The organism is Burkholderia sp. AU45274, assembly GCF_030482505.1.
Taxonomy (GTDB): Bacteria; Pseudomonadota; Gammaproteobacteria; order Burkholderiales; family Burkholderiaceae; genus Burkholderia.
Window position 1 is genome coordinate 285,295 of record NZ_JAUJQE010000008.1, and the last position, 49,799, is coordinate 335,093.

Here is a 49,799-nt window from a genome sequence, read left to right on the forward strand (position 1 = left end):
CGACGGCTTCGGGCTCGGTCTCGCGATCTGCCGGACGTTCGTCGAACTGCACGGCGGGCGCATCTCGGCCGAAAGCGACGGGCCCGGTCACGGCGCGACGTTTACGGTGCGGCTGCCGATCGACCGCATGGCGCGCGCGACCCGCGGCGACGTGCGCGGGCCGGTCAAGTCCGCGCAGACGGACACGACGCCGCTCCGTATCGTCATCGTCGACGACAATCGCGATTCGGCCGACACGCTCGCCGTGCTGCTGCAGGTGAAGGGGCACGCGCCGCGCGTCGCCTACAACGCGCACGACGCCGTGGCGCTCGCCCGCGACTACGCCCCGCAGCTGATGATCCTCGACCTCACGATGCCCGACGTCGACGGCTTCACGCTCCTGCACGAACTGCGCGCGATCGACGCGCTGCGCGACACGACCTGCGTTGCGCTGTCGGGACATGCCAGCGCGGCGGACCTGGAGCGCACCGCACGCGCAGGCTTCGACGAGCATCTCGTGAAGCCCGTCGAAATAGCCGTGCTCGACGCGCTGCTGCAGCGCGTCGCACGCCGGGTTCGCCGCACGCCGTGACCGCCGTGCTCACGTGCTCAAGCCACCGCGCGACACATCGCCGCGCATGCTTCACACGCGAGCGCGCAGCGGCGGCAATGATCGTGTGCATGCCGCTGGCATTCCGCCGCACACAAGTCGCATGCCTGCGCGCACAACGCGCAGACGCTGGGCGTGAGCACGCTGCGGCGCGCCATCGCGCCCGACGCGAAGCGGCACAGCTGCGCGCATTCGATGTCGAGCGCGATGCAGTCGGCCAGCGCCTGCGCGTCGCGTTCGGCGAGGTACGCGGCCGTGCAGGCATCGTAGGCGTGGGCGCACGCGTCGCAAGCGGCCATGCAGTTGTCGTAGGGATCGTTCATCGCAGTCCTCCCGGTTTCGGTTGGCATCGTCATGGCGTCAGCTTCACCTTCATCCAGCCCGGCTCGCGCGTGTCAAACGCGCGATAGGCATCGATCGCATTCGTCAGCGGCTCGCAACGCGTGAGCACCGACAGCGGGTCGAATGCGCCGCTACGCACCAGCTCGACGAGCGGCGGCGTCACCGTTCGGTGATTGCAGTTGCCCATCTTGATCGTCAGGTTGCGGTTCATCGCATCGCCGACCGGGAACACGCGCGACGCCGGCGGATACACGCCGATCACCGCCACCGTGCCGGCTTTCGCGACCGCGCGCACCGCCCATTGCAGCACCTGCGACGGCCCGTCGCCCGGCACCCAGTTGCGGCCGTCCGGCTTGCGGTGCGGCGCGATCGCATCGACTTCCGCATCGAATGCATGCGCCGCGTCGCGATCGGCCGCGGCCGGTCCGTGCGTCGCGCGCATCGCGTCGACGCCCACCGCGTCGATCACGCGATCGACGCCGATTCCGCCCGTCAGCCGCAGCACCGTCTCGACCGGATCGTCCTCCGCGAAATCGACGATCTCCGCGCCTTGCGCGCACGCCATCTCGAGGCGCGACGCCACGCGGTCGATCGCGATCACGCGCCCGGCGCCCATCAGCTTCGCGCTCGCGATCGCGAACTGGCCGACCGGCCCCGCGCCGAACACGGCGACCGTATCGCCCGCGCGCACTTCCGCGAGCTGCGCGCCGAAATAGCCGGTGGGGAAAATGTCCGACATCAGGATCGCGCGATCGTCGTCGATGTCATCCGGCAGCCGAACCAGGCTCGCATGCGCAAGCGGCGTGCGCGCGTACTCGGCCTGCAGCCCGTTGAACGCGCCGCTCGCGGCCGGACCGCCGAAGAACGCGGTACCCGCACGCGGGCCGCCCGGGTTCGCGACGTCGCATTGCGCGGTGTAGCCCGCGCGGCAGTACGCGCAACTGCCGCATGCGATCGTCGACGGAATCAGCACACGGTCGCCGCGCCGCAGGTTGCGCACGTCGCGCCCGACCGTCTCGACGATGCCGACGCCCTCGTGGCCGAGGATCGTGCCCGGCTTCATCCCGCCGAGGGTGCCGCGCACCATGTGCAGGTCGGTGCCGCAAATCGCGCTGGCCGTCAGGCGCACGACCGCGTCGGTCGCGTCGGTGACCTCGGGATCGGGCACCGTGTCGATGCGAATGTCGCCGATACCGTGAAATACGACTGCTTTCATCTCAGGCCCTCCTTGTTCGAACGTTCTCGGAACTACCGAGAAAGCAATCGAGCAAGGAATGAGCCCTGACGGGCCTGGCCTGAATGCTCTCCGCGGTGCGGAGAGCATTCATCGGTCACGGTGCGAAGGGTGTCGCTGAGGCACGACGGACGCGCCGCGCCGCGCGGCCATCTTCGGCTCTCGGCCACGTCGATTGCCGGGCCCTTCCTGTCGGGCCCGTGGCTGGCAAGCCTTATGGAGCGTTATCCCGAAGCGACCATCGACATGACCGTCACGGACGAAGCATTCGACGTCGTCGCGCGCGGATTCAATGCCGGGATCCGGCTGGGACAGGTCATCGAGAAGGACATGATCGCCGTGCCGCTGGGCGGCGAGCAACGCGAACGCCCCCGCAATGGTCGTCAGGTATCGACGCGCGTCAGGTCGTGCCACGCGAAGACGATGATGACGGTGGATTCAACCCGTCGATGCAACAGCTTGATGAAATCGCTCAGCCGGTGTATCGAAGTAAAGGGTTTTTCGCGGACGCTCATTGAGCCGCTCCGCCCAGCACACCCGGCGCCCGCCACTGCTCGCTCAGAACTTATGCCGCACCCCGACCCGAAGCGAAACCTGCTTGTCCGTCGCGGACGGTGTCAATCCGGTGATCTGCGCAACCGCCGGCTGCCCGAGCGAGTCCGTCCCGCTCGCCTTCTCGAACACGGCAACCGTATAAACGTCGGTACGCTTCGACAGGAAATAATCGACACCCGCGCTGAACAGGTTGTAGTTCGCGCCGCCCTTGCCGCCGGCACCGCCGTTTCTCGTGTAGTCGTAGGCGATGCCGGCTTGCAACGACGGCGTAAACTGGTATTTCGCGTTGATCTCGACGTTGTTGAACGCCGCGGTGCCCGCGTAACGCAGCGCATTCGGCCCCGACGCGGAGCCCAGCCCCTCGAAGCGCGTATTCGAATACGCGAGATTGACGCTGAGGGCGGCCAGCGTCACGCCCGCTCCGACGCCGGCGATTTCGAGCCGGTTCGCCGACGCATAGCCGGCGAACACGGGGTTGTTCTCCGGCGCACTCGCGTTGCCGGCGCTGCCGAGGTTGTTGCTTGTCGCCGGGCCGGCATTCGGATTCGCGCCGAAGAACGACGTGTTGGGGTTGCGGACGTTCAGGTAGCCCGCGCCGATCGAAAACGGCCCCGCCGCGTACGACGCGCCGGCGCCCCAGATCCAGTTGGTCGAGAACGACCCGGCGGTGCCGCCGAGATTCATCAATGCTTCGACCGTCAGCCCGCGGTAGCTGGCACTGCGGAACTTGATCGAATTGTTGATGCGTCGCGTGTTCAACGCGTTGTCGAGGTCGCCCGGATGCGAGGTCATGTAGCCGCCCCACTGCGGCGCGGCGAGGAACGGCCCGTAAAAGTCAACGACAGGATCGTACTGGCGCCCGAGCGTGACCGTGCCGACCGGATGGCCCAGGCCGATATACGCCTGCCGCCCGAACATCGCACCGCCCTGGTTCAGCACGCCGTTATTGCTGTAGAAACCGCTCTCCAGCACGAACAGTGCCTTGAGACCGCCGCCGAGATCCTCGCTGCCCTTGAGCCCCCAGCGGCTCCCCTGCAGGCCGGCCGATCCGCCTTCGATCATCGCGATCTGACGACCACCGACCGGGCCGGCCGCCGTTCGCGCCGTTTGCACATTGCTGGTGTAATTGATGCCGCTGTCGATGATCCCGTACAACGTCACGCTGCTTTGCGCCAGCGATATCGCCGGCATTGAATTCAGTACAACAAAGCAAAATGAAAGCTTCTTCATCAATCGATCTCCTCCTTCGGTTATATGTTCCGGCTCGTCGCCGGATTGCGCTTCATCGTGTCAATGGGTCTGGTTCACCACGTTCGACGGCGTGTCGGCGGCCGGCTGTTCGTGAACGCGAATGAAGAACGTCATCAGGAACGACACGACGAGCAGCGCCGCGAGAAACAGCAGCCCAGGGGTCGCGCTCTGCCCCGTTCCCTTGACGAAGCCGATCATGAACGGCCCGACGAAGCCGCCGAGGTTGCCGATCGAGTTGATCACCGCGATCGACACGGCCGCGGTCGAGCGGCTAAGAAACAGCGTCGGCAGCGCCCAGAACGGCGACTTGAACGCGTACAGGCCCGCGAGGCTCAGGCTGATCATCGCGATCGACACGTACGGGTTCGTCGACAGGCCCGCGCCGAGCAGCGCCGCGGCGGCCACCGCCAGCGGAATCGCCGAATGCAGGCGTCGTTCGCTGCGCCGGTCCGAACGACGCGACCACATGACCATCGCGATCGTCGCAACCACGTAGGGCACCGTCGCGATGAGCCCGATCTCGGTATGCGAGAGCCTCGACGAGAAGCCCTTGATGATCTGCGGCATCCAGTACCCGACGCCGAGGCTGCCGCACTGATACACGAAGTAGATGAACGACAGGTACAACACCTTCGGGTTCGTCATCGTCTTCAGCGAACCGAGATGCTGCGCACGCGGCCGCGCCTTGCGGTCGTTGTCGAGTTCGTTCAGCAGCCACGCGCGCTCCGCGGGCGTGAGCCACTTCGCGTCGCCCGGGCGGTCCGTCAGGTACAGGAAGCACAGGATCCCGCCGACCAGCGCGGGCGCGCCTTCGAGCACGAGCATCCAGCGCCAGCCACTCCACTGGAACCAGTGGACGTGATCCATGATCCACGTCGAAAGCGGCGCGCCGATGATGTACGACACCGGGATCGCGGCCGTAAACAGCGCGACGGTCGTCGCGAGTTCCTTCGCACGGAACCAGTAGGTCAGGTACACGATGATCCCGGGGAAGAAGCCCGCTTCCGCCACGCCGAGCAGGAACCGCAGCACGTAGAGCTGCGTCGCGTCCTGCACGAATGCGGAGATCACCGACACGACGCCCCACGTCACCAGGATCCGCGCGATCCATACGCGTGCGCCGAACTTGTTGAGCATCACGTTGCTGGGCACTTCGAACAGGAAATACCCGATGAAGAAGATGCCCGACGCGAAGCCGAACGCCTCGCTCGACAGCGCGAGCTCCTTGTTCATCTGCAACGCGGCATAGCCGATGTTCGCGCGGTCGAGATACGAAATGATGTAGAGGACGAACACGAACGGGATGATGCGCCACGCGATCTTGCGCACCAGCGCGCGTTCGTCGATAGGGGTTGCTTGATTCATGAATGTGCACCGGCGGACCTGCCGCCGGCTGTCTCCTGATGGGGCGGGAAGGATTACGCGCGGTGTCCGGAGAACACCATGCACACGGGGCTGCCCGACGCGACCGAGAAGCCGGTCGGCTTGAGGCGGCCCGTCGCGGCATCGATCGCGAACGCGACGATGCTGTCGCTGTCTTCGTTCAGCGCGTACATGAAGCGGCCGTCCGGCGTGCCGGTCATGAAGCGCGGCGTGCGGCCGCCGGCCGGTTCGGCCGCGACGAACGCGAGATGGCCGCTGGCCGGGTCGATGCGGAACACGGCGATGCTGTCGTCGCCGCGGTTCGATGCGTAGACGAAGCGCCCGGCCGGATCGACCTCGATCTCCGACGCGCGGCTGTTGCCGGTGTACGTGTCCGGCAGCGACGACACGATCTGCACGGGCGTCAGCGCACCGTTCGACGACGTGTACCGATAGGTCGTGACGGTCGAGTCGAGTTCGTTGACGACATACGCGAGCGCGCCGTTCGGATGAAACGCGACGTGACGCGGGCCGGCCGTCTCGCGCGTGACGACGAACGCCGGATCGGCCGGCGCGAGCCGCCCGTCCTTGAACCGGAACGAGAACACGCGGTCGAGCCCCTTGTCCGGCACGATCACGAATTGCCCGGTCGGGTCGAACGGGTTGAAGTGCGGCTTCGCCTGCTTCTGCTCGATGCGATGCGGGCCGATCGGGCCTTCGAGCGGAACGAGCTGCGCGACCTCCTGCAGCGTCCCGTCGACCGCGATCGGCAGCACCGCCAGGCTCGCGCCGATGTGGTTCGACACGACCACGTAGCGGCCGGTCGGGTCGATCGCGAGATGCACGGGGTTCTTGCCCTGCGTGCTCTGGCGGTTCAGGAACGTGAGCTGGCCGGTCGTCTTGTCGACCTTGAATGCGCTGATGTCGCTCAGGTCGCCGTGGACCGTGTACAGGTGTTCGCCATTCGCGCTCAACGCAAGGAACGACGGATTCACCAGATCCTTGACGAGCTGCACGCGCTCGAGCGCCCCCGTTCCGGTATCGACGCGATAGACGCTGATCCCGTCGCCGCGGGCGTTTCGTTCGCGCGTGGTGCGCGATCCGACATAAGCAAACATGGGTGTTTTTCCTTTCAAAGCCTTGTGTGATTCATCTGCAGAAACCGGCCCGGCGGCCGCGCCGAGAAGCGCGAGCGCGCCGAGCGCCGCCGTGTGCCCCATCACGCGGCGACGCATCGGATCCGGACCGTTTTCGTCCGGGTCGTTGCCTGTTTTCGTCACGGTCGTCTCCTGAATTGTTGTATGTCGGGTTAGCACTAGATTGCATTTTTACTTGTTAAAGTGCAAAAATACAGTCATGGAAAACACCAACTCCCCCTCGGAAGCCCGGTTGACAGTCGATGGCGCGACGTTTCGCTTCGTCGACCTTCCCGGCCGGTTCGGCGCCACGTTGCGCGAACTGCCCGTCGTGCTGCGTCTGCTGCTCGAAAACGTGATCCGCAATACCGATGGCGACGAGCGGCAGCAGGCGGTCGACGCCATCGTCGAATGGACGCGCCGCGCGACCAGCGAGGCCGAGATCGCGTTCCAGCCGAACCGCGTGCTGATGCACGACACCACCAGCACGCCGGCGCTCGTCGATATCGCCGGGATGCGCGACGCGCTCGCCGAAGCCGGCGCGGATCCGGCGTCGCTGAACCCGGTGCTCCCGGTCGATTCGTCGGTCGACCACTCGCTGGCCGTCGAATATTTCGCGCGGCCGGACGCCGCGCCGCTGAACTTGCAGCGCGAGCTGCGCCGCAACGCGGAGCGCTACCGGTTCCTGCGCTGGGCATCGAAGTCGCTGACGGGCGTGCGCATCCATCCGCCAGGCACGGGGATCATGCATACGATCAACCTCGAGCAACTGGCGACGGTGGTCACGACGCTCGAGCGCGACGGCGAGCGCTGGGCCGTGCCCGACACGCTGATCGGCACCGACAGCCACACGCCGATGATCAACGGCATCGGCGTGCTCGGCTGGGGCGTAGGCGGCCTGGAGGCGCAGACGGTGATGTTCGGGATGCCCGTGATGCAGCGCATTCCCGACGTGATCGGCGTACGGCTGACCGGCGCGTTGCGCGCGGGCGTGCTGGCGACCGATCTCGCGCTGACCGTCACGCAGCGGCTGCGTGCAATCGGCGTATCGGGGGAGTTCGTCGAGTTCTTCGGCCCGGGCGTCGCGACGCTCGGTGCCGGCGAGCGCGCGGTCGTCGCGAACATGGCGCCCGAGTATGGCGCGACGACCGGCTTCTTCCCGGTCGACGGCAACACGCTCGACTACCTGTGCGCGACCCACCGATCCGAATCGGCGATCCGGCTCGTCGAAGCGTTCACGCGGCAAGCCGGCCTGTGGTTCGATCCGGATGCCGAGCCGCGCTACACGCGCACGATCGACCTCGACCTCGCGTCGATCGGCATGCACGTCGCCGGGCCGCGCCGCCCGCAAGACCTGCTCGATCATTCGCAGACGGCCGCCGCGCTCGCGCCGCTCGCGTTCCATCCCGCGCATCCGCATCGGTCGATGCCGAAGCATCCGGTCGCGATCGCCGCGATCACGAGCTGCACGAACACGTCCGATCCTGCGCTGCTGATCGCAGCCGGCCTCGTCGCGCGCAACGCGCGTGCGCTCGGGCTGACGGTGCCGGCATGGGTCAAGACGTCGCTCGGGCCCGGTTCGCCCGCGGCGGCCGCCTACCTCGAACGGGCCGGGCTCGTCGACGACCTGTCGGCGGTCGGTTTCGATATCGTCGGCTACGGCTGCACGACCTGCATCGGCAACTCCGGGCCGTTGACCGAGCCGATCCGCGCGGCGCTCGCCGACGCGTCGATCCGGCCGGTCGCGATGCTGTCAGGCAACCGCAACTTCCCGGGGCGCATCCACCCGGATCTCGACCTCGGCTTCATCATGTCGCCGCCGCTCGTGATCGCGTTCGCGCTGGCCGGCGACGCCGAAATCGACGTGAGTCGCGACCCGCTCCAGCACACGGCCGACGGCCGGCCCGTGTACCTGCACGACCTGTGGCCGACACGCGAAGCCATCGCCGAACTGACGGCGGCCGCCGCCGATCCGCACGACTACCCGCGCGCCTTCGCGCACGCCAGTGCGAACCCGGCCTGGCACGACCTCGACGCGCCCGACAGCGCGCAGTTCCCGTGGGATCCGGCCTCGACCGCGCTGCGCCGGCCGCCGTTCGCGTCGACGTCGCAGCGCAGCCAGCTCGGCACGTACAGCGCGTATCCGCTGCTGGTGCTCGGCGACGACGTGACGACCGATCACATCTCGCCCGCCAGCGCGATCCCGAAGGACAGCTTCGTCGCGGATTTCCTCGTGTCGCGCGGCGACGATCGCGATGACCTGAACGTGTTCGCATCGCGGCGCGGCAACTGGGAAGTGATGATGCGGGCCGCGTTCTACAACCGGACCCTCGTCAACCGGCTGCGCGACGGCATGCCGGTCGCGCATACGCTGCACGTGCCGAGCGGCGACGTGTTGCCGATCTTCGAGGCAGCCGCGCGCTACCGAGAGGAAGGCAATCCGGTCGTGCTCGTCGCCGGCGAGCGCTACGGCACCGGATCGTCGCGCGACTGGGCCGCGAAAGGCCAGCGGCTACTCGGCATCCGCGCGGTGCTGGCGGCAAGCTTCGAGCGCATCCACCGCTCGAACCTGATCGGGATGGGCATCCTGCCGCTGCGCTTCGCGGCGGGCATCCACCCGGACACGCTGGACCTCCGGCCAGGTGATAAGCTCGAGGTCGACGCGCCGGCCGATGCGCTGTCGCCGCGCTGCACGGTGCCCGTGCGCATCGTTCGCGCCGACGGTCGCGTCGAGCCCGTCGACGCGACGGCCGCGGTCGAGACCCGTCTCGAATGCGAGCTGCTGCGCTCAGGCGGCGTCATTCCGCTGATATTGCAGAAGAACTTGACGACGCAGGAGGCTTGAGACCGAAGCCGCCCGCGGCGCCCCGAATGCTCACTCACATGATCGACCGCTCCATCGCGACCCAGATTGTCGAATTGATCAAGACGGAAGGACTCGCCGTCGGCGCGCACCTGCCCGCGCAGATGCTGGCCGACCGCCTGCGCGTATCCCGTTCACCCGTCAACGAGGCGCTCGCGCTGCTGCACGAGAAAGGCATCCTGACGCGCGAGCGCAATCGCGGCTTCTTCGTCGCGAAGCCCGTGATCGAGCCGCTGTCGGACGTCGTCGACGAACTCGGTCTCGGCGAAGCCGACGTGATCACGAGCGTGTATTTCCGGATCGCGGACGATCGCCTGAAGGGCGAGCTGCCCGACGAATTTTCCGAGCAGTTGATCCGCACCCGCTACGGGCTGACGAACGCACAGCTCACGGCCGTGCTCGGGCGTATCGCGCAAGAAGGCTGGGCCGAGCGCAAGCCGGGCTACGGCTGGCAGTTCTCGCCGATGCTCACGACGCCCGACAGCCTGTTGAAATCGTACCGGCTGCGCCTTGCGCTCGAACCGGCCGCACTGCTCGAACCCGGCTACCGGCTCGAACCGAAGGTGCTGGAACGGTGCCGCGAAGTCGAGAAACACCTGCTCGCTGGCGGCATCGAGACCGATACCGCCGATCAACTCCACGATCGCGGCGTGCGGTTCCACGAATCACTCGTCGAAGCATCGGGCAACAGTTTCTTCATCGACACGATCCGGCGCGTGAATCGCGTGCGCCGCCTGCTGTCGTACCGCTCGATGCAGGATCGCGAGCGCTACGTCGAACATGCGAAGCAGCATCTTCACGTGCTCGAGCTGCTCGAGCGCGAGCGCAATGAAGAGGCGTCGGAAGAACTGCGTCAACACCTGTTGCATACGCTCGATGCGCTGTCGCGCATCAGCGCCATTCTCAAACCTTGAGCGCCCGTGCGAGCGGCGCATCCGATTCCCAAACGAGCCCTTTCATGACCGTCGCCCCTTCCGTCCTCTCCGCGTTCACCCCGACCGGCAAGCTGCGCGCGTCGATCAATCTCGGCAACCCGATCCTTGCGAACCGCGACCCGGCCACGGGCGAGCCGTTCGGCGTGTCGATCGACCTCGCACGCGCGTTCGCTGAGCGGCTGTCTGCCGAGCTGGAGCTCGTCGTGTTCGACGCCGCCGGCAAGTCCGTGCAGGCGCTGACCGAAGAGCGCGCCGATTTCGGCTTCTTCGCGGTCGATCCGCTGCGCGGCGAGACGGTCGCGTTCACCGAACCGTACGTGCTGATCGAAGGCTTCTATCTCGTGCGCGACGACTCGCCGATCCGCGGCAACGCGGATGTCGACCAGCCGCACAACCGGGTGGCGGTTGGCAAGGGCAGCGCATATGACCTGTTCCTCACGCGCGAACTGAAGGCCGCGCAGATCGTGCGCGCGCCGACGTCGCCGGCCGTCGTGCCGACGTTCGTCGAACAGCAGCTCGAAGTCGCGGCCGGCGTGAAGCAGCAGCTCGAAGCCGATGCGGCGAAGACGCCCGGCCTGCGCCTGCTCGACGAGCGCTTCATGGTGATCCGCCAGGCGATGGGCGTGCCGAAGAGCCGCGGCGAAGCGGCCGCTGCGCTTCTCTGCCAGTTCGTCGAGGAGATGAAGGTGTCGGGCTTCGTCGCGGATTCGCTCCGTCGACACCGAATCACAGGGGCTTCGGTGGCACCACTGCGCTGACGGGCTTCCTGTTGAGCGCGGATGCAAGCGAGATTCTCGGGCAGCAACCGTCGTGTGCAGCGGCGCGTCGCTTTAACGGGGTGCAGAGCCATCGCGGACCAGAAAAAGGCCGTTACCGCTACCCCATTTAGGCCGTCAATATTCGATCTTGGCAATGCTCCCCAGCAAACTGTTTGCTTGCTGGGGAGGCTGTAGCAGGCAGCCGGTAGCGCCAGGAAGCGGTCACAATAGGGCCCTCGCACCATGTAACGTTCTCCCGGCATACCCCGGCTTCAATCCGTCACCCGGCCCACGACCGGATATTCGCCCGCATCGCACCGGCCGAGATCCCGTAACGATCGTGCAGCGTCGGCAGCGCACCCGCGGCGAGATACGCATCGGGCAACCCGATCTGCCGGAACGGCACGACAACGCCGGCCGCCAGCAGCGCGGTCGCGACCGCTTCGCCGAGCCCGCCGATCACCGTATGATTTTCGGCGACGATCACCATGCGCCCTTTGCGCGCCGCCTCGCGGACGATCGTCGCCGTATCGAGCGGCTTGATCGTCGGTACGTGCAGCACCGCGACATCGACGCGATCGGCCTCGAGCGCCTTCGCGACCTCGAGCGAACGCATCGTCATGATCCCGGACGAGATCAGCAGCACGTCGTTGCCGTCGCGCAGCAGCTTCGCCTTGCCGAGCTCGAAACGGTAATCGTATTCGTCGAGCACGGCCGGCACGTTGCCGCGCAGCAGGCGTGCGTACACCGGCCCCTTGTGCGCGGCGATGGCCGGCACCATCTGTTCGATGTCCAGCGCGTCGCACGGATCGATCACGGTCATGTTCGGCATCGCGCGCATCAACGCCAGATCCTCGGCCGCCTGATGGCTCGGTCCGTAGCCGGTCGTGAGCCCCGGCAGTGCGCAGATCAGCTTCACGTCGAGATTGTCCTCGGCGATCGCCTGATGGATGAAGTCGTACGCGCGGCGCGTCGCGAACACCGCATAGGTCGTGACGAACGGCTGCGCCCCTTCGTGCGCGAATCCGGCGGCCGCCCCCATCAGCAGCTGCTCGGCCATCCCCATCTGGTAGTAACGCTCGGGAAATGCCTTCGCGAAGATGTGCAGGTCGGTGTACTTGCCGAGATCGGCCGTCATGCCGATCACGTTGGCGTTCGTGCGTGCGAGTTCGGTCAGCGCATGGCCGAACGGTGCGGAGCGGGTCGCCTGCCCTTCCGCGGCGATGGACGCGATCATCGCAGAAGTCTTCAGGCGCGGCTTGTTGTCGACGGTGCTCATGCGTGTCTCCCTGCTTCGAGTGCGTCGAGCGCGAGCTTCCACTCGTGCGCATCGACGCGAATGAAATGGCTCTTCTCGCGTGCTTCGAGGAACGGTACGCCGCGCCCCATCTTCGTGTCGCAGACGATGATGCGCGGCTGCGGCGCGTCATGTTCGCGTGCATGGTCGAACGCGCGCTTCACCGCATCGATGTCGTTTCCGTCCACGCGTTGCGTGTACCAGCCGAAGGCCTCGAGCTTGTCGACCAGCGGTTCGAACGCCATGATCTGTGTCGACGGGCCATCGGCCTGCTGGTTGTTCACGTCGACGATCGCGATCAGGTTGTCGAGCTTCCAGTGCGCGGCCGACATCAGCCCTTCCCAGATCGCGCCTTCGTCCAGTTCGCCGTCCGAGAACAGGGTATAGACGAATGCGTCCGAGCCTTTGCGCTTCAGACCGAGGCAACGACCGACCGCAATCGTCAGCCCCTGCCCGAGCGAGCCGCCGGACATCTCCATCCCCGGCGTGTAGCTCGCCATCCCGGACATCGGCAAACGGCTGTCGTCGCTGCCGTAGGTTTCGAGTTCGTCGGCCGGCAGGATGCCGGCTTCGAACAACGCGGAGTACAGCGCGATCGCATAGTGCCCGTTCGACAGCAGGAAGCGGTCGCGCCCTTCCCACTCGGGGTCGTCCGGGCGATAGCGCATCGCGCCGAAGTACGCGACGGCCAGCACGTCGGCGATGTCGAGCGCCTGGCCGACATAGCCCTGCCCCTGGACTTCGCCCATCAGCACGGCGTTCCTGCGGATGCGGTACGCGCGCTCGGCGAGCGTGACCGCTTCATGGATCGTTTCGGTATCCATCGATTACTCCAGTATTGGATCAGAAGGTATGCAGGTCGAATCAGCGGTTCACGGATCGCGGCACGAGGAACACCAGCAGCGCGCCGAACGTGATCGCGACGGAGATGAAGAGCAGCCCGGCGGTGGACCTGCCGGTCAGGTCGTTCAGCCAGCCGACGATCGCCGGGGAAAAGAACCCCGCGAGGTTCGCGAAGCAGTTGACCGCGGCGATGCCCGCGGCGGCCGACATCCCGCCGAGCAGCGCCGTCGGCAGCGACCAGAACTGCGACGACGACGCGAGAATGCCGGCCGACGCGATGCTCAGGCACACGATCGATGCGCCGACGCTGCCCAGCATCGGCAACGTCGCGAAGCCCGCCGCCGCGACCAGCATCGGCACCGCGAGATGGAAACGGCGCTCGCGGCGGCGGTCGGCGCTCATGCCGATCAGCGGCAATGCGACGATCGCGCACGCATACGGAATCGCGGTGAACAGCCCGACCCACAGCGGATCGGCGACACCGGCCTTGCGAATGATCGTGGGCAGCCAGAACGTCAGGCCGTACTGCCCGAGCACGACGCAGAAATAGATCGCGGCCATCAGCCAGAGCCGGCGATCGGCGACGAATGCGCGAATCGACAGGTGAGCGGTCGTGTGCGCGGCATCGGCCGATACGTTGCGCGCGAGCAAGGCTTTTTCGGCATCGGTCAGCCATTTCGCGCCGGCGATGCCGTCATCGAGATACAGCAGGATCGCGAAGCCCAGCACGAACGAAGGCAGCGCCTCGAGCAGGAACAGCCACTTCCAGCCGGCCATCGACATCGCGCCGTGCAGCGAATGCATGATCGCGCCCGACAGCGGCCCGCCGATGATCCCGGCGAGCGGAATCGCCATGAAGAACAGCGACAGCGCCTTCGCGCGACGCGCCGACGGGAACCAGTACGTGAGATACAGGATCACGCCCGGCGCGAAGCCCGCTTCGGCGACACCGAGCAGAAACCGCAGCGCGTAGAACGCGGTGGGCGACTTCACGAACACGAAGCTCGCGGATATCACGGCCCACGTCAGCATGATGCGCGCGAGCCAGCGGCGCGCCCCGACCCGATGCAGGATCAGGTTGCTCGGCACTTCGAACAGAAAGTAGCCAAGGAAAAAGATGCCTGCGCCCATCCCGTACACGGTCTCGCTGAACCGCAGGTCGTTGAGCATCTGCAGTTTCGCGAATCCGACGTTGACCCGGTCGAGATAGGCCCCGAAGTAGCACAACATCAGGAACGGGATTAGCCGGCGCGCGACCTTCGCATAGGTGGCCGCTTCGAACGTCCGTACATCGCCCTGTTGCAGCATCTCGCCGTGAACCGGCGGTGCGGGGTACTTTGCTCTCATGTTTGTCTCCTGCCACGGCCCCGGGTTGTCCCGGGTGCATGATGGGCGGCGCCACACGTATCGCGGCGCCGTTTTCAGTGGATCAGCATCCCGCCGTTGACGTCGAGCGTGATGCCCGTCAGATAGCTCGACAGGTCGCTCAGCAGGAACAGGCATGCATGGGCGACATCGTCGGCTTCGCCGAGGCGGCCGAGCGGAATGCCCTTGATGATGTCCGCGCGCATGTCGGGCGTCAGTTTGTCGCCGGTGATGTCGGTCTGGATCAGGCCCGGCGTGATCGAATTGATGCGGATGTGGTCACCGCCGAATTCACGCGCCATCGCCTTCGCGAGCCCCAGCACCCCGGCCTTCGCGGCGCTGTAGTGCGGCCCGCCGAAGATGCCGCCGCCGCGCTGCGCGGACACCGACGACATGCACACGATGCTGCCGCCGCGCTGCTCCTTCATCGCCGGCAGAACGGCTTGCGACATGTACAGCGTGCCGCGCAGGTTCACGTCGACGATCGCATCGAAGTCGCGCGCCGAGATATCCAGCGTGCGCACGGGTTGCGTGATGCCGGCGTTGTTGACGAGACCGTCGATGCGGCCATAGCGTTCCAGCGTCGCATGGGCTGCGGCCACGCATGCGTCGCGGTCGGTCACGTCGCAGGCCAGGCCGAGATGGTCGCGCCCGAGTTCGGCGGCTGCCGCCTCTGCGTCTTCCCGGCGAAGGTCGAGGATCGCCACGCGTGCGCCGTGGGCGGCCAGTGCCCGGGCGGTGGCCTTGCCGATACCGCGCGGCGACGCGGCGCCGGTCACGATGATGGTCTTCTGGGCGAGCAACATCGGTCGTCTCCTGTGTGTTGATGTGTGCATGGAGTGTCGGCTCCCCTGACACCCGCATCAACGCGGAAACGCTCAGCCATGGTTGAGAAAAATTCAGATGACGGCGCGCGGCCGGTGCTGCAGCGCAATATCCCGCGGCGCGGCCGAACGGCCCGGTCAACCCGTTTGCTGATGACCCGCGACTTCTCGCTCGATCCAGGCAAGGAAGCGCTTCACGCGCGGCAATTCAGCGTTCTGCCGCGGGTAAACGAGATGATGCGCGCCGACTTCGACCGCATGTTCCGAGCCGAACACCGGCACCAGCAGCCCTTCGCGGATCTTCACTGACGCGAGCATCAGGCTTTCGAGCGCGATGCCGAGGCCGAGCGCGGCGGTTTCGAGCGACATGTACGAACGGTCGAACGAAAAATCGAAGGTCTTCTGGGCCGCGAGCGGCACGCCGGTCCGGCCGAACCACTGCTTCCACTGGACCAGCGGCGTTTCGGAATAGATCAGCCGGTGCGCGAGCAGGTCTTCCGGCGCGTTCACCGGATGCCGCTCGAGATAGCGCGGCGACGCGAGCGGCGCGATGAACTCGCCGCGCACGGTCCGGACCTCGAGGTTGTCCCAGTTGCCGTAGCCGTGCCGGACGTCGATATCGTAGAAGCCGTTCGAGAACGACACGTTTTCGTAGGAGCACGCGAGGTTCAGCTGGATATCGCCGTTCGCCTCCTGAAACGACGACAGCCGCGGCAGCAGCCACATCAATCCGAAGCTCGGGCTCGAATGCACGCGCAGGATATCGACTTCGGTGCGGCTCGACGCGCGCTCGGTCGCGCGGCTGAGGTCGGCCAACGAGCCGGTGACGTCGGCCAAATAGCGTTCGCCGGTCGGCGTGAGGACGAGGCCGCGCCCCGAGCGCTGAAACAGCGGCTGACCGATCTGCGATTCGAGGTTGCTGAGCTGATGACTGACGGCGGACGCGGTCAGGCCGAGTTCTTCCGCCGCGCGGTTGACGCTTTTGGTCCGGGCGACGCTTTCGAACGCGATGATGGCCTTGAGCGGCGGGATACGCATGTTGGAATCTTGGGAAATTTGCAGAACGCCGGCAAAGCGATATCGCGCTCGGGCGATCATCCAGGCAAAGCCAGTCCAATATATTACGCGTCAATTCCAGGGCGCCGGCGGGCCTCCGTTCGCCGTAGACCAAAACAAAGTTGCCCTCGGTTGCGAGGAGCGCATCGCGCCCTCTTTCACTGCACAACCGCGCACGTCCTAACTCAGCCTCTGAAGTTTCTACGTGGAAACGGTCAAACTTCCGCGTCCACACGCATACCACGCGTCGATCGCTCTAGTTTGTAAATTCCCCGGTCTATCAATGCGTATCAGACGCTCGGTGCGATTCGCGATCGCAGTCGAACAACGCGCGTGCCCCAATCCGGTTCGATCGGCAAGCCAAAATCCGGATTCGCCGCGACGCCCGTCGGCGAACACTAAAAAACACTAAAAATCGCGACGCGAACAGATCCTCGGAAACATCAGCAGCTCACCCGCTCGACAACCCGTGCCAGCCGGCACTTCGACGAATTCCACCACCCCCCGCGAACCACCCCAACCTTCACAATTCATTTAACTTTCCGTGAGGACTTCGACACCGGCCGCTGACTACGATGGGCGCATGTTTTCAGGACCTGCCGCCAGGAGCCCATCATGCCCACCCGCAGACATCTGCTGTTCGCCGGCGCCACCGGCCTCGCCGTGCTCGCGACGCTGTCGTCCGTCGGCCGCCGCGCGCTGGTCGGCCGTGCGTTCGCCGCATCGCCGGCCACGCCGCAGACGGCCGCCCCTTTTGAAGTCACCCTCAGCGACGCCGAATGGCATCGCCGGCTCACGCCCGCCCAGTACTCGGTCCTGCGCGAAGCCGGCACCGAGCGGCCGTACACCAGCCCGCTGAACGACGAGCACCGGCAAGGCACGTTCGCGTGCGCCGGCTGCGCCCTCGCGCTGTTCTCGTCGGCCACCAAGTTCGACAGCCATACGGGCTGGCCAAGCTTCTGGAAGCCGCTCGACCACGCGGTCGCCACGAACACCGACGCATCGTTCGGGATGATCCGCACCGAAGTGCACTGCCGCCGCTGCGGCGGCCATCTCGGCCACGTGTTCGACGACGGCCCGCAACCGACCGGCCTGCGCTACTGCATGAACGGCCTCGCGCTCACCTTCCACCCCGCCGCCGCCTGATCCGGCCCCGAACTTCCGACCGACTGGAGAACGCACCATGCTGCTCATCGTCCTTGCCTACCTCGGCGGCGTGCTCACGATCCTGAGCCCGTGCATCCTGCCCGTGCTGCCGTTCGTGTTCGCGCGCGCCGACCAGCCGTTCGTCCGCAGCGGCCTGCCGCTGCTCGTCGGCATGGCGCTCACGTTCGCCGTCGTCGCGACGCTCGCGGCCGTCGGCGGCGGCTGGGTCGCGCAGGCCAACCAGGCCGGCCGCTGGGTCGCGATCGTGCTGCTCGCGATCTTCGGCCTGACCCTGCTGATGCCACGCCTCGCGGAACACCTGACCCGCCCGCTCGTCGCCGCCGGCAACCGGCTCACCGGCTTCGCGCAACGCGACGGCCGCCCGGCCGGCCCCGCGTCGTCGCTGCTGCTCGGCGTCGCGACCGGCCTGCTGTGGGCGCCGTGCGCGGGCCCGATCCTCGGGCTCGTGCTGACCGGCGCCGCGCTGCGCGGCGCCAGCGTCGGCACGACGCTGCTGCTGGTCGCGTATGCGGCCGGCGCGGCGACGTCGCTCGGCGTCGCGCTCGTGATCGGCGGCAAGGTCTTCGCCGCGATGAAACGCTCGCTCGGCGCCGGCGAATGGATCAAGCGCGGGATCGGCGTGGCGCTGCTGGCCGGCGTCGGCGCGATCGCGCTCGGCCTCGATACCGGTGCGCTCGCGCAGCTGTCGACCGTCACGACGGGCGGGCTCGAGACGAAGCTCGTCGACCGGCTCGGCGGGCGTTCGAATGGCACACCGGGCGCACCGGCGGCGATGGCCGCGACCGGCAACGCCGCCGACAACGCGAACGGCGGCGCGATGATGGCCGCGGCGGCCGATCGCACCCAGGCCAACGGCGGGGCGATCGCCGGCGGCGCGATGATGCGCGCGGTGGATACGACGCATGCGGCTGCCGCGCTGCCCGTCGAAGGCACGCTGCCGTCGCTCGACGGCGCGGTGCAGTGGCTCAACTCGTCGCCGCTGACGGCGGCCAGCCTGCGCGGCAAGGTCGTGCTGGTCGATTTCTGGACGTATTCGTGCATCAACTGCCTGCGCACGCTGCCGTACACGACCGCGTGGGCACGCAAGTACGCGCCGTACGGGCTCGTCGTGATCGGCGTGCACGCACCCGAGTTCGCGTTCGAGCGCGACATCGGCAACGTGAAGAAGGCCGTGCACGACCTCGGCATCGACTTCCCGGTCGCGATCGACAACCGCTTCACGATCTGGCGCGCGTTCAACAACGAATACTGGCCCGCGCACTACTTCGTCGACGCGCAGGGGCGCGTGCGCCGCCACCACTTCGGCGAAGGCGAATACGCGGAATCGGAGCGCGCGATCCAGTCGCTGCTCGCCGAGGCCGGCCATCCGGAAGCGCTGAACGTGCCGATCGGGCTCGCCGGTGCGCCCGCGAAGGGGGCGCTCGCCGCGGCCGACAGCGCGGACGTCCGCTCGCCCGAGACCTACGTCGGCTACGCGCGCGCCGAGGCCTTCATGTCGCCGGGCGGCGTGGTGCGCGACGCGGCGTACCACTACGCCGAGCCGGCCCGGCCCGATCTCAACGACTGGGGCCTCGCCGGCACGTGGCAGGTCGGCGCCGAGCGCGCGACGCTCGCGGCGCCGGCCGGCCGCATCGTCTACCGCTTCCATGCACGCGACCTGCACCTGGTGCTCGGCCCCGGCGGCGACGGCAAGCCGGTGCGCTTTCGCGTGACGCTCGACGGCGCGGCGCCCGGTGCCGCGCACGGCAGCGACGTCGATGCGCAAGGCTACGGCACGGTGACCGGGCAGCGCCTGTACCAGCTGGTCCGGCAGCCCGGCGCGATCGCCGACCGTACGTTCTCGATCGAGTTTCTCGATCCCGGCGTGAATGCGTATGCGTTCACGTTCGGCTGATCCCGGCAGGACGTGGCGCACCGGCGCCGCGTCCGAGCCACCCGCTTCCCATTCCGCCTTTCGAAGGAGCACACCGTGAACATCCCCTCTCCCCGCGGTCCCGCGCCGCAACGGCGCACGGCGATGCTGCGCCGCATCGGCGCGATCGCCGTCGCGGCCGCCGCCGTGTTCGGCTACCAGCGCATCGTCAATTCCGCCGAGCCGATGCGCACCGTGCCCGCCCCGACGCTCGACGAAACGCCCGGCGCATCGCACGACGAGACGGCCGTGCTCGCCGGCGGCTGCTTCTGGGGCGTGCAGGGCGTGTTCGAGCACGTGAAGGGCGTGAAGCAGGTCACGGCCGGCTATGCGGGCGGCGTGTCCGAAACCGCGCACTACGCGCTCGTCGGCTCGGGGCTGACCGGGCACGCGGAATCGGTTCGCATCGTCTACGACCCGACCCAGATCACGTACGGCAGGCTGCTGCAGGTGTTCTTCTCGGTCGCGCACGACCCGACCGAGCTCAACCGGCAGGGCCCCGACGAAGGGTCGCAGTACCGGTCGGCGATCTTCCCGACCACCGCGCAGCAACGCGCGGTCGCGACCGCCTACATCGCGCAGCTCGGCACCGCGCACGTGTTTCCGGCGCCCGTCGTCACGCGCGTCGAGGACTACAAGGGGTTCTACCCGGCCGAGGCGTATCACCAGAACTACCTCGAACTGCACCCCGACGCGCCGTACATCGCGTACAACGACATGCCGAAGATCACCGGGCTGAAGCAGCACTTCCCGGCGTTGTACCGCACCGACGCGGTACTGTGGCGCGATGCACGCTCGTGACCGGCAAGCAGCCGCGTGACGGGGTGACGGCGTGGTGCCTGCCGCACGCCCCGGGCCCGTACGGCCCCGCCGGCCAGGCGCGCGCCGCCTTCGACCCGGTTTGCGCTGCATCAACGACACCGCGGCCGCCGTGCCGGGGCAAACCCGCATCGCGTCCGCCGCGACCGGCAACTTCGCGTAGACTTCTTCAGATCCCCGCCGCGTCACGCGGCGCCCGGAATCCCTGTTCAGCCTGGAGACGTCACGCATGCGCGCAGTGCCCATTCCTGACAGCGGCACCCTTGTAGAACCCTCTTCCGGCGCGGCCGTGCGCGACCTGCGCCGCGTGCCGATTCATCCCGATCACTGGTACCCGCTCGCGTGGTCGCGCGAGCTGAAACGCGGCAAGACACTCGGCGTGCGCTTCGCCGGCGATCCGATCGTGCTCGTGCGCACCGAATCCGGCGCCGTGTATGCGCTCGAGGATCGTTGCGCGCACCGCCAGGTGCCGCTGCACGCGGGCGTCGTGAGCGGCGAGACGCTGCGCTGCTGCTATCACGGCTGGACCTACGCGTGCGACAGCGGCCGCTGCGTCGACGTGCCGTACCTCGGCCGCGAGCGCCTGCCCAACGGCGTGCGCGCGTATCCGTGCCGCGAAGCACACGGGCTGATCTTCGTGTTCCCGGGCGATGCGACGCTCGCCGACACCCGGCCGTTCCCCGCGCTCGAATCGGCGGACAATCGTGCATACAAGACGCGCCGCTTCGGCCGCGAGGTCAAGTGCCACTACTCGTTCATGCACGAGAACCTGATGGACATGAACCATCAGTTCCTGCATCGCAAGCAGATGGGGCAGATGCGCGCGCGCTCGGTAGGCCGGCGCCGCGGCGACGACTGGGTCGAAGTCGACTACACGTTCGCGCGGATGGAAGGCAAGCAGCCGGTGGGCGAAGCGCTCGTGTTCGGCGCCAGCAAGAAGCCGGCCGACCAGTCCGACAAGAGCGTGATGACGGTGCGCACCGGCTACCCGTACCAGACGCTGCAGATCCGCTCGAGCGAAGGCACGCTCGTGATGGACCTGTGGATCGTCTACGTGCCGCTCGACGCCGAGCAGCGCACCAACCGCACGTTCGGACTGCTGTCGATCCACAAGCCCGGCATCCCGTTCGCGCTCGATCTCGCGTGGCCGTTGCTCGTCTGGTTCACCGAGCGGATCTTCCGCGAGGATCGCTGGATCGTCGAGCGCGAGCAGGAAGCGCACGACGCCCAAGGCGCCGACTGGAACCACGAGGTGTTTCCGGTCATCAACGAGCTGCGCGACCTGCTGCGCCAGTGCGGCGCACGCACGGTGATCCCGATCCGCGACGCGCGCGACGGCGCGTGATGCGTGCGGCGCGTGACCTGAGAAGCGCGCGCCGTTACAACCGGAACGCGCCCGGCAGCAATGCGTGGGCCGTCGTGACTTCGACGGCCCCTTTCAGGTTGGCCAGGATCACTTCGATGTCGGGCGTGCCGATCTCGATGATCACCTGGCGGCACGCGCCGCACGGCGCGATCGGGCCGTCCGTGTCGCCCACGACCGCGAGCCGCGTGAAATCCCCCGGACGATAACCGGCGGCGATGGCCGAAAACATCGCCGTGCGTTCCGCACAATTGCAGAGTCCGTAAGACGCGTTCTCGACGTTGCAGCCGTGAAAGATCGTCCCGTCGCGCGCCTGCAGCGCCGCGCCGACCTTGAAGCGCGAATACGGCGCATACGCGCGTTCGCGCGCCGCCTTCGCCGCCTCGATCAGTTCGTTTCGTTCCATCTCGTCGTAGCCTCGATTGTGTGCGTGGAGGTATCGGCGCGGCCCAACCCCGACCGTCGCGATACGCCCGTGACGTGAAGTGGAGTGATCGCCTGTGCCCGTACCGGCGATCGATCAGCCGATCTGCTGATAAATGGTCGGCGGCGCGTCACCGGTTTCGCCCAGCACGTAGCTGCGCTGGATCGCGTCCACCGCGTGCGCGGCGGCGGCTGCGTCGCGGGCATGCACGTAGCCGAGCGGCTGGCCGGCCTCGACACGCTGCCCGATCTCCGCGAGCGCCGTCAGGCCGACACTGTAGTCGATCGCATCCGCCGCGCGCGTGCGGCCGCCGCCGAGCGCGACGACCGCCAGCCCGAGCGCGCGGCAATCGACCCGCTGCACCACGCCGCTCTCGCGCGACGGAACCGGCACGATCACCTGCGCCCGCGCCAGATGACGAGCAGGTGCGTCGATCAGGTCCGCAGGGCCGCCGAGCGCCGTGACCATCCTCGCGAAGCGTTCGGCTGCCGCACCCGTATCGAGTGCATGCTGCAACTTCGCGCGCGCTTCTGCGACGTCGCGTGCCAGCCCGCCGGTGACGAGCAGCTCAGCGGAAAGCGCCATCGTGACCTCATGCAGGCGCGCCGGACGCGACTTGCCCGTCAGGTAGTCGATCGCGCACACCACTTCGAGCGCATTGCCCGCGCACGGCGCGAGCGACTGGTTCATGTCGGTGAGGATCGCGGTCGTCTTCATGCCGGCGCCGTTGCCGACGTCGACGATGCTGCGCGCCAGCTCCGCCGATTTCTCGGCGGTCGGCATGAATGCGCCGGAGCCGACCTTGACGTCCATCACGAGCCCGTCGAGCCCGGCCGCGAGCTTCTTCGACAGGATCGACGCGGTGATCATCGCGACCGACTCGACGGTCGCCGTCACGTCGCGAATCGCATAGATGCGCATGTCGGCCGGCGCCAGCCGCGCGGTCTGCCCGATGATCGCGACGCCGACATCGCGCACCGTGCGGCGAAACGCGTCCGTATCGGGCTTCACGTTGTAGCCGGGAATCGCGCTCAACTTGTCGAGCGTGCCGCCGGTGTGGCCGAGCCCGCGCCCCGAGATCATCGGCACGTAGCCGCCGCACGCGGCCACCATCGGCCCGAGCATCAGCGACACGACATCGCCGACACCGCCGGTCGAATGCTTGTCGATCACCGGCCCGTCGAGATCCAGCGCGCGCCAGTCGAGCACGTCGCCTGAGTCGCGCTGCGCGAGCGTCAGCGCGACGCGCTCGTCGGTGCTCAGGTCGTTGAAATACACGGCCATCGCGAACGCGGCCACCTGGCCCTCGGTCACGCTGCCGTCGGTCACGCCGCGCACGAACGCAGCGATCCCGTCGCGATCGAGCGGCTGCCCGTCGCGCTTCCGGCGAATGAATTCCTGCGGTAAAAACATCGTTGCCTCTCCTCGATCGGTCGGTGGCCGCTGCGGGCTCAATGCAGGGAAAAGAACAGGCCGGCGATCGCGGCGCTCATCAGGTTCGACAGCGTCGCGGCCGTCAATGCACGCAGGCCGTGCCGCGCGACTTCCGAGCGGCGCTCGGGCGCGACCGCGCTGAAGCCGCCCGCGAGAATCGCGATCGACGAGAAGTTCGCGAAACCGCACAGCGCGAACGACACGATCGCGAGCGTCTTCGGGTCGAGCACCTGCAGGCCGGCGGCCGCGACGTGCTCGCCGCCCTTCAGGTACGGCGACAGGTCGCCATACGCGACGAACTCGTTGAAGATCAGCTTCTCGCCGATGAAGTTGCCGGCCAGCGCCGCGTCGTGCCACGGCACGCCGATGATCCACGCGAGCGGCGCGAACAGGTGGCCGATGATACCGACCAGCGTGATTTGCGGAAAGCCCGCGAACGCGGCCACGCCGCCGACGATCAGGTTCATCAGCGCGATGAGCCCCACGAACGCGATCAGCATCGCGCCGACGTTGATCGCGATCCGCAGCCCGACCGACGCGCCGGACGCCGCCGCCTCGATCACGTTGGCGGCCCGCTTGTCGTCGAAGTCGAGCCCGTCGACCACGACGCGGCTCGGCTCGACCGTCGGATACAGCAGCTTGCCGAACAGCAGCCCGCCCGGCACCGCCATGAACGACGCGGCGAGCAGGTATTCCATCCGCACGCCGAGGCCCGCGTAGCCGACCAGCACCGAGCCCGCGACCGACGCCATGCCGCTCGCCATCACCGTGAAGATCTCGGCGCTCGTCATGTTCCGCACGAACGGCTTCACGAGCGCGGGCATCTCGCTTTGCCCGAGAAAGATCGTCGCCACCGCCGAGCACGCCTCGATGCGGCTCACGCCGAGCACTTTCGCGAGCGCGGCGCCGAGGATCGCGACGATCCACTTCATCACGCCGATGTAGTACAGCACCGCGATCAGTGCGGTCACGAAGATGATCATCGGCAGCACGCGCAGGCCGAACACGAATCCGCCGTCGCCGAACAGCTGGAACATCCGGCTGTCGACGAGCCCGCCGAATACGAATGCGATGCCGTGATTGCCCATGTCGAGCACGCGATTGACGCCGTTCGCGGCGCCCGCCAGCACCGCACGGCCCACCGGCACGAACAGCACCAGCGCGCCGATCGCCAGCTGCGTGCACAGCGCGGCGATCAGGGTCCGGCCGCTCACCGCGCGCCGGTTGTTCGACAGCAGATAGGCAACCAGCAGCAGGAACAGCATACCCAGGAGACTGCGCAGAATATCCACCTCGTACTCCTTGCTCTCAATGTTGTTGGACTGTTCGGCGGGGGCCCGGCACGCCTGCGCAACGCCGTCGGTGGATATTACTCGCCGGTATGCACGTCGACAACGCAAACAAAATGGTCGCATTTGCGCCACGTCGCGTGTTGTGTCGACTTGCTCAGTTGTTCTACGTACCTGGGGATCGGAAAGACGAGACCGCGCCCAATTCATCCCAAATATTGAGAGAATCGGCGGGATGCGGAGAGAAAGCCGGCCCGGTGCCGGCATGACTGGGAAAGCACATTCAAACATGCACGGGGCGTGCCGTTCCAACCGGCACGCCCCGCGCGATACAAACCGTTCAACCGGCGCGCTCGACCGGATGCGGTTCGCGCAACCGGTTCGCGATCCGAGCGGCCTCGTAGTAACTGGCCGCTGGCGGGCGCTTCAGATAGCGGCCCGCGCCGCGCACGGCGCGCAGATCGCCGTCGGCCCACGCGAGTGCGCCGCGCGTGAGCGTATGCGTTGCGACGCCCTGCACCGTCATCCCCTCGAACACGTTGAAGTCGACCTGCTGATGATGGGTCTTCACCGAGATCGTCTTGGTCGCGGTCGGGTCCCACACGACGAGATCGGCATCGGCGCCCACCTGCACGGCGCCCTTGCGCGGATACAGGTTGAAGATCTGCGCGGCGTTCGTCGACGTGATCCGCACGAACTCGTTCGGCGTGATACGGCCGTGATTCACGCCGTGATGCCACAGCACCGACATGCGATCCTCGACACCGCCACAGCCGTTCGGGATCTTCGTGAAATCCTCGCGACCCATCGCCTTCTGCGATGCGCAGAACACGCAGTGGTCGGTCGCCGTCGTATGCAGCTGCCCCGCCTGCAGCCCGCGCCACAGCGCCTCGCGATGCTCGGCCGAGCGGAACGGCGGGCTCATCACGTGCGCGGCCGCACGCGTCCAGTCCGGATCGCGATAGACGGCCTCGTCGATCACCAGGTGCCCCGGCAGCACCTCGCCGAACACGCGCAGCCCTTCGCTGCGCGCTTTGGTGATCGCATCGACCGCGTCCTTCGCGGACACATGCACGATATACACCGGCACGCCGAGCACCTGCGCAATGCGGATCGCACGGTTCGCGGCCTCACCCTCGACCTCCGGCGGCCGCGACAGCGGATGCGCCTCCGGCCCCGTCATCCCGCGTGCGAGCAGCGCCTTCTGCAACTGGAACACCAGCTCGCCGTTCTCCGCGTGCACGGTCGGCAACGCACCGAGTTCGAGCGCACGCGAGAAGCTGTTCACGAGCACCTCGTCGTCGGCCATGATCGCGTTCTTGTACGCCATGAAGTGCTTGAAGCTCGACACGCCGTGTTCGCGCACGAGCGTGCCCATGTCGCGGTGCACGCTCTCGTCCCACCACGTCACGGCCACGTGGAAGCCGTAATCGGCCGCCGCCTTCTCGGCCCAGCCGCGCCACGCGTGGAACGCATCCATCAGCGGCTGCTTCGGGCTCGGAATCACGAAGTCGATGATGCTCGTCGTGCCGCCCGCGAGCCCGGCGGCCGTGCCCGAGTAGAAATCGTCGCTCGCGGTCGTACCCATGAACGGCAGTTCCATGTGCGTATGCGGATCGATGCCGCCCGGCATCACGTACTGGCCGTGCGCATCGACGACGGTCGCGCCGGCCGGCGCGTCGATCTGCTCGGCGATCTGCAGGATCGTGCCGCCGTCCTCCGGGGCTGCGCAGAGCACGTCCGCGCGATAGGAGCGGTCCGCATCGACCACGGTGCCGCCACGAATCAGGATTGCCATGGGGTTGCCTCCTCGTTGACTGTCGGGTGCCGCATCAAGCGCGCGCGATCTGCGCGTGCTGTCCGGCGCGCCACTTCATCCAGGTGCCGTACACGCATGACGCCAGCACGAGGCCGACGAACCACGCGTACGTGTAAAGCGTGTTGAAGAATGCCGGCACGTTCGGAAACGACGCCGGAAACGCCGTATGCAGGAAGCCGGGCAGGTTCGGCAGCACGCCGACCGCGAGCGCGGCCAGCGCGGCCGGGTTCCAGCCGCGCGCGTAGCTGAAGCCACCGCGCTCGTCGAACAGCGCACGCGTGTCGAGCCGCGTGCCGCGAATCAGGAAGTAGTCGACCATCAGGATCCCCGCCACCGGCCCGAGCAGCGCCGAATAGCCGACGAGCCAGGTGAAGATGTAGCCGTCCGTCGTCGCGAGGATCTTCCACGGCATCATCACGATCGCGATCGTCGCGGTGATCATCCCGCCGGTGCGGTACGAGATCGCCTTCGGCCACAGGCTCGAGAAGTCGTAGGCCGGGCCGACGAGATTCGCGGCGAGGTTGCAGCACATCGTGTCGAGCGTGAGGATCACGAGCGCGATGCCCACGCCGATGCCCGTCATCCGGCTCGTCAGGTCGATCGGATCCCAGATCGCGTTGCCGTAGATCACGACGGTCGCCGACGTCACGACGACCGACACCACCGACAGTAGCGCCATCGGCAACGGCAGCCCGATCGACTGCCCGATCATCTGGTCGCGCTGCGAATGCGCGAAGCGCGTGAAGTCGGGGATGTTCAGCGCGAGCGTCGCCCAGAAGCCGACCATCGCGGTCAGCCCCGGCCAGAACGTCGCCCAGAACAGCCCGGACTTCTTGCCGCCCGCCGCGAACTGCGACGGCGCCGACAGCATCGTGCCGAAGCCGCCCGCCTTCGACGTCGCCCACCACACGAGCGCCACGCACATCACGACCTTGATCGGCGCGGACCAGCTCTCGAGCCAGCGGATCGAATCGGTGCCGTGCCAGATGAAGTAGAGCTGCAGCGCCCAGAACACGAGGAAGCACGCGAGCTGCCCGAACCCGATGCCGATGACGGGCAGCGCCGCACCGTGCAGCGCGTTGCCGGTCAGGATGTTCAGCAGCGTATAGATCGCACTGCCGCCGAGCCAGGTCTGGATCCCGTACCAGCCGCACGCGACGATCGCCCGCAACAGCGCCGGCAGCTTCGCGCCCTGCGTGCCGAACGACGCGCGCACGAGCACCGCGTACGGAATCCCGTGCTTCGCGCCCGCATGGCCGATCAGCAGCATCGGCACGAGCACGATCAGGTTGCCGAGCAGCACGGTCATCACCGCCTGCCACGGCGACATGCCTTCCTGGATCAACCCGGCCGCCAGCATGTACGACGCGATGTTCATCACCATCCCGACCCACAGCGCCGCGAAGTGATACCACTTCCACGTGCGCTGCGCCGGCGTCGTCGGCGCGAGGTCGTCGTTGTACAGGCTGCCGCCCTGCGCCGCGGCGCTGTCGGGATCGGCGGGATTCGCTGCGTGATTCATCGAACGCACTCCACTAAAACGTCAGCGCCGGCATCAACCGATGCCGGCCCGGGTGGAACGAAAGGCGACGATGCAGGATGACCTGCGTCGCCGGACGCCGTCAAGCAGCCTTCTTCGCGTGCTTCTCGGGTGCCGACGCGCCTGCACTCGCCCCCGCGTCCGCGCTTGCCGGATTGTTCGGATGCGTGGTCCAGTTCGCGTAGTCACCCGAATCGACACGCTCCATCGTGATGCATTGCTCGACCGGACACACATGCATGCAAAGATTGCACCCGACGCATTCCGAATCGACCACTTCGAAGTGGCGCACGCCGTCCTTCGTCGCGGTGATCGCCTGGTGCGACGTGTCTTCGCACGCGATATGGCACAGCCCGCACTGGATGCAGCGGTCCTGGTCGATGCGCGCCTTGATGTCGTACTTCAGGTTCAGGTATTTCCAGTCGGTCACGTTCGGCACCGCGCGGCCGCGGATGTCGTCGAGCGTCGCGTAGCCCTTCTCGTCCATCCAGTTCGACAATCCGTCGGCCAGGTCCGATACGATCCGGAATCCGTAATGCATCGCGGCGGTGCACACCTGCACGCTGCCGGCGCCGAGCACCATGAACTCCGCCGCGTCGCGCCATGACGAGATGCCGCCGATGCCCGAGATCGGCAGGTTCGGCGTTTCCGGGTCGCGCGCGATCTCCGCGACCATGTTCAATGCGATCGGCTTGACCGCCGGGCCGCAATAGCCGCCGTGCGTGCCCTTGCCGTCGACCGTCGGCATCGGCGCCATGTGGTCGAGATCGACCGCGACGATCGAGTTGATCGTGTTGATCAGCGACACGCCGTCCGCGCCGCCCTTGTACGCGGCACGCGAGCCCATCCGGATGTCGCTGATGTTCGGCGTGAGCTTCACGAGGCACGGCAGCTTCGTGCCTTCCTTCACCCAGCGCGTGACCATCTCCACATATTCGGGAACCTGCCCGACCGCCGCGCCCATCCCGCGCTCGCTCATCCCGTGCGGGCAACCGAAGTTCAGCTCGACCGCGTCGGCGCCCGTGTCCTCGACGAGCGGCAGGATCCATTTCCAGTCGCGCTCGTTGCACGGCACCATCAGCGACACGATCAGCGCGCGGTCCGGCCAGTCGCGCTTCACCTGCGCGATCTCTCTCAGGTTCACGTCGAGCGGACGGTCGGTGATCAGCTCGATGTTGTTCAGCCCCGCGATGCGCTGGCCGTTCCACTGCACCGCGCCATAGCGCGAACTGACGTTGACGACGTGCGGATCGAGCCCGAGCGTCTTCCACACGACGCCGCCCCAGCCCGCCTCGAACGCGCGGTTCACGTTGTAGGCCTTGTCGGTCGGCGGCGCGGACGCCAGCCAGAAGGGGTTCGGCGAAGTGATGCCCGCGATGGTGCAGCGAAGGTCGGCCATGGTCGGCTCCGTGAGAGTGGGGTCGTGTTGGTTGTGCTCGTGGTGGGTGACGCGCGTGGTGCGCTCACGCGGCCTTCGCGTCGCGCTGCGCGAGCGTGGCGTCGATCGATGCGGCCGCGCGCTTGCCGTCCTGCACGGCCTGCACCGTGAGGTCGACGCCGCCCGTCGCGGCGCAGTCGCCGCCGGCCCACACGTCGGGCCATGCGGTGCGCCCGTCGGCGTCCACCGCGATGCGCGCGCCGTCCGCCGTCAGCAGCGCGGCGTCGATGGCGTCCGGCACCAGCGTCTGGCCGATCGCCTTCAGCACCATGTCCGCCTCGACGGCGAAGCGCTCGCCTGATGCCGCCTCGAACTCGACACCCGTCACCTGCCCGTTCGCGCCCGCCATCCGCACCGGCTTCGCGTGCGTGACGAGCGTGACGCCGCTCTTCTGCGCAAACTCGCGCTCGGCCCACGTCGCACTCATCGCATCCACGCCGCGCCGGTACACCATCGTCACGCGCTCGGCACCGAGCTTGCGGCTCTGCACCGCCGCATCGATGGCCGTATTGCCGCCGCCGATCACGACCACGCGCCGCCCGACCGGCACGTTCTCCAGCGCATCGGCCTGCCGCACCTGCGCGATGAAATCGACCGCGTTCATCACGCCGTTCAGTTGCTCGCCGTCGATCGACAGCGCACGCACGTCGCCGAGGCCCATCGCGAGAAACACCGCGTCGTGCTGCTCGCGCAGCGCGTCGAGCGTGATGTCGCGGCCCAGCGCGACGCCGGTTTGCAACGTGATGCCGCCCACCGACAGCAGCCACTCGACTTCACGCTGCGCGAAATCGTCGACGGTCTTGTATGCGGCGATCCCGTATTCGTTGAGGCCGCCGGCCTTCGGGCGCGCGTCGAACAGCGTGACGCGGTGCCCGGCGAGCGCGAGCCGGTGCGCGCATGCGAGCCCGGCCGGCCCCGCGCCGACCACCGCGACCTGGCGGCCCGTGTCCGGCGCGCGCGTGAAACGCACGGCGCCGGTCTCCATCGCCCAATCGGTTGCATGCCGCTGCAGCGCGCCGATCGCGACGGGCTGCGCATCCTGATGGTTGCGCACGCACGCGCCTTCGCACAGGATCTCGGTCGGACACACGCGGGCACACATCCCGCCGAGCGGATTCGCCGACAGGATGTCGGTCGCGGCGCCCTTCAGGTTGCCGTTGCCGATCTTGCGGATGAAGCTCGGGATGTCGATCTGCGTCGGGCAGGCCTGCACGCACGGCGCGTCGTAGCAGTAGTGGCAGCGGCTGGCGGCGGCCGCCGCGGCCGTCGGATCGAGCAGCGGCGCGATGTCGGCGAATTCGCACGAGAGTTGCGTGGACGACAGGCGATGCGCGGCGATATCGCCGGTTGGCTGGGTGGTCATACGCGTTCCTTCGACTGGGTGGAGACAAAGCCGCCCCCGCCGGCTGCGCATGCACAGTCGGGGCGGTCGTTGTTAGGCATGCTACGGTCAGGCTGCCAGGCGTCGAGCAACCTGCCGGCAGCTACGGTCGCGGCGTCATGAAGCCGGCTCGCATGCGCGCGACAGCATCGCGTGCAGCAGCACGTTCGCGCCGGCCTCGATCCATGCGGGCGTCGCGTCCTCGATCTCGTTGTGGCTGATGCCGTCGACACACGGCACGAACACCATCGACGTCGGCGCGACCTGCGCGAGGTAGCACGCGTCGTGGCCGGCACCGGACACGATGTCGCGATGCGAGAAGCCGAAGCGGTCGGCCGCGCTGCGCACCGCTTCCACACAGGCCGCGTCGAACGCGACCGGCTTGTAATAGAAGATCTGCTCGAGCTGCGTCTCGAGCCCGATCTCGCCCGCGATGCGCGCCATGCCGTCGCGCAACGCAGCATCCATCTTCGCGAGCACCGCGTCGTCCGGATGACGGAAATCGACGGTGAAGAACACGCGGCCCGGAATCACGTTGCGCGAGTTCGGGTAGACCTGCATCATGCCGACCGTCGCGCAGCCGAACGGCGCATGATCGAGGCCGATCCGGTTGACGAGATCGACCACGCGCGACGCGCCGAGCAGCGCATCGCGGCGGCGCGGCATCGGCGTCGGCCCCGCGTGCGCTTCCTGGCCGGTGAACGTGATCTCGTACCAGCGCTGCCCCTGCGCGTCGGTCACGACGCCGATCGTCTTGCATTCCGCTTCGAGAATCGGCCCCTGCTCGATATGCAGTTCGAACGCCGCGTGCAGCTTGCGTCCGCCGCACGGCACGTCGCCCGCGTAGCCGATCCGCGCCAGCTCCTCGCCGATCGTCTTGCCGTCCACGTCCTTGCGCGACAGCCCGTATTCGAGCGAAAACACTCCCGCGAACACGCCCGACGCAACCATCGCCGGCGCGAAGCGCGAGCCTTCCTCGTTGGTCCAGATCACGACCTCGACCGGATGCTCGGTCTCGATGCCGTGATCGTTGAGACTGCGAATCACCTCGAGGCCACCGAGCACGCCGTAGATGCCGTCGAAGCGGCCGCCGGTCGGCTGCGAATCCGCGTGCGAGCCCGTGACGACCGGCGCCGCATCGGCCACGCGGCCCGCGCGGCGCATGAACACGTTACCCATCGTATCGACCGTCACCGTGCAGCCGGCGGCCTTCGCCCAACTGACGATCAGGTCGCGCCCGGCCTTGTCGAGATCGGTCAGCGCGAGGCGGCACACGCCGCCCTTCGGCGTCGCGCCGATCTTCGCGACTTCCATCAGGCTGTCCCACAACCGCTTGCCGTCGACCTTGATCGACGTGTCGAAAGCTGCCCGCTTCACTGTTTCCGATACCGCGTTCATTCGTATCGCTCCTGTGGGGTCGGTGATGTCGTCAGCCTGGTCTGTGCCGGTGCGTGTCATGCCTGTTTCGGGGCAACGCCGCCCAAGCGCGGTGCATGCCCTGGTCGTTCGCGAAGATCGTCCGACGAATCGGGCCGAGAGGTTTCCGCTGCTCGTCGAATCCTGTCCGATTGGACAGGTTTTAGACGATCAAAATGACCAAATCAATCTCTTTCTTGCGTGAATGAATGGAGCGAGAAACGTGCCATCGCAACGCAGCATGGCGATGACTGCGCGAGATCGGCACGCGTGCGTTCGATGCGAATCAGCGGCTAGAATGAAGCCCAACGCGGCATGCCCGCCGCGCGAGGGCAACGATGAGACATGACCAGGCGGCAACCGCAGCCACCGACAGCGACGAAACGCCCGCGCCTTTGCGGCGACGCAAGGCGCACATCCGCGAGTCCAACGAAGCGCATCTGCTCGCCTGCGCGGAGGCCGTGTTCGCGGAACGTGGGCTCGACGGCGCGAGTACCGCGATGATCGCGGAGCGTGCCGGCCTGCCGAAAGCCAACCTGCATTACTACTTCCCGACGAAGCTTGCGCTGTACCGCCGCGTGCTCGACGACCTGTTCGAGGACTGGCATCGCGCAGCCGGTTCGTTCGAGGCCGACGACGATCCCGTCGAAGCGATCGGTGCCTACGTGCGCGCGAAGATGGCGCTGTCGCGGCGGCGCCCGCTCGGCTCGAAGGTCTGGGCCAACGAGATCATCCACGGTGCGGAGCACATGCAGGACATCCTGTCGGAACGCGTGAAGCCGTGGTTCGATACGCGCGTGAAGGTCATCGACGGCTGGATCGCGCGCGGGCTGCTCGCGCCGATCGACGCGCATGCGCTGATGTACCTGATCTGGTCAACCACGCAGCACTACGCGGATTTCGACGCGCAGATCCGCGCGCTGAGCGGCAAGCGCACGTTCACGCAGAAGGCGTACGACGAGAAGACCGAGCAGGTCGTGCAGCTCGTGATTCGCGCATGCGGGGCGGTGTCGCCGCACGCGAAGACGTAGCGCGGCAACGCGATCCGCCAAAAACAAAACGGGTATCGCACAGGTGTTTCCCGTGCGATACCCGTCGGACGCGCCGCCGCATGCGGACTACGCGTGATGCACTGCGTGATCCGCTGCGTTACGCGTTACACGATGCGTTCGATCGCGATCGCCGTCGCCTCGCCGCCACCGATGCACAACGACGCCACGCCACGCTTCATGCCATACGTTTCCAGCGCGGCCAGCAGCGTCACCATCACGCGCGCGCCCGATGCGCCGATCGGATGGCCGAGCGCACACGCACCGCCGTGCACGTTGACCTTGTCGTGCGGCAGGTCGAGATCGCGCATCGCAGCCATCGCGACCACCGCGAATGCCTCGTTGATCTCGAACAGGTCGACGTCGCGCAGGTTCCAGCTGGTCTTCTCCGACAGCTTGCGCAGCGCGCCGATCGGCGCGGTCGCGAACAGGCCCGGCTTGTCCGCGTAGGTCGAATGCCCGACGATCACGGCCTTCGGCGTGAGGCCCAGGCGCTCGGCTTCCGAGCGGCGCATCATCACGAGCGCGGCCGCGCCGTCCGAGATCGACGACGCATTCGCGGCCGTCACCGTGCCGCCGTCGCGGAACGCAGCCTTCAGCGTCGGGATCTTGTCGAGCTTCGCCTTGCCCGGCTGTTCGTCGATCGACACGACCGTTTCGGTCTTGCCGGCCTTCACGGTCACCGGCGCGATCTCCGACACGAAGTGCCCGTCGGCGATCGCCCGTTGCGCGCGCGTCAGCGATGCGATCGCGAACGCATCCTGCGCCTCGCGCGTGAACTGGTACGCCTGCGCGCAATCCTCCGCGAACGTGCCCATCAGGCGGCCTTTCTCGTACGCGTCCTCGAGCCCGTCGAGGAACATGTGGTCGAGCACCTGCCCGTGACCCATGCGCATCCCCGCGCGCGCCTTCGGTAGCAGGTACGGTGCATTCGTCATGCTCTCCATCCCGCCCGCGACGGCCCCCCCCGCCGAACCCGCCAGCAGCAGGTCGTGCGCGAACATCGCGGCCTTCATCCCCGAGCCGCACATCTTGTTGACCGTGGTCGCGCCCGCCGCGAGCGGCAGCCCGGCCTTCAGCGCGGCCTGCCGCGCCGGCGCCTGGCCCTGGCCCGCCGGCAACACGCAGCCGAACACGATTTCATCGATGCGCTCGGCCGGCACGTTCGCGCGCTCCAGCGCCGCGCGAATCGCTACCGCGCCAAGGTCGCTCGCGCTGGCTGCCGCGAGGTCGCCCTGAAAACCACCCATCGGCGTACGCGCCGTGCCAACGATTACGATCGGATCCTGAGTCGTCATGATTCGCTTCCTCCAGTGTCAGCGCGGTGCCATGCGCAACGCGCCATCGAGACGGATGACTTCGCCGTTCAGCATCGTGTTTTCGGCGATGTGGCGCACCAGCGCCGCAAATTCGTCCGGGCGGCCAAGCCGCGGCGGGAACGGCACGCTCTTGCCGAGCGCGTCCTGCACGTCCTGCGGCATGCCGGCCATCATCGGCGTCGCGAAGATGCCCGGCGCGACCGTCACCACGCGAATGCCGAACCGCGCGAGCTCGCGCGCGATCGGCAGCGTCATGCCCACCACGCCGCTCTTCGACGCCGCATACGCGGCCTGCCCGATCTGCCCGTCGAACGCCGCGACCGACGCGGTGTTGACAATCACGCCGCGCTCGCCTTCCGCATTGGGCTCCTGCTTCGACATCGCGTCGGCGGCCAGCCGGATCATGTTGAACGTGCCGACCAGATTGATCGACACCGCGCGTGCGAAGCGGTCGAGCGAATGCGGGCCCTCGCGGCCCACCACCTTCTCGCCCGGCGCGACGCCCGCGCAGTTGACGAGCGCGTCGATGCGGCCGAACGCGTCACGCGCGGCGGCGACGGCCGCCTGCCCATCGGCTTCGCTCGTCACGTCCGTCTTCACGAAGCGCGCAGCCGCGCCAAGCTCGTGCGCGAGGCCCGCGCCGGCTTCTTCGTTGACGTCCAGCAGCACGGCCTTGCCGCCTTCCGCGACCACCATGCGCGCCACCGCGGCGCCGAGGCCGGAACCGGCGCCCGTGATCAGAAAAACGCGATCCTTGATATCCATTCGCAGTCCGTACAGGTTGTGTTCAGGGTTGAGCGGCCTTCTCGGCTTCCATCTTGCGCAACACGAAGCGCTGGATCTTGCCGCTCGGGGTTTTAGGCAGCGCGTCGACGAAGTCGATCGCGCGCGGATAGGCGTGAGCGGACAGCCGCCGCTTCACGTGCAGGCTCAGTTCCTCGGCCAGCGCCGGCGTGCCGTCGTAGTCTTTCGACAGCACGACGAACGCCTTGACGATCTCCGTGCGCTCCGCATCGGGCACGCCGATGACGGCGGCCTCGCTCACGGCCGGATGCTCGATCAGCGCGCTTTCCACGTCGAACGGGCCGATCCGGTAGCCGGACGACGTGATCACGTCGTCCGCGCGGCCGATGAAGCTCACGGTGCCGTCCGGCTCCAGCTCGACGTTGTCGCCGGTCCGGTAATAGCCGCCCGCGATCGCCGGCGTGTCCTGCTGCCAGTAGCCGTGGAACCACAGCAGCGGTGAGCGCGCGATGTCGATCGCGAGGTTGCCCGGCTCGCCGGGGCCGAGCTCGCGGCTCGCGTCGTCGAGTACCGCGACGCGGTAGCCGGGCATCGCAAAGCCGGCCGACCCGGCGTGGACCACATGCGCGAGGCCGTGGTGGTTGTTCACGACCATCCCGAGTTCGGTCTGGCCGTAGTGATCGTAGATCGGCGCGCCGAGCGCCGCGTCGAACCAGCGCACGACTTCCGGATTCAACGGTTCGCCCGCGCTGCTGACCACGCGCAGCTTGCCCTTCAGCCGCGCCGCCGCCTCCGTGCCGGCCGCCATCAGCATCCGGTAAGCCGTCGGCGAGCCGGCGAGGCTCGTGATCCCGAGCCGTTCGATCACGTCGTACGTGCTGTCGACCGTGAAACCGCCTTCGTAGAGTGTCGTCGCGTGGCCGAGCAGCAGCGGGCCCGTGATCGCGTAATAGAGGCCGTACGCCCAGCCCGGATCGGCGATGTTCCAGAACCGGTCGCCGGCACGCAGGTCCACCGCGTCGCGCATGTACGCGCCGAACGCGAGCAGCGCACGCAGCGGCACCGGCACGCCTTTCGGCAACCCCGTCGTACCCGACGTCGACATCATCATGAACAGGTCCGTGCCCTTGCGAAGCACCGGCTCGAACGCGTCCGACTGCGCATCGAGCGCCGCGCGGAAATCGATGTCGTGTTCCGGCAGCGCTTCGCCCGGCTCGCGCACCGTCGCAACGGCCGGGCAATCGGCGATCTCGTCGAGCTTTGCGCGATTCGCGACGTTGGTCACGACCAGGCGTGCGTCACTCATGCGCAACCGGTGCTCGATCGCTTTCGGGCCGAATGCGGTGAACAGCGGCTGGTAGACGGCGCCCGCGCGCCACGTGCCGAGGATCGTCGCGACGAGTTCGGGCGTGCGCGGCAACAGGCCCGCCACCACGTCGCCCGGCTTCACGCCCTGCGCGACCAGCAGGTTCGCGACACGTGCCGACAGCGCCTTCATCTGCGCAAACGTGTAGCGATGGTGCTGGCCGCCGGCGTCGATCCAGTCGAGCGCGATCGCGTCCGCCGAGGCGTGGCGGTCGCAGCATTCCACGCACGCGTTCAGGCCGCGCTCCAGGTCGCCGTGCAGTTGCTGCGCGGCGGTCTCGATACTGAACCGGGCCACGGCGTCGGCGTAGGCCGGCACCGCGCGGGCGGTAGCTCCATCAGACATGCGTGTCTCCTGTGCGTTATGGCCGCCGGCGAGCCAGGGGCGCGACGGGGATAGTTCGATAGTAGACAGCCCGTACATTGCAATCAATGACAAACCGAATCTAGAATCGTGATCGCTTTTGCCATGTCGGGAGGATGCAGGAAAATGGGGCCGCAGATGATTTCGCCGGATTTCGTCGACGACGCGCTCGCGTGCCTGCGCGGGCAACGCCTTCCGACGGAGGCCGTGCTGCGTGCCGCCGGCCTGCCGGCCGCCGTGCGCGAGCCCGTCACGCCGCAGCAGTACGGCAGGCTGTGGCTCGCGATCGCCGGTGCGCTCGACGACGAATTCTTCGGGCTCGCCGCGCGCCCGATGCGGCGCGGCAGCTTCACGCTGCTGTGCCATGCGGTGCTGCACGCCGGCACGCTCGACAAGGCGCTGCGGCGCGCGCTGCAGTTCCTGCGCGTGGTGCTGGACGAGCCGCATGGCGAGCTCATCGTGGCCGATGGGCAGGCGCAGATCGTGCTGACGCAGACGGGCGCGCCCTACCCGGCGTTCGCGTACCGGACGTTCTGGCTGATCCTGCTCGGCGTCGCGTGCTGGCTGATCGGCCGGCGCATCCCGCTGCAGCGCATCGACTTCGCGTGCCCGAGCCCCGGCCAGCGCAGCGACTATCACCAGTTCTTCGGCGTGCCCGTGCATTTCGACCGGCCCGACAGCCGGCTCGCTTTCAACGCCGCATACCTCGCGCTGCCGACGATCCGTTCCGAGCAGGCGCTGAAGACCTTCCTGCGCGGCGCGCCCGGCAACCTGCTCGTCCGCTACCGGCACGATACGGGCTGGGTCGCGAAGACGCGCGCGCAGTTGAAGGCGCTACCGGCCGCGGAGTGGCCCGACTTCGATACGCTGGCCATGCGCCTCGGCACGACGCCCGCGACGCTGCGGCGGCGTCTGCGCAGCGAAGGGCAAAGCTTCGCGGCAATCAAGGACGAGCTGCGCGGCGCGCTGGCCCAGTCGCTGCTGCGCGGGCATGCGCTCGGCGTCGCGGAGATCGCGGCCGAGCTCGGCTTCACCGAGCCGAGCGCGTTTCATCGCGCATTCCGGAAATGGACAGGCACGAGCCCGGGTGCGTTCCGGCGGGACGTGCATGCGGCGGAGGGGGAGCCGGGGGTCGCGAACGGATGATGCGGCGGGCAGTCGTCAACACCGAATGCCCGGCCGGCACGGAAACGCTCACGCGACGCCCTGCAGCGGCCGCGAGAACAGCTTGCACCCCGCGTAGTAGACGAGCGACGTCAGCGACAAACCGACGATCCACGACACGTCCGCGCCGCCGAGCCGGCTCGCCAGTTCTCCCGTATAGAGATCGGTCGCCATGAACGGCGCCTGCGCGACGATGCCGATGAAGTACGAGCCGACGGCGATCGTATTGAAGCGCCCGTAGATGCCGCCGTCCTGCCGGAAGAACGAGTCGACGTCGTACTCGCCGTGACACACGAGGTAATAGTCGACGAGGTTGATCGCGGTCCACGGCACGAGCACGTACAGCAGCAGCAGGATGAAGTTCGTGTAGCCGGCGAGGAAATTGTCCTGCCCGAACAGCGCGATCGCGAGCGCGATGCCGCACAGGACGATCGCGGTGATCGCCCGCGCCCGCGCCTTGCCCGACCACGATGGAAAGAGCGTCTGCAGCACGGTGATGGCCGACAGCGCGCCGCAATACAGTTCCATCGCATTGCTGGCCGCGATGCCGAACGACAGCACGACGATCACGAGCACGCTGATCCCTTGCGTGAGGCCCGTGAGGCCGCTCACGACATTGCCGTCGGGCGTCGCGAGCCCCACCAGGCAACCGAGCAGCATCGGGAAGAACGAGCCGAGCACGCAGCCCCAGTAACTCGACCAGAACGCCGTGCGCGGCCCGGTATCGGGCGGCAGGTAGCGCGAATAGTCCGACACGTAAGGCGCATAGGCGATCTGCCACAGCGCGGCGACCGACATCGCGCCCAGGAACCCTGACAGGTTCAGCGAATGCTTCGAGAACGTATCGGCGGGCAGTCCGTGCACGAAGATGATCCACACGAACGCCAGCACGAGCACGCTGCCCGAGCACCAGCTCAACAGCCGCGCATACGCGTGGATCAGCTTGTAGCCGTAGATCGATCCGAGCAGGCTGATCAGGCCGATCACCACCACGCCCGCATCGAGCGGAATGCCGGCGTTCAGGCTGTGCAGCGCCTGCCCGCCGAACACGCAGTTCGACGCGAAGAAGCCCACATACATCACGACCACCAGCCCGACCACGAGCAGCGCGCCGAACGACCCGAACTGCCCGCGGGTCTGGATCATCTGCGGCACGCCGAGCTGCGGCCCCTGCGCGGAATGCAGCGCCATGAACACCGCGCCGATCAGGCTGCCGACGAGCGTGGCGAGCGCCGCCCACCAGAACGGCTGCTTGAACACCGTGGTCGCGAGCGATCCGGTAACGATCGTCAGCATCATGATGTTCGACCCGAACCAGATCGTGAACAGATCCTTCGCGCTGCCGTGCCGCTCGGTCAGCGGAATCGGCTGGATGGTGCTTTCCTCGAGATGAGCAATGGACTCGCCCTGACTCATGTCGTCTCCTTGTTTCTGTTGTGATGTTCGTGGATTCGGGAGCTGAAGGGTGACCGGGAATACGTGGCCGGCTCAAAGCCGTTCGGACTTCGACGCGCGAGCCATACCATTTGCATTCCTTACCAATATGCAGTCAGCGGCACATCGCCCTATCGCGATCACCGCCCACGACACCCAGTCTTCACCCGGTCAGGTTGCCGCTCCGGTGGCCGCACGCAATTGGCTCGTCGCCGAACCGGATCCTGTGGTTTGGCGCGCTTGCGCCCGACGCTCATCGGGCGCAAGCGCGTCGCTCAATCCGTCAGCAGTCGATCCCGAGCACTTCGCGCGCGGTGGCATCCACGGCCTTGCGCATCGTGTCGACCAGTTCATCGATTTGCGCGTGATCGATCACCAGCGGCGGCGCAACGATCAGTCGGCCGTTCGTCGAACGCACGATCGCGCCGAGTTCGAACCCGACGGTCCGGCTGTGCCAGGTCAGGTCGGCCTCGTTCGCAAAGCGCTCGCGCGTCGCCTTGTTCTTCGCGAACTGGATCGCGCCGACCGCGCCCACACCCTGGATCTCGCCGACGAGCGGATGATTGCCGAACGCATCGCGCAGCGCCTTCTGCAGGTACGGCCCGGTATCCGTCTTGGTCCGCTCGACGAGGCCTTCGCGCTCGAGCACGTCGAGGTTGGCCAATGCGACGGCGGCCGCGACCGGGTGCCCCGAATAGGTCAGCCCGTGCGCGTAGACACCCCCCTTGTCGACCAGCGCCTCGCCGACGCGCCGGCTCATGATCAGCCCGCCCATCGGCACGTAGCCCGAGGTCAGGCCCTTGGCCATGCAGATCAGGTCCGGTTCGAAGCCGAAGTGACGGTGCGCGAACCACTCACCGGTACGGCCGAAACCGCCGATCACTTCATCCGCACAGAGCAGCACGTCGTACTGTCGGCAGATGCGCTCGATCTCCTGCCAGTAGCCGTCCGGCGGGAAGATCATCCCGCCCGCCCCTTGGAACGGCTCCGCGACGAACGCGGCCACGCGGTCCGCACCGATCTCCAGGATCTTGCGCTCGAGCGACAGCGCCGCCTGCTTGCCGAATGCCTCGGGGCTCAGGTCGCCGCCGTTCGCATACCAGTACGGTTCGTCCACGTGCGTGATGTTCGGAATCGGCAGGTCGCCCATTTCGTGCATGAACGCCATCCCGCCCAGCGACGCGCTGCCCACCGTCGACCCGTGATAGCCGTTCACGCGACCGATCAGCACCTTCTTCTCCGGCTTGCCCATCACGTCCCAGAATCGCCGCACGGTGCGAATCAGCACTTCATTCGATTCGGATCCCGAATTGGTATACACCACGTGACTGAAGCGATTGCCGAGCAGCGCGAACAGCCGCTCCGACAGTTCGATCACCGATGGGTGCGTCGTATGAAAGAACATGTTGTAGTAGGACAGTTCCTTCATCTGCCGCGCGGCGGCGTCGACCAGCTCCGGCCGCCCATAGCCGACGTTGGTGCACCACAGCCCGGACATGCCGTCCAGGTAGCGGTTGCCGTCGTTATCCCATAGATGGATACCTTCGCCGCGCACCATCACGCGCGCGCCTTCCTCGTTCAGCGCCTTCTGGTCGACGAATGCGTGCAGGTGATGCGCGGCGTCGCTGCGTTGATAGTCCTGTGTCGTACGATGCGGAAAGTTGGGCGCATTCATGGGCGAGTCTCCGGTTCGTTGTGTGGATGAAAAGCGTGGTCGTGTTGCGCGGCGCAACCGCATGCGGGCCGCCGCGTCGAATCAGTAACTGATCCAGGTTGTCTTGAGGCCCGTGTACTTGTCGATCGCATGCAGCGAAAGATCGCGGCCGAAGCCCGACTGGCGGAACCCGCCGAACGGCGTCTGCGCGCTCAGCGCATCGACGGTGTTGACGGACACCGTGCCGGCACGCAGCCGCCCAGCTACACGGTGCGCGCGCGACAGGCTGCCGGTCCAGAGCGACGCGGCCAGCCCATAAATCGAGTCGTTCGCGAGCCGGATGGCCTCGTCCTCGGTGTCGAACGCCATCACCGACAGCACCGGCCCGAAGATCTCCTCGCGCGCGATGGGGTCGTCGTGCTTCACGTCGATGAAGATCGTCGGCTCGATGAAGTAGCCCTTGCCGTCGACGCGCGGCGCGCCTCCGCCGATCGCGAGCGTCGCGCTATCGCGGCCGCGTGCGATCCACTCGCGCACGCGCCGATGCTGCTGCTCGTCGACGATGGCCCCCATCCCGCTCGCCGGATCAAGCGGATCGCCCGGCATGAACGCGGCGGCATGCGCAATCAGCCGGTCGACGAACGCATCGTGAATCGAACGCTGGACCAGCAGCCGCGAGTTGGCGGAACACACCTCGCCCTGGTTGAAGAAGATGCCGAAGCAAGCCTTGCGTGCGGCCAGGTCGAGATCGTCCGTATCGTCGAAGACCAGGTTCGGGCTCTTGCCGCCGCACTCGAGCCACACCTGCTTCATGTTCGACTGCGCGGCGTACTCGAGGAATTTCTTGCCGACGGCCGTCGATCCGGTGAAGGCGAGCACGTCCACGTCGGGATGCAGCCCGAGCGCACGCCCTGCGGTCTCGCCGTAGCCCGGCACGACGTTCAGCACGCCCGGCGGCAGGCCGGCCTCGAGCGCCAGTTCCGCGAGACGCAATGCGGACAGCGGCGATTGCTCCGCCGGCTTCAGCACGACACTGTTGCCGGCCGCCAGCGCGGGCGCGACCTTCCACGCGACCATGTCGAGCGGAAAATTCCACGGCACCACGGCACCGACCACGCCCAACGGTTCGCGCGTGACGACCGCGAGGTTGCCGGGGTCCGTCGACGCGACTTCGCCATGCAGCTTGTCGACGGCTTCGCCGTACCAGCTGAACAGGCCGCCCGCGGCCGGCACGTCGATGCTGAACGCGTCCGCCACGCGCTTGCCCATGTTGAGCGAGTCGAGCAGCGCGAGCTCCGCGCCGTGCGCTGCGATGAGCTCGCCCAGCCGGCACAGCACGCGCTTGCGCTCGGCCGGCGCGCAACTTGACCAGACGCCGGATTCGAACGCGTGACGCGCGGCGCGCACGGCGTCGTCGACGTCCGGTGCATCGCACGACGCGACTTCCGCGATGACGGCCTCCGTCGCCGGATTGATCGCGGTGAACGTCCGACCGCTTCGAGCCGGCACGCCGCGCCCGCCGATTTGCGCGAGTGTTCTCGGCACCACTTGCGCCGCGAGGCGTCTCCAGTTCGCGTGCTGATGAGTTTCTGCTGAAGTTGGGTTCATTCAAGACTCCGTTTTGACGACCAGGCGTTTGTGCGTTGTTCTGCGCCTGAACTCGACCCGACGAAAGACGCCAGCGGGCACGACCGATGCCCATGACCGCCGCGCATCGCCGCAGTCGTCCGGTTGGCAAACTGTCGGTCGTCAAAAAGAGATTTGAAAGAACAGTTTTTCTTCTCATTGAAGAGGTTATTTCTATTCATTCCGCGGTCGTGCAGTGGGTTTTCCTGCCACGTCGCGATCCCGGTGCCGTTTGTTTGTGTGCGATCGCGTCGGCTTTCCGATGAGATTCGACGTGTCATCCGCAGCGACACCTGGCCGGTACGACGTTGCACCCCGCCCAGTCCAACCACATACTGGTCGGCCAGTGGGAACAAGGATGCTGACGATGGTGAATGTCGATCATGGCGCCGCTTCGATCTTCGGCGTGATAGGAACGGCCGTGTCTTTGCTGGCGGCGATTCCGTATGCGCTCGCCATCTACCGGCGCACGATTCGCCCGCATCTGTTCACCTGGCTCGTGTGGTCGGTCGTCACGGCGATCGCGGCGGCCGGCCAGTTCGTCGCGGGTGCCGGGCCGTCCGCGTGGTGCACGGCAGCCATTGCCGTTACCTGCTTCCTAACGCTGGTGGCAAGCATCTTTCGGGGAGAACGCGGCTGGACACGCGTCGACTGGTTTTTCCTGGTCGCGGCCCTGTCGGCCATTCCGCTGTGGATGCTGACCAACGACCCGACGCTCTCGATCTGTCTGGTCACGCTGATCGAGCTGGCCGGCCTCGGCCCGACCGTCCGCAAGACGATCTGCGATCCGTGGAGCGAGAGCCTCACGTATTTCGCGCTGTGCGTGCTCAAGTACGCGCTGGCGTTGCTGGCGTTGAGCACGTGGAGCGTCGCGGTCGCGTTCTATCCGGCCGTCAACGTCATCGCGTCGATCGGCATCTGCGTGGTGATGCTCGTCCGGCGCCAATCGCTGTCGAACGCGCGGTAGACGGTATCCGGCGGTGCGGTATGTTCGTTGCTGCTGTTGCTCGCCGGTATGAGCTGAACCACAGACCTTCAGAGACGATGCGAGGCCCTGAAATGGATGCAATCCGTACAACTATCGAACCCAGCGAAGCCGCGCTTCGTGTCGCGATGCTGGCCAACGATGTCGAAGCGCTCGATGCGTTGCTGGACGACGACCTGGTGTTCACCGTTCCGACCGGCCAGGTCATCTCGAAGGAGGACGACCTGGCCGCGCATCGCGCGAAGCTGCTGCGCCTCGACAGGCTCGATGTGCAGGAAACACGCGCATGCGCGATCGGCGAGATGATCCTGACCACGACGAAGGCGAGACTCGCCGGCCATTTCGACGGCACGGCGTTCGACGGCATGTTTGCCTATACTCGGCTCTGGCGCCGATCATCCGCCGGCTGGCGCGTCGTCGCCGGGCATGCATCGCAGGTCGCGTAGCTGCGTCGTGCGCGACGTTCCTTCGAGTCGGCAAGCCCCGCGAATCCGGCGTTGAGTTGAGTCGATGCGAGCCGGGCGATACCCCGACGAAGGTGTCGACCATCACAGGAGACGAGATGCACCAAGCATTCACCGTACGCGCTGCCCGTACCGCGGACGCGGACGCACTCACGCGGCTGGCTCGCATTTCGAAGGCACACTGGGGCTATCCGCAGGACTGGCTGGACTTGTGGCAGAGCGATCTCACGATTGCGCCGGAGACGATCGACGGGTCGATCGGATACGTTGCGGAGTCCGGCGCGGCAATCATCGGGTTCTGGGTCCGGGCGTCATCGGAATCGGATCGCCCGACGCCCGGATGGCTGTTCGTCCATCCCGACCACATGGGCCGCGGTGTCGCCCGGGCACTGTGGGAAGAGGTCCGCAGGGAAAGCGTCGCGAGAGGGATCAGGAGCTTCGTGATCGAAGCGGACCCCAATGCGCTTCCGTTCTATCTGGCGCTCGGCGCCGAAAAAATCGGCGAAAAGGAATCGAGCGTCGTCCCGGGCAGGTACTTCCCGATCGTGAGGATCACGATCTGATTGCAACGTGCGTCGGCACCGCCGCCAGACGCACCCGGTATCGCCCTTCTCACGCTGACTGCAACGTCATCGTGCGGCGGTCCTCGAGCTTGAACTCGCCGACCGTCTGCGCGAGCCTGGCGGCCTGCTCGCGCAGCAACGTCGCGGCCGCCGCGGACTGCTCGACGAGCGCCGCGTTCTGCTGCGTCGCATTGTCGAGATGCGACACCGCCTGATTCACCTGCTCGATCCCCGTGCTCTGCTCCTTGGCGGCCACGGTAATTTCCGCAATCACGCTCGTGATGCTGCGCACGCCCTCGACGATTTCGTTCATCGTCGTGCCGGCCGTCTGGACGAGTCCCGAGCCTCCCTCGATCTTCTCGACCGACGAGTGAATCAACTGCTTGATTTCCTTGGCGGCCTGCGCGCTGCGCTGCGCGAGCGCTCGCACCTCGCCCGCGACAACCGCAAAGCCCCGACCGTGCTCGTTCGCACGTGCGGCCTCGACGGCAGCGTTCAACGCGAGAATGTTGGTCTGAAACGCGATGCCGTCGATCACGCCGACGATGTTGGCGATCTCGCTCGACGCCTGCGTGATCTCGTTCATCGTCGAGACGACTTCGCTGACGACCGTGCCGCCGCGCACCGCGACGTCCGACGCCGATTCCGCCAGACGGCTCACCTGGCTCGCGGCATCGGCCGAGTTGCGGGCCGTGCCGGCGATTTCCTCGAGCGCGGCGGCGGTTTCCTGCAAGCTCGATGCAGCATGCTCGGTCCGCCCGGACAGATCCTGGTTGCCCTGCGCGATCTCGGCGCTCGCGAGGTTGACGGATTCGCTGAACTCGCGAATCTGCAGCAGGATCGTACTGATCTTTTCGGCGAACAGGTTGAACGCATGCGCGATCTGCGCGGCTTCGTCCGCGCCGTCGGCAGGCAGGCGTTTCGTCAGGTCGCCGCTGCCGGTCGAGACATCCGTCAGCGCGTCGCGAACCAGCAGGATGCGCTTGAAGGCCGCGTTCGTCATCGCACCGACGAGCGCGGCCGCGATCACGGCCACGATCAGGATCGCCGCCAGTGTCGTCGTCGCGACCGCGCGCATGCCGGCCGTCACGTCGGCCTTGTCGAGCGCGAGCACGAGGGACCAGTCGGTGCCCGCGATCGGCTGGGCCCGCAGCAGCTTGGTGGCGCCGTCGATGTCGATCGCGACGGGCTCGGACGCGGTTTGCAGCGCGCCGAGGTGGTCGGCGTCGAGTGCCGGCGAAAGACCGGTTGCCGGTTTCATGATCAGGTCGGTCTTGGCCGACGCAATCACGCGTCCGCTCTTGTCCACCAGAAATGCGAAGCTCGCGGGTGTCGGGTGTACCGAGGTGACGATCGAGCTCACGCTCTCCATGAACAGGCTGGCGGCCAGCACGCCCTTCACCGTGCCGTCGCGCACCACGGGCACCGCGAACGCGACAGCCGGCTTGCCGGTCGTTGCATCACGATAGAGTGCCGTCACGACCAGGCTGCCGGCGCTGACGGCCTGCTTGTACCACGGGCGTGATGTCGGGTCGTAGCCGGGTGCGAGCGGCACGTTCGAGAACGCGGTCTTGTCCGGCAGGCCGAGCGTCAACACCTCGAAGCCGCCCGACTTCCCAAGCAACTTCAGCGCCGGCAGCGGGTCGCCCTCGCCGATCGGGATCGTGTCCGCGAGTGCCTGGGTTTCCCGGCCTCTGCTGGCCACCCATTCGTTGATCGCCAGCGCGTGCCCGGCGAGGATCGACTTGTGATTCTGGTCGATTGTCGCGTCGTTGTGTTGCTTGACGACGTAATAGACCAGGCCGCCTGTCACGGCCAGCGCCGTTACCACGATGGCGACGCAGGTCGCGAGTATCCGTGCACGAATCGAGGACAACATGATGACTTCGATCTCCGTTACCGCGTTATATGAATGGGCTCGCCGAAAGCGGGCAACGTCCTGTTTAACGACAGCGGCTGCGGGAACTTAAGGCCTGACTGGCCAGACCAGTGTGCGCAACGGATCGGCAGAACCGTGGATTGAAAGACGGACGTGCCGATCCGGCAAGATCGGATACCGTGCGGACTGACCGGGGCGCGTAGCAGGGAGCCTTGAAGAACTGTCAACGCTCGTCCGGATACGCGGAAGGTTGCCATGTTCCGGTTCGCCGGAGGTTTGACGGTCTATCTGCATCGCGATTCGGTCGACTTCCGCGTGGCCGGTAGCAGAAAGGCATCTCGTTCAGCGTGTCGAAGCCGAGAGACGGGATCAGGTATCGATTCCGCTCCGGCACGCGTATTTGACGAGCCGCCGACGATAAGTGCGCTCCCGGCTTAGCCAACGATAAAGGGTATCACCGCAAGGCCGACGCATTCGGCAGCAGATTTTTTTCTCTCGCCACAATATTCGCGCGCCTGAAACGTCTTCAGGTACATGGAATCGCCACCCACTTCGCACACGATGACCGACCCAGACCGCGACATCACAGCGACAGTGATGCGTGAACGATCGAGGCTAGTGAATTTTATCCGGCGTCGGATTCGCGACCCGGACGACGCCGAGGACATCCTGCAGGATGTGTTTCACGAATTCGTACAGGCGTATCGACTTCCTGCGCCAATCGAGCAGGCGAGTGCGTGGCTTTTCCGTGCCGCGCGCAACCGCATCGCTGACCGTTTTCGCAAGAAGAAGGAGCAGCCTCTTACCGATCTGCCCGAGGTCGACGATGACACAAACGGTGAGTATCGCCTGGACCTCGCGCTACCGGCGCATGATGCCGGCCCCGAAGCACGCTATGCGCGCACGCTCGTGCTCAAGGCCTTGCAGGATGCGCTCGACGAGTTGCCGACCAATCAGCGGGAGGTATTTATTGCACACGAGCTGGAGGGCCAGTCTTTCAAGGAAATGGCCGCACAAAGCGGTGTCGCGCTCAATACGCTGCTCGCTCGCAAACGCTATGCGGTCTTGCATTTGCGTGCCCGACTGCAGCCCATTTATGACGAACTGGATAACACCTAGAGGAATCGACAGATGAATTTCCGAATCAGATGTGCAGGCAAGGCGCTTCTCGTGTTGATCGCGATAGGCGTGCTCGGATGGGTCGTCATGATGTTATGGAACTGGGTCATGCCGGCGCTATTCGTCGGCGCCCGTACGATCGACTTCGCCCATGCGCTGGGCCTGCTCGTGTTGAGCCGCATCCTGTTCGGCGGATTCCGCGGACATCACGGCTGGCGCGGTCGACGCCACTGGCGCAAGTGGGAGTCCATGACTCCCGAGGAACGCGAGCATTTCCGGACCGCGTGGCGATCCGGCAGCAACCGGCCCACGGGAGAATGAACATGTCCGACAAATCAACGGGCGGCTGCAAACAGAAGCCGGGTGTGATTGCGCCGGTCGTCGATCTGAAGCGCTGCGAAGGCAAAGGGGATTGTGTCGCCGTTTGTCCCGAGAACGTGTTCGAGATCCGGCGCATCGACAAAGTCGATTACCTCGGCCTTGATCTGATGCATCGCCTGAAGCAGCGCGTGCATGGAATGAAGGTCGCCTATACGCCGAATGCGCACGCGTGCCGGTCATGCGGACTGTGTGTGACGGCGTGCCCCGAACGCGCAATCACGCTTGCCCGTACGGTATAGCAACCTCCGTGTATCACCGATATCGAGCGACAGCGCGGCATCTCTGATGAGAGATGCCGCCGCTGAATACTGCGTCGACCGAATCAATCTCTTCAAGGAAACGCACATGGCGTCACCCACCATCGCTCTTCTGCAGCGGCTCCACGAAGAGAGCCGGACCGAAATCGTCGCCCGCGCCCGTGCGCAGTTCCAGGGATCGAACGAGGATTTTCTGTCGTTAGCTGAGGAATACGAAGCGATCGCGCCCCGTCTGCGGGGGCGGTTTCTCGAAACGGTCGGGCTGTCCAGCGACGACTTCGATTCCCCCGAAGGCAGTCCGCTATCGTTGGCCGTGTCGCCGGAAACGGGCGGATTCTTGCGCAACATGGTGCTCTCGCAACGACCGGCCAGAATCCTTGAACTTGGCAGTTCATGCGGCGTATCCACGCTGTATTTCGCCGAGGCGCTGCGCACGTTGGGCCGTGGCGTTGTCGTCGCGACCGAACGTGATCCGCTCAAGTGCGCACATTTGCGCGATCACGTCAGGACGGCGGGCCTGGATGCCTATGTCGACATGCGGGAGGGCGACGTATTCGAGACCGTTGCCGAACTGGACGGTACGTTCGACATGGTGTTCATCGACATATGGGCCGACGCCTATCTGAGGCTCTTCAAGCAGATCGAGCGCCTGCTGCGCCCGGGATCGGTCGTACTGGCCGACAACATGTACACCGCCGAGGACGCCGTTCGACCGTACAAGCACTACCTCGACAACGCCCCCCGGTTTTCGACCACGACCCTGGACTTTGAATCCGGAGTCGAATTTACGGTCGTCGTTTCTTGAGTGGCGATGCCGTCGAAGCGGTTCTTCCATGGGATCTCGGGCTAAAGAACACCGCCGCCATCCCGCACCCCAAAGCATTTCCGCCGCCCAAATGCAAAAACCCCCGCCTTTCGGGCGGGGGTTTTCGGCTTAGGGAGCCTGACGATTACCTACTTTCACACGGGAATCCGCACTATCATCGGCGTAGAGTCGTTTCACGGTCCTGTTCGGGATGG

General features: G+C 66.8%; 44 protein-coding genes and 1 pseudogene (1 of these 45 running past the window's edge). 19 read left to right on the forward strand and 26 right to left on the reverse strand.

Features of this window, described 5'->3' with window-relative positions; all coding sequences use genetic code 11:
- Positions 1–571, forward strand: partial view of an ATP-binding protein gene (locus QZM35_RS27250; protein WP_301777185.1) — the final stretch only. The gene continues 1,022 nt to the left of window position 1, outside the view; the window shows 571 of its 1,593 coding nt (coding positions 1,023–1,593); the start codon falls outside the window, past its left edge; it ends in the stop codon at positions 569–571.
- A 17-nt stretch (positions 572–588) separates the two neighbouring features.
- Here the strand turns inward: QZM35_RS27250 and QZM35_RS27255 are convergent, their stop codons facing one another.
- Both QZM35_RS27255 and QZM35_RS27260 read right to left on the reverse strand, forming a co-directional pair.
- The gene (locus tag QZM35_RS27255; protein WP_301777186.1) at positions 589–912 is read right to left on the reverse strand and encodes a four-helix bundle copper-binding protein; all 324 of its coding nucleotides are present in this window, start codon (positions 910–912) and stop codon (positions 589–591) included.
- A 29-nt stretch (positions 913–941) separates the two neighbouring features.
- Positions 942–2,147, reverse strand: coding sequence for a zinc-dependent alcohol dehydrogenase (locus QZM35_RS27260; RefSeq protein ID WP_089429268.1), 1,206 nt, complete (start codon positions 2,145–2,147; stop codon positions 942–944).
- Positions 2,148–2,276: 129 nt separating this feature from the next.
- On the opposite strand from QZM35_RS27260, the pseudogene QZM35_RS27265 reads away from it, so the two are divergent.
- A pseudogene (locus QZM35_RS27265) lies at positions 2,277–2,513 on the forward strand (LysR substrate-binding domain-containing protein); the annotation flags it as partial.
- A 35-nt stretch (positions 2,514–2,548) separates the two neighbouring features.
- Here QZM35_RS27265 and QZM35_RS27270 read toward each other — a convergent pair.
- Genes QZM35_RS27270 through QZM35_RS27285 form a run of 4 tightly spaced genes read right to left on the reverse strand, consistent with a single transcriptional unit; the run spans position 2,549 to position 6,451 of the window.
- Positions 2,549–2,680, reverse strand: a complete 132-nt coding sequence (locus tag QZM35_RS27270; RefSeq protein ID WP_256978526.1) for a hypothetical protein — start codon at positions 2,678–2,680, stop codon at positions 2,549–2,551.
- Positions 2,681–2,723: 43 nt separating this feature from the next.
- Positions 2,724–3,950 (reverse strand): porin, encoded by a 1,227-nt coding sequence (locus QZM35_RS27275; protein WP_089429267.1) that lies wholly within the window; start codon positions 3,948–3,950, stop codon positions 2,724–2,726.
- A gap of 60 nt (positions 3,951–4,010) precedes the next feature.
- On the reverse strand, positions 4,011–5,336 hold the full coding sequence (locus QZM35_RS27280) for an MFS transporter (RefSeq protein ID WP_089429266.1): 1,326 nt from the start codon (positions 5,334–5,336) through the stop codon (positions 4,011–4,013).
- A 53-nt stretch (positions 5,337–5,389) separates the two neighbouring features.
- Positions 5,390–6,451, reverse strand: coding sequence for a lactonase family protein (locus QZM35_RS27285; protein ID WP_089430075.1), 1,062 nt, complete (start codon positions 6,449–6,451; stop codon positions 5,390–5,392).
- A gap of 238 nt (positions 6,452–6,689) precedes the next feature.
- Between QZM35_RS27285 and acnA the strand changes: the two genes are divergently transcribed.
- Genes acnA through QZM35_RS27300 form a run of 3 tightly spaced genes read left to right on the forward strand, consistent with a single transcriptional unit; the run spans position 6,690 to position 11,025 of the window.
- The gene (gene acnA, locus QZM35_RS27290) at positions 6,690–9,314 is read left to right on the forward strand and encodes an aconitate hydratase AcnA (protein WP_301777187.1); all 2,625 of its coding nucleotides are present in this window, start codon (positions 6,690–6,692) and stop codon (positions 9,312–9,314) included.
- A 38-nt stretch (positions 9,315–9,352) separates the two neighbouring features.
- Positions 9,353–10,246 carry a GntR family transcriptional regulator gene (locus QZM35_RS27295; protein WP_089429264.1) on the forward strand — a complete coding sequence of 298 codons (894 nt, stop codon included), beginning with the start codon at positions 9,353–9,355 and terminating at the stop codon, positions 10,244–10,246.
- Positions 10,247–10,290: 44 nt separating this feature from the next.
- On the forward strand, positions 10,291–11,025 hold the full coding sequence (locus tag QZM35_RS27300; RefSeq protein WP_174971418.1) for an ABC transporter substrate-binding protein: 735 nt from the start codon (positions 10,291–10,293) through the stop codon (positions 11,023–11,025).
- 280 nt (positions 11,026–11,305) lie between these two features.
- Here the strand turns inward: QZM35_RS27300 and QZM35_RS27305 are convergent, their stop codons facing one another.
- From QZM35_RS27305 to QZM35_RS27325, 5 genes are all read right to left on the reverse strand, one after another.
- Positions 11,306–12,304, reverse strand: coding sequence for a transketolase family protein (locus QZM35_RS27305; protein WP_174971421.1), 999 nt, complete (start codon positions 12,302–12,304; stop codon positions 11,306–11,308).
- Positions 12,301–13,146: a transketolase gene (locus QZM35_RS27310; RefSeq protein ID WP_301777188.1), complete on the reverse strand. Its 846-nt coding sequence runs from the start codon at positions 13,144–13,146 to the stop codon at positions 12,301–12,303. The genes QZM35_RS27305 and QZM35_RS27310 overlap by 4 nt, the downstream gene beginning before the upstream one ends.
- Before the next feature lie 40 nt (positions 13,147–13,186).
- Positions 13,187–14,512: an MFS transporter gene (locus tag QZM35_RS27315; protein WP_089429260.1), complete on the reverse strand. Its 1,326-nt coding sequence runs from the start codon at positions 14,510–14,512 to the stop codon at positions 13,187–13,189.
- 74 nt (positions 14,513–14,586) lie between these two features.
- Positions 14,587–15,336: an SDR family NAD(P)-dependent oxidoreductase gene (locus tag QZM35_RS27320; RefSeq protein ID WP_301777189.1), complete on the reverse strand. Its 750-nt coding sequence runs from the start codon at positions 15,334–15,336 to the stop codon at positions 14,587–14,589.
- A gap of 156 nt (positions 15,337–15,492) precedes the next feature.
- Positions 15,493–16,392, reverse strand: coding sequence for a LysR substrate-binding domain-containing protein (locus QZM35_RS27325; protein ID WP_089429258.1), 900 nt, complete (start codon positions 16,390–16,392; stop codon positions 15,493–15,495).
- Between the two features lie 633 nt (positions 16,393–17,025).
- Between QZM35_RS27325 and msrB the strand changes: the two genes are divergently transcribed.
- The 4 genes from msrB (at position 17,026) to QZM35_RS27345 (ending at position 21,653) form a co-directional block, all read left to right on the forward strand.
- Positions 17,026–17,556, forward strand: a complete 531-nt coding sequence (gene msrB / locus QZM35_RS27330) for a peptide-methionine (R)-S-oxide reductase MsrB (protein WP_089429254.1) — start codon at positions 17,026–17,028, stop codon at positions 17,554–17,556.
- A gap of 37 nt (positions 17,557–17,593) precedes the next feature.
- Positions 17,594–19,471 (forward strand): cytochrome c biogenesis protein DipZ, encoded by a 1,878-nt coding sequence (locus QZM35_RS27335; RefSeq protein WP_301777190.1) that lies wholly within the window; start codon positions 17,594–17,596, stop codon positions 19,469–19,471.
- Positions 19,472–19,594: 123 nt separating this feature from the next.
- A complete protein-coding gene (gene msrA, locus QZM35_RS27340) occupies positions 19,595–20,290 on the forward strand; it encodes a peptide-methionine (S)-S-oxide reductase MsrA (RefSeq protein WP_301777207.1) in 696 nt (231 codons plus the stop codon).
- Between the two features lie 247 nt (positions 20,291–20,537).
- Positions 20,538–21,653 carry an aromatic ring-hydroxylating dioxygenase subunit alpha gene (locus QZM35_RS27345; RefSeq protein WP_069250308.1) on the forward strand — a complete coding sequence of 372 codons (1,116 nt, stop codon included), beginning with the start codon at positions 20,538–20,540 and terminating at the stop codon, positions 21,651–21,653.
- 34 nt (positions 21,654–21,687) lie between these two features.
- Here the strand turns inward: QZM35_RS27345 and QZM35_RS27350 are convergent, their stop codons facing one another.
- The 8 genes from QZM35_RS27350 to QZM35_RS27385 all read right to left on the reverse strand — a co-directional run bounded on the left by QZM35_RS27350 (position 21,688) and on the right by QZM35_RS27385 (position 32,394).
- Complete coding sequence (locus QZM35_RS27350; RefSeq protein ID WP_089434074.1) at positions 21,688–22,077, reverse strand: cytidine deaminase; 390 nt, start codon at positions 22,075–22,077, stop codon at positions 21,688–21,690.
- A 114-nt stretch (positions 22,078–22,191) separates the two neighbouring features.
- The gene (deoA, locus tag QZM35_RS27355) at positions 22,192–23,508 is read right to left on the reverse strand and encodes a thymidine phosphorylase (RefSeq protein WP_089434073.1); all 1,317 of its coding nucleotides are present in this window, start codon (positions 23,506–23,508) and stop codon (positions 22,192–22,194) included.
- A 38-nt stretch (positions 23,509–23,546) separates the two neighbouring features.
- Positions 23,547–24,821: a NupC/NupG family nucleoside CNT transporter gene (locus tag QZM35_RS27360; protein WP_089430073.1), complete on the reverse strand. Its 1,275-nt coding sequence runs from the start codon at positions 24,819–24,821 to the stop codon at positions 23,547–23,549.
- A gap of 337 nt (positions 24,822–25,158) precedes the next feature.
- Positions 25,159–26,616 carry a dihydropyrimidinase gene (gene hydA, locus QZM35_RS27365; protein ID WP_301777191.1) on the reverse strand — a complete coding sequence of 486 codons (1,458 nt, stop codon included), beginning with the start codon at positions 26,614–26,616 and terminating at the stop codon, positions 25,159–25,161.
- 34 nt (positions 26,617–26,650) lie between these two features.
- Positions 26,651–28,159, reverse strand: coding sequence for an NCS1 family nucleobase:cation symporter-1 (locus QZM35_RS27370; protein ID WP_174971432.1), 1,509 nt, complete (start codon positions 28,157–28,159; stop codon positions 26,651–26,653).
- 100 nt (positions 28,160–28,259) lie between these two features.
- The gene (gene preA, locus QZM35_RS27375) at positions 28,260–29,576 is read right to left on the reverse strand and encodes an NAD-dependent dihydropyrimidine dehydrogenase subunit PreA (protein ID WP_089459788.1); all 1,317 of its coding nucleotides are present in this window, start codon (positions 29,574–29,576) and stop codon (positions 28,260–28,262) included.
- Between the two features lie 64 nt (positions 29,577–29,640).
- Positions 29,641–30,978, reverse strand: coding sequence for an NAD(P)-dependent oxidoreductase (locus QZM35_RS27380; RefSeq protein ID WP_301777192.1), 1,338 nt, complete (start codon positions 30,976–30,978; stop codon positions 29,641–29,643).
- Positions 30,979–31,113: 135 nt separating this feature from the next.
- Positions 31,114–32,394 (reverse strand): Zn-dependent hydrolase, encoded by a 1,281-nt coding sequence (locus QZM35_RS27385; RefSeq protein ID WP_301777193.1) that lies wholly within the window; start codon positions 32,392–32,394, stop codon positions 31,114–31,116.
- 356 nt (positions 32,395–32,750) lie between these two features.
- Between QZM35_RS27385 and QZM35_RS27390 the strand changes: the two genes are divergently transcribed.
- Complete coding sequence (locus QZM35_RS27390) at positions 32,751–33,443, forward strand: TetR/AcrR family transcriptional regulator (protein ID WP_174971440.1); 693 nt, start codon at positions 32,751–32,753, stop codon at positions 33,441–33,443.
- Between the two features lie 125 nt (positions 33,444–33,568).
- Here QZM35_RS27390 and QZM35_RS27395 read toward each other — a convergent pair whose 3' ends face one another.
- The 3 genes from QZM35_RS27395 to QZM35_RS27405 are packed head-to-tail and all read right to left on the reverse strand — an operon-like array spanning position 33,569 to position 37,235.
- Entirely contained in the window at positions 33,569–34,759 is a 1,191-nt protein-coding gene (locus QZM35_RS27395) for an acetyl-CoA C-acyltransferase (protein WP_301777194.1), read from the reverse strand.
- A gap of 18 nt (positions 34,760–34,777) precedes the next feature.
- Positions 34,778–35,545 (reverse strand): 3-hydroxyacyl-CoA dehydrogenase, encoded by a 768-nt coding sequence (locus QZM35_RS27400; RefSeq protein WP_301777195.1) that lies wholly within the window; start codon positions 35,543–35,545, stop codon positions 34,778–34,780.
- 22 nt (positions 35,546–35,567) lie between these two features.
- Positions 35,568–37,235 carry an acyl-CoA synthetase gene (locus tag QZM35_RS27405; RefSeq protein ID WP_301777196.1) on the reverse strand — a complete coding sequence of 556 codons (1,668 nt, stop codon included), beginning with the start codon at positions 37,233–37,235 and terminating at the stop codon, positions 35,568–35,570.
- 144 nt (positions 37,236–37,379) lie between these two features.
- Between QZM35_RS27405 and QZM35_RS27410 the strand changes: the two genes are divergently transcribed.
- Positions 37,380–38,399 carry an AraC family transcriptional regulator gene (locus tag QZM35_RS27410; RefSeq protein ID WP_301777197.1) on the forward strand — a complete coding sequence of 340 codons (1,020 nt, stop codon included), beginning with the start codon at positions 37,380–37,382 and terminating at the stop codon, positions 38,397–38,399.
- 48 nt (positions 38,400–38,447) lie between these two features.
- Here the strand turns inward: QZM35_RS27410 and QZM35_RS27415 are convergent, their stop codons facing one another.
- The 3 genes from QZM35_RS27415 to QZM35_RS27425 all read right to left on the reverse strand — a co-directional run bounded on the left by QZM35_RS27415 (position 38,448) and on the right by QZM35_RS27425 (position 43,113).
- Complete coding sequence (locus QZM35_RS27415) at positions 38,448–39,833, reverse strand: cytosine permease (RefSeq protein WP_089434057.1); 1,386 nt, start codon at positions 39,831–39,833, stop codon at positions 38,448–38,450.
- Positions 39,834–40,134: 301 nt separating this feature from the next.
- Complete coding sequence (locus tag QZM35_RS27420; protein ID WP_089434056.1) at positions 40,135–41,526, reverse strand: aspartate aminotransferase family protein; 1,392 nt, start codon at positions 41,524–41,526, stop codon at positions 40,135–40,137.
- 81 nt (positions 41,527–41,607) lie between these two features.
- Positions 41,608–43,113 (reverse strand): aldehyde dehydrogenase, encoded by a 1,506-nt coding sequence (locus QZM35_RS27425; RefSeq protein WP_301777198.1) that lies wholly within the window; start codon positions 43,111–43,113, stop codon positions 41,608–41,610.
- A 92-nt stretch (positions 43,114–43,205) separates the two neighbouring features.
- Between QZM35_RS27425 and QZM35_RS27430 the strand changes: the two genes are divergently transcribed.
- The 4 genes from QZM35_RS27430 (at position 43,206) to QZM35_RS27445 (ending at position 45,143) form a co-directional block, all read left to right on the forward strand.
- Positions 43,206–43,397 carry a hypothetical protein gene (locus QZM35_RS27430; protein WP_144025250.1) on the forward strand — a complete coding sequence of 64 codons (192 nt, stop codon included), beginning with the start codon at positions 43,206–43,208 and terminating at the stop codon, positions 43,395–43,397.
- 101 nt (positions 43,398–43,498) lie between these two features.
- Positions 43,499–44,098, forward strand: coding sequence for a hypothetical protein (locus tag QZM35_RS27435; RefSeq protein ID WP_089434276.1), 600 nt, complete (start codon positions 43,499–43,501; stop codon positions 44,096–44,098).
- A 92-nt stretch (positions 44,099–44,190) separates the two neighbouring features.
- On the forward strand, positions 44,191–44,562 hold the full coding sequence (locus QZM35_RS27440; RefSeq protein ID WP_089434054.1) for a nuclear transport factor 2 family protein: 372 nt from the start codon (positions 44,191–44,193) through the stop codon (positions 44,560–44,562).
- 116 nt (positions 44,563–44,678) lie between these two features.
- Positions 44,679–45,143 carry a GNAT family N-acetyltransferase gene (locus tag QZM35_RS27445; RefSeq protein ID WP_089429236.1) on the forward strand — a complete coding sequence of 155 codons (465 nt, stop codon included), beginning with the start codon at positions 44,679–44,681 and terminating at the stop codon, positions 45,141–45,143.
- A 49-nt stretch (positions 45,144–45,192) separates the two neighbouring features.
- Here QZM35_RS27445 and QZM35_RS27450 read toward each other — a convergent pair whose 3' ends face one another.
- Positions 45,193–47,022, reverse strand: coding sequence for a methyl-accepting chemotaxis protein (locus QZM35_RS27450; RefSeq protein ID WP_089434053.1), 1,830 nt, complete (start codon positions 47,020–47,022; stop codon positions 45,193–45,195).
- A gap of 534 nt (positions 47,023–47,556) precedes the next feature.
- Here QZM35_RS27450 and QZM35_RS27455 point away from each other — a divergent pair.
- The 4 genes from QZM35_RS27455 to QZM35_RS27470 all read left to right on the forward strand — a co-directional run bounded on the left by QZM35_RS27455 (position 47,557) and on the right by QZM35_RS27470 (position 49,584).
- Positions 47,557–48,141, forward strand: coding sequence for an RNA polymerase sigma factor (locus tag QZM35_RS27455; RefSeq protein WP_301777199.1), 585 nt, complete (start codon positions 47,557–47,559; stop codon positions 48,139–48,141).
- A 12-nt stretch (positions 48,142–48,153) separates the two neighbouring features.
- Positions 48,154–48,462, forward strand: coding sequence for a hypothetical protein (locus QZM35_RS27460; RefSeq protein WP_089429233.1), 309 nt, complete (start codon positions 48,154–48,156; stop codon positions 48,460–48,462).
- Between the two features lie 2 nt (positions 48,463–48,464).
- Positions 48,465–48,761 (forward strand): 4Fe-4S dicluster domain-containing protein, encoded by a 297-nt coding sequence (locus tag QZM35_RS27465; protein ID WP_301777209.1) that lies wholly within the window; start codon positions 48,465–48,467, stop codon positions 48,759–48,761.
- Positions 48,762–48,867: 106 nt separating this feature from the next.
- Positions 48,868–49,584 (forward strand): O-methyltransferase, encoded by a 717-nt coding sequence (locus tag QZM35_RS27470; RefSeq protein ID WP_301777200.1) that lies wholly within the window; start codon positions 48,868–48,870, stop codon positions 49,582–49,584.
- Positions 49,585–49,799 lie beyond the last annotated feature (215 nt).

Bases quoted from the DNA above. Each gene is read 5' to 3' on its own strand.
- QZM35_RS27255 (WP_301777186.1), bottom strand. From the start codon at position 912: ATGAACGATCCCTACGACAACTGCATGGCCGCTTGCGACGCGTGCGCC.
- QZM35_RS27260 (WP_089429268.1), bottom strand. From the start codon at position 2,147: ATGAAAGCAGTCGTATTTCACGGTATCGGCGACATTCGCATCGACACG.
- QZM35_RS27270 (WP_256978526.1), bottom strand. From the start codon at position 2,680: ATGAGCGTCCGCGAAAAACCCTTTACTTCGATACACCGGCTGAGCGAT.
- QZM35_RS27275 (WP_089429267.1), bottom strand. From the start codon at position 3,950: ATGAAGAAGCTTTCATTTTGCTTTGTTGTACTGAATTCAATGCCGGCG.
- QZM35_RS27280 (WP_089429266.1), bottom strand. From the start codon at position 5,336: ATGAATCAAGCAACCCCTATCGACGAACGCGCGCTGGTGCGCAAGATC.
- QZM35_RS27285 (WP_089430075.1), bottom strand. From the start codon at position 6,451: ATGTTTGCTTATGTCGGATCGCGCACCACGCGCGAACGAAACGCCCGC.
- acnA (WP_301777187.1), top strand. From the start codon at position 6,690: ATGGAAAACACCAACTCCCCCTCGGAAGCCCGGTTGACAGTCGATGGC.
- QZM35_RS27295 (WP_089429264.1), top strand. From the start codon at position 9,353: ATGATCGACCGCTCCATCGCGACCCAGATTGTCGAATTGATCAAGACG.
- QZM35_RS27300 (WP_174971418.1), top strand. From the start codon at position 10,291: ATGACCGTCGCCCCTTCCGTCCTCTCCGCGTTCACCCCGACCGGCAAG.
- QZM35_RS27305 (WP_174971421.1), bottom strand. From the start codon at position 12,304: ATGAGCACCGTCGACAACAAGCCGCGCCTGAAGACTTCTGCGATGATC.
- QZM35_RS27310 (WP_301777188.1), bottom strand. From the start codon at position 13,146: ATGGATACCGAAACGATCCATGAAGCGGTCACGCTCGCCGAGCGCGCG.
- QZM35_RS27315 (WP_089429260.1), bottom strand. From the start codon at position 14,512: ATGAGAGCAAAGTACCCCGCACCGCCGGTTCACGGCGAGATGCTGCAA.
- QZM35_RS27320 (WP_301777189.1), bottom strand. From the start codon at position 15,336: ATGTTGCTCGCCCAGAAGACCATCATCGTGACCGGCGCCGCGTCGCCG.
- QZM35_RS27325 (WP_089429258.1), bottom strand. From the start codon at position 16,392: ATGCGTATCCCGCCGCTCAAGGCCATCATCGCGTTCGAAAGCGTCGCC.
- msrB (WP_089429254.1), top strand. From the start codon at position 17,026: ATGCCCACCCGCAGACATCTGCTGTTCGCCGGCGCCACCGGCCTCGCC.
- QZM35_RS27335 (WP_301777190.1), top strand. From the start codon at position 17,594: ATGCTGCTCATCGTCCTTGCCTACCTCGGCGGCGTGCTCACGATCCTG.
- msrA (WP_301777207.1), top strand. From the start codon at position 19,595: ATGCTGCGCCGCATCGGCGCGATCGCCGTCGCGGCCGCCGCCGTGTTC.
- QZM35_RS27345 (WP_069250308.1), top strand. From the start codon at position 20,538: ATGCGCGCAGTGCCCATTCCTGACAGCGGCACCCTTGTAGAACCCTCT.
- QZM35_RS27350 (WP_089434074.1), bottom strand. From the start codon at position 22,077: ATGGAACGAAACGAACTGATCGAGGCGGCGAAGGCGGCGCGCGAACGC.
- deoA (WP_089434073.1), bottom strand. From the start codon at position 23,508: ATGTTTTTACCGCAGGAATTCATTCGCCGGAAGCGCGACGGGCAGCCG.
- hydA (WP_301777191.1), bottom strand. From the start codon at position 26,616: ATGGCAATCCTGATTCGTGGCGGCACCGTGGTCGATGCGGACCGCTCC.
- QZM35_RS27370 (WP_174971432.1), bottom strand. From the start codon at position 28,159: ATGAATCACGCAGCGAATCCCGCCGATCCCGACAGCGCCGCGGCGCAG.
- preA (WP_089459788.1), bottom strand. From the start codon at position 29,576: ATGGCCGACCTTCGCTGCACCATCGCGGGCATCACTTCGCCGAACCCC.
- QZM35_RS27380 (WP_301777192.1), bottom strand. From the start codon at position 30,978: ATGACCACCCAGCCAACCGGCGATATCGCCGCGCATCGCCTGTCGTCC.
- QZM35_RS27385 (WP_301777193.1), bottom strand. From the start codon at position 32,394: ATGAACGCGGTATCGGAAACAGTGAAGCGGGCAGCTTTCGACACGTCG.
- QZM35_RS27390 (WP_174971440.1), top strand. From the start codon at position 32,751: ATGAGACATGACCAGGCGGCAACCGCAGCCACCGACAGCGACGAAACG.
- QZM35_RS27395 (WP_301777194.1), bottom strand. From the start codon at position 34,759: ATGACGACTCAGGATCCGATCGTAATCGTTGGCACGGCGCGTACGCCG.
- QZM35_RS27400 (WP_301777195.1), bottom strand. From the start codon at position 35,545: ATGGATATCAAGGATCGCGTTTTTCTGATCACGGGCGCCGGTTCCGGC.
- QZM35_RS27405 (WP_301777196.1), bottom strand. From the start codon at position 37,235: ATGTCTGATGGAGCTACCGCCCGCGCGGTGCCGGCCTACGCCGACGCC.
- QZM35_RS27410 (WP_301777197.1), top strand. From the start codon at position 37,380: ATGGGGCCGCAGATGATTTCGCCGGATTTCGTCGACGACGCGCTCGCG.
- QZM35_RS27415 (WP_089434057.1), bottom strand. From the start codon at position 39,833: ATGAGTCAGGGCGAGTCCATTGCTCATCTCGAGGAAAGCACCATCCAG.
- QZM35_RS27420 (WP_089434056.1), bottom strand. From the start codon at position 41,526: ATGAATGCGCCCAACTTTCCGCATCGTACGACACAGGACTATCAACGC.
- QZM35_RS27425 (WP_301777198.1), bottom strand. From the start codon at position 43,113: ATGAACCCAACTTCAGCAGAAACTCATCAGCACGCGAACTGGAGACGC.
- QZM35_RS27430 (WP_144025250.1), top strand. From the start codon at position 43,206: ATGACCGCCGCGCATCGCCGCAGTCGTCCGGTTGGCAAACTGTCGGTC.
- QZM35_RS27435 (WP_089434276.1), top strand. From the start codon at position 43,499: ATGGTGAATGTCGATCATGGCGCCGCTTCGATCTTCGGCGTGATAGGA.
- QZM35_RS27440 (WP_089434054.1), top strand. From the start codon at position 44,191: ATGGATGCAATCCGTACAACTATCGAACCCAGCGAAGCCGCGCTTCGT.
- QZM35_RS27445 (WP_089429236.1), top strand. From the start codon at position 44,679: ATGCACCAAGCATTCACCGTACGCGCTGCCCGTACCGCGGACGCGGAC.
- QZM35_RS27450 (WP_089434053.1), bottom strand. From the start codon at position 47,022: ATGTTGTCCTCGATTCGTGCACGGATACTCGCGACCTGCGTCGCCATC.
- QZM35_RS27455 (WP_301777199.1), top strand. From the start codon at position 47,557: ATGGAATCGCCACCCACTTCGCACACGATGACCGACCCAGACCGCGAC.
- QZM35_RS27460 (WP_089429233.1), top strand. From the start codon at position 48,154: ATGAATTTCCGAATCAGATGTGCAGGCAAGGCGCTTCTCGTGTTGATC.
- QZM35_RS27465 (WP_301777209.1), top strand. From the start codon at position 48,465: ATGTCCGACAAATCAACGGGCGGCTGCAAACAGAAGCCGGGTGTGATT.
- QZM35_RS27470 (WP_301777200.1), top strand. From the start codon at position 48,868: ATGGCGTCACCCACCATCGCTCTTCTGCAGCGGCTCCACGAAGAGAGC.